The organism is Pseudoalteromonas sp. SCSIO 43201, from assembly GCF_023716725.1.
GTDB lineage: Bacteria > Pseudomonadota > Gammaproteobacteria > Enterobacterales > Alteromonadaceae > Pseudoalteromonas > Pseudoalteromonas peptidolytica.
Map to the genome: position 1 here is coordinate 3,592,501 of NZ_CP072683.1, position 57,671 is coordinate 3,650,171.

The 57,671-nt window shown below is 43.5% G+C and carries 55 protein-coding genes and 1 pseudogene (2 of these 56 only partly in view); 18 read left to right on the top strand and 38 right to left on the bottom strand.

Going from position 1 to position 57,671, the window contains the following annotated elements; translation table 11 throughout:
- From J8Z24_RS15645 to J8Z24_RS15725, 17 genes are all read right to left on the bottom strand, one after another.
- Nucleotides 1-885, bottom strand: the 5' portion of a protein-coding gene (locus J8Z24_RS15645) for a DNA-directed RNA polymerase subunit alpha (protein ID WP_010378288.1). The gene continues 102 nt to the left of window position 1, outside the view; 885 of the gene's 987 nt are visible here — the first part of the coding sequence; it begins with the start codon at nt 883-885; the stop codon falls past the left edge of the window.
- Nucleotides 886-909: 24 nt separating this feature from the next.
- Nucleotides 910-1,530 (bottom strand): 30S ribosomal protein S4, encoded by a 621-nt coding sequence (gene rpsD / locus J8Z24_RS15650; protein ID WP_017218390.1) that lies wholly within the window; start codon nt 1,528-1,530, stop codon nt 910-912.
- A 21-nt stretch (nt 1,531-1,551) separates the two neighbouring features.
- Nucleotides 1,552-1,938 (bottom strand): 30S ribosomal protein S11, encoded by a 387-nt coding sequence (rpsK, locus tag J8Z24_RS15655; RefSeq protein WP_099643703.1) that lies wholly within the window; start codon nt 1,936-1,938, stop codon nt 1,552-1,554.
- Between the two features lie 13 nt (nt 1,939-1,951).
- Nucleotides 1,952-2,308 carry a 30S ribosomal protein S13 gene (gene rpsM, locus J8Z24_RS15660; RefSeq protein WP_010378282.1) on the bottom strand — a complete coding sequence of 119 codons (357 nt, stop codon included), beginning with the start codon at nt 2,306-2,308 and terminating at the stop codon, nt 1,952-1,954.
- Nucleotides 2,309-2,439: 131 nt separating this feature from the next.
- Nucleotides 2,440-2,553, bottom strand: coding sequence for a 50S ribosomal protein L36 (gene rpmJ / locus J8Z24_RS15665; protein ID WP_002959476.1), 114 nt, complete (start codon nt 2,551-2,553; stop codon nt 2,440-2,442).
- A gap of 22 nt (nt 2,554-2,575) precedes the next feature.
- Complete coding sequence (gene secY, locus J8Z24_RS15670) at nt 2,576-3,904, bottom strand: preprotein translocase subunit SecY (RefSeq protein WP_010606805.1); 1,329 nt, start codon at nt 3,902-3,904, stop codon at nt 2,576-2,578.
- 11 nt (nt 3,905-3,915) lie between these two features.
- Nucleotides 3,916-4,350, bottom strand: coding sequence for a 50S ribosomal protein L15 (gene rplO, locus J8Z24_RS15675; RefSeq protein WP_099643704.1), 435 nt, complete (start codon nt 4,348-4,350; stop codon nt 3,916-3,918).
- A gap of 4 nt (nt 4,351-4,354) precedes the next feature.
- Complete coding sequence (gene rpmD / locus J8Z24_RS15680) at nt 4,355-4,534, bottom strand: 50S ribosomal protein L30 (RefSeq protein ID WP_010378276.1); 180 nt, start codon at nt 4,532-4,534, stop codon at nt 4,355-4,357.
- Nucleotides 4,535-4,540: 6 nt separating this feature from the next.
- Nucleotides 4,541-5,047 carry a 30S ribosomal protein S5 gene (rpsE, locus tag J8Z24_RS15685; RefSeq protein WP_125250659.1) on the bottom strand — a complete coding sequence of 169 codons (507 nt, stop codon included), beginning with the start codon at nt 5,045-5,047 and terminating at the stop codon, nt 4,541-4,543.
- A 9-nt stretch (nt 5,048-5,056) separates the two neighbouring features.
- Nucleotides 5,057-5,407, bottom strand: a complete 351-nt coding sequence (rplR, locus tag J8Z24_RS15690) for a 50S ribosomal protein L18 (protein ID WP_010378271.1) — start codon at nt 5,405-5,407, stop codon at nt 5,057-5,059.
- 9 nt (nt 5,408-5,416) lie between these two features.
- A complete protein-coding gene (rplF, locus tag J8Z24_RS15695; RefSeq protein WP_125250660.1) occupies nt 5,417-5,947 on the bottom strand; it encodes a 50S ribosomal protein L6 in 531 nt (176 codons plus the stop codon).
- A 13-nt stretch (nt 5,948-5,960) separates the two neighbouring features.
- Nucleotides 5,961-6,353: a 30S ribosomal protein S8 gene (gene rpsH, locus J8Z24_RS15700; protein WP_125250661.1), complete on the bottom strand. Its 393-nt coding sequence runs from the start codon at nt 6,351-6,353 to the stop codon at nt 5,961-5,963.
- A gap of 20 nt (nt 6,354-6,373) precedes the next feature.
- On the bottom strand, nt 6,374-6,679 hold the full coding sequence (gene rpsN / locus J8Z24_RS15705) for a 30S ribosomal protein S14 (RefSeq protein WP_095728862.1): 306 nt from the start codon (nt 6,677-6,679) through the stop codon (nt 6,374-6,376).
- Nucleotides 6,680-6,689: 10 nt separating this feature from the next.
- Nucleotides 6,690-7,229: a 50S ribosomal protein L5 gene (gene rplE, locus J8Z24_RS15710; RefSeq protein ID WP_010378262.1), complete on the bottom strand. Its 540-nt coding sequence runs from the start codon at nt 7,227-7,229 to the stop codon at nt 6,690-6,692.
- 15 nt (nt 7,230-7,244) lie between these two features.
- Nucleotides 7,245-7,559, bottom strand: coding sequence for a 50S ribosomal protein L24 (rplX, locus tag J8Z24_RS15715; RefSeq protein WP_023401269.1), 315 nt, complete (start codon nt 7,557-7,559; stop codon nt 7,245-7,247).
- Between the two features lie 10 nt (nt 7,560-7,569).
- On the bottom strand, nt 7,570-7,938 hold the full coding sequence (gene rplN, locus J8Z24_RS15720; protein WP_010378257.1) for a 50S ribosomal protein L14: 369 nt from the start codon (nt 7,936-7,938) through the stop codon (nt 7,570-7,572).
- Nucleotides 7,939-8,330: 392 nt separating this feature from the next.
- The gene (locus J8Z24_RS15725; protein ID WP_444428458.1) at nt 8,331-9,122 is read right to left on the bottom strand and encodes a polysaccharide deacetylase family protein; all 792 of its coding nucleotides are present in this window, start codon (nt 9,120-9,122) and stop codon (nt 8,331-8,333) included.
- A gap of 217 nt (nt 9,123-9,339) precedes the next feature.
- Between J8Z24_RS15725 and J8Z24_RS15730 the strand changes: the two genes are divergently transcribed.
- Nucleotides 9,340-11,892 (top strand): serine/threonine-protein kinase, encoded by a 2,553-nt coding sequence (locus J8Z24_RS15730; protein ID WP_147388910.1) that lies wholly within the window; start codon nt 9,340-9,342, stop codon nt 11,890-11,892.
- A 4-nt stretch (nt 11,893-11,896) separates the two neighbouring features.
- Here J8Z24_RS15730 and J8Z24_RS15735 read toward each other — a convergent pair whose 3' ends face one another.
- The 3 genes from J8Z24_RS15735 to J8Z24_RS15745 form a co-directional block, all read right to left on the bottom strand.
- Nucleotides 11,897-12,355, bottom strand: a complete 459-nt coding sequence (locus J8Z24_RS15735) for a hypothetical protein (protein ID WP_252094956.1) — start codon at nt 12,353-12,355, stop codon at nt 11,897-11,899.
- Between the two features lie 117 nt (nt 12,356-12,472).
- Nucleotides 12,473-13,291: a phytanoyl-CoA dioxygenase family protein gene (locus tag J8Z24_RS15740; RefSeq protein ID WP_252094957.1), complete on the bottom strand. Its 819-nt coding sequence runs from the start codon at nt 13,289-13,291 to the stop codon at nt 12,473-12,475.
- A 119-nt stretch (nt 13,292-13,410) separates the two neighbouring features.
- Nucleotides 13,411-15,354 carry an AsmA family protein gene (locus J8Z24_RS15745; protein ID WP_252094958.1) on the bottom strand — a complete coding sequence of 648 codons (1,944 nt, stop codon included), beginning with the start codon at nt 15,352-15,354 and terminating at the stop codon, nt 13,411-13,413.
- A gap of 199 nt (nt 15,355-15,553) precedes the next feature.
- On the opposite strand from J8Z24_RS15745, the gene J8Z24_RS15750 reads away from it, so the two are divergent.
- Complete coding sequence (locus tag J8Z24_RS15750; protein WP_176033765.1) at nt 15,554-16,720, top strand: hypothetical protein; 1,167 nt, start codon at nt 15,554-15,556, stop codon at nt 16,718-16,720.
- A 268-nt stretch (nt 16,721-16,988) separates the two neighbouring features.
- Nucleotides 16,989-17,660, top strand: a complete 672-nt coding sequence (locus tag J8Z24_RS15755) for a TorF family putative porin (RefSeq protein ID WP_128731839.1) — start codon at nt 16,989-16,991, stop codon at nt 17,658-17,660.
- A 141-nt stretch (nt 17,661-17,801) separates the two neighbouring features.
- Here the strand turns inward: J8Z24_RS15755 and J8Z24_RS15760 are convergent, their stop codons facing one another.
- From J8Z24_RS15760 to J8Z24_RS15780, 5 genes and pseudogenes are all read right to left on the bottom strand, one after another.
- Nucleotides 17,802-18,695 carry an aldo/keto reductase gene (locus J8Z24_RS15760; protein ID WP_252094959.1) on the bottom strand — a complete coding sequence of 298 codons (894 nt, stop codon included), beginning with the start codon at nt 18,693-18,695 and terminating at the stop codon, nt 17,802-17,804.
- Complete coding sequence (gene purT, locus J8Z24_RS15765; protein ID WP_176033763.1) at nt 18,692-19,879, bottom strand: formate-dependent phosphoribosylglycinamide formyltransferase; 1,188 nt, start codon at nt 19,877-19,879, stop codon at nt 18,692-18,694. Before purT ends, J8Z24_RS15760 begins: the two co-directional genes overlap by 4 nt.
- Nucleotides 19,880-20,010: 131 nt before the next feature.
- Nucleotides 20,011-20,673, bottom strand: a complete 663-nt coding sequence (locus J8Z24_RS15770) for a fumarylacetoacetate hydrolase family protein (protein ID WP_147388917.1) — start codon at nt 20,671-20,673, stop codon at nt 20,011-20,013.
- Between the two features lie 122 nt (nt 20,674-20,795).
- The gene (locus J8Z24_RS15775) at nt 20,796-21,029 is read right to left on the bottom strand and encodes a hypothetical protein (RefSeq protein WP_225740654.1); all 234 of its coding nucleotides are present in this window, start codon (nt 21,027-21,029) and stop codon (nt 20,796-20,798) included.
- Between the two features lie 214 nt (nt 21,030-21,243).
- A pseudogene (locus tag J8Z24_RS15780) lies at nt 21,244-21,363 on the bottom strand (ABC transporter ATP-binding protein); the annotation flags it as partial.
- Nucleotides 21,364-21,514: 151 nt separating this feature from the next.
- Between J8Z24_RS15780 and J8Z24_RS15785 the strand changes: the two are divergent.
- The gene (locus J8Z24_RS15785) at nt 21,515-22,192 is read left to right on the top strand and encodes a nitroreductase family protein (RefSeq protein WP_147388918.1); all 678 of its coding nucleotides are present in this window, start codon (nt 21,515-21,517) and stop codon (nt 22,190-22,192) included.
- An 18-nt stretch (nt 22,193-22,210) separates the two neighbouring features.
- On the opposite strand, the gene J8Z24_RS15790 is transcribed toward J8Z24_RS15785, so the two are convergent.
- Genes J8Z24_RS15790 through J8Z24_RS15800 form a run of 3 tightly spaced genes read right to left on the bottom strand, consistent with a single transcriptional unit; the run spans nt 22,211 to nt 26,840 of the window.
- On the bottom strand, nt 22,211-23,254 hold the full coding sequence (locus J8Z24_RS15790; RefSeq protein ID WP_252094960.1) for an efflux RND transporter periplasmic adaptor subunit: 1,044 nt from the start codon (nt 23,252-23,254) through the stop codon (nt 22,211-22,213).
- The gene (locus J8Z24_RS15795; RefSeq protein WP_252094961.1) at nt 23,244-26,525 is read right to left on the bottom strand and encodes an efflux RND transporter permease subunit; all 3,282 of its coding nucleotides are present in this window, start codon (nt 26,523-26,525) and stop codon (nt 23,244-23,246) included. Before J8Z24_RS15795 ends, J8Z24_RS15790 begins: the two co-directional genes overlap by 11 nt.
- Before the next feature lie 18 nt (nt 26,526-26,543).
- Nucleotides 26,544-26,840: an ArsR/SmtB family transcription factor gene (locus tag J8Z24_RS15800; protein WP_252094962.1), complete on the bottom strand. Its 297-nt coding sequence runs from the start codon at nt 26,838-26,840 to the stop codon at nt 26,544-26,546.
- Nucleotides 26,841-27,025: 185 nt separating this feature from the next.
- On the opposite strand from J8Z24_RS15800, the gene J8Z24_RS15805 reads away from it, so the two are divergent.
- Both J8Z24_RS15805 and J8Z24_RS15810 read left to right on the top strand, forming a co-directional pair.
- Complete coding sequence (locus tag J8Z24_RS15805) at nt 27,026-27,124, top strand: YgaP family membrane protein (protein WP_286037141.1); 99 nt, start codon at nt 27,026-27,028, stop codon at nt 27,122-27,124.
- 37 nt (nt 27,125-27,161) lie between these two features.
- Complete coding sequence (locus tag J8Z24_RS15810; RefSeq protein WP_252094963.1) at nt 27,162-27,506, top strand: rhodanese-like domain-containing protein; 345 nt, start codon at nt 27,162-27,164, stop codon at nt 27,504-27,506.
- Nucleotides 27,507-27,753: 247 nt separating this feature from the next.
- Here J8Z24_RS15810 and J8Z24_RS15815 read toward each other — a convergent pair whose 3' ends face one another.
- Both J8Z24_RS15815 and J8Z24_RS15820 read right to left on the bottom strand, forming a co-directional pair.
- Nucleotides 27,754-28,380 carry a YiaD family glycine zipper/OmpA-like lipoprotein gene (locus J8Z24_RS15815; protein ID WP_252094964.1) on the bottom strand — a complete coding sequence of 209 codons (627 nt, stop codon included), beginning with the start codon at nt 28,378-28,380 and terminating at the stop codon, nt 27,754-27,756.
- An 86-nt stretch (nt 28,381-28,466) separates the two neighbouring features.
- The gene (locus tag J8Z24_RS15820; RefSeq protein WP_241651635.1) at nt 28,467-29,246 is read right to left on the bottom strand and encodes a substrate-binding periplasmic protein; all 780 of its coding nucleotides are present in this window, start codon (nt 29,244-29,246) and stop codon (nt 28,467-28,469) included.
- 126 nt (nt 29,247-29,372) lie between these two features.
- On the opposite strand from J8Z24_RS15820, the gene chrA reads away from it, so the two are divergent.
- Nucleotides 29,373-30,503, top strand: coding sequence for a chromate efflux transporter (gene chrA, locus J8Z24_RS15825; protein ID WP_125250682.1), 1,131 nt, complete (start codon nt 29,373-29,375; stop codon nt 30,501-30,503).
- A 126-nt stretch (nt 30,504-30,629) separates the two neighbouring features.
- Here the strand turns inward: chrA and J8Z24_RS15830 are convergent, their stop codons facing one another.
- The 4 genes from J8Z24_RS15830 to speA all read right to left on the bottom strand — a co-directional run bounded on the left by J8Z24_RS15830 (nt 30,630) and on the right by speA (nt 35,641).
- Nucleotides 30,630-31,841 carry a mechanosensitive ion channel family protein gene (locus tag J8Z24_RS15830; RefSeq protein WP_252094965.1) on the bottom strand — a complete coding sequence of 404 codons (1,212 nt, stop codon included), beginning with the start codon at nt 31,839-31,841 and terminating at the stop codon, nt 30,630-30,632.
- Entirely contained in the window at nt 31,838-32,758 is a 921-nt protein-coding gene (yihG, locus tag J8Z24_RS15835) for a 1-acylglycerol-3-phosphate O-acyltransferase, YihG family (RefSeq protein WP_252094966.1), read from the bottom strand. The genes J8Z24_RS15830 and yihG (J8Z24_RS15835) overlap by 4 nt, the downstream gene beginning before the upstream one ends.
- Before the next feature lie 18 nt (nt 32,759-32,776).
- Entirely contained in the window at nt 32,777-33,649 is an 873-nt protein-coding gene (gene yihG / locus J8Z24_RS15840; RefSeq protein WP_176033755.1) for a 1-acylglycerol-3-phosphate O-acyltransferase, YihG family, read from the bottom strand.
- A gap of 111 nt (nt 33,650-33,760) precedes the next feature.
- The gene (gene speA / locus J8Z24_RS15845; RefSeq protein ID WP_252094967.1) at nt 33,761-35,641 is read right to left on the bottom strand and encodes a biosynthetic arginine decarboxylase; all 1,881 of its coding nucleotides are present in this window, start codon (nt 35,639-35,641) and stop codon (nt 33,761-33,763) included.
- A 220-nt stretch (nt 35,642-35,861) separates the two neighbouring features.
- On the opposite strand from speA, the gene speE reads away from it, so the two are divergent.
- A complete protein-coding gene (gene speE, locus J8Z24_RS15850) occupies nt 35,862-36,722 on the top strand; it encodes a polyamine aminopropyltransferase (protein WP_125250687.1) in 861 nt (286 codons plus the stop codon).
- Between the two features lie 38 nt (nt 36,723-36,760).
- Here the strand turns inward: speE and J8Z24_RS15855 are convergent, their stop codons facing one another.
- Nucleotides 36,761-37,369 carry a DUF2057 family protein gene (locus J8Z24_RS15855; protein ID WP_176033753.1) on the bottom strand — a complete coding sequence of 203 codons (609 nt, stop codon included), beginning with the start codon at nt 37,367-37,369 and terminating at the stop codon, nt 36,761-36,763.
- A gap of 161 nt (nt 37,370-37,530) precedes the next feature.
- Here J8Z24_RS15855 and J8Z24_RS15860 point away from each other — a divergent pair, with 161 nt between their 5' ends.
- The 5 genes from J8Z24_RS15860 to J8Z24_RS15880 all read left to right on the top strand — a co-directional run bounded on the left by J8Z24_RS15860 (nt 37,531) and on the right by J8Z24_RS15880 (nt 48,291).
- Nucleotides 37,531-37,902: a histidine triad nucleotide-binding protein gene (locus tag J8Z24_RS15860; protein ID WP_128731240.1), complete on the top strand. Its 372-nt coding sequence runs from the start codon at nt 37,531-37,533 to the stop codon at nt 37,900-37,902.
- Between the two features lie 228 nt (nt 37,903-38,130).
- Nucleotides 38,131-38,787 (top strand): helix-turn-helix transcriptional regulator, encoded by a 657-nt coding sequence (locus J8Z24_RS15865; RefSeq protein ID WP_125250690.1) that lies wholly within the window; start codon nt 38,131-38,133, stop codon nt 38,785-38,787.
- A 382-nt stretch (nt 38,788-39,169) separates the two neighbouring features.
- Entirely contained in the window at nt 39,170-41,329 is a 2,160-nt protein-coding gene (locus J8Z24_RS15870; protein WP_128731241.1) for an ATP-binding protein, read from the top strand.
- 138 nt (nt 41,330-41,467) lie between these two features.
- Nucleotides 41,468-44,806, top strand: a complete 3,339-nt coding sequence (locus J8Z24_RS15875; RefSeq protein WP_176033752.1) for an amidohydrolase family protein — start codon at nt 41,468-41,470, stop codon at nt 44,804-44,806.
- Nucleotides 44,807-44,988: 182 nt separating this feature from the next.
- Entirely contained in the window at nt 44,989-48,291 is a 3,303-nt protein-coding gene (locus tag J8Z24_RS15880) for a methyl-accepting chemotaxis protein (RefSeq protein WP_252094968.1), read from the top strand.
- Between the two features lie 78 nt (nt 48,292-48,369).
- On the opposite strand, the gene J8Z24_RS15885 is transcribed toward J8Z24_RS15880, so the two are convergent.
- Nucleotides 48,370-49,140: an amidohydrolase gene (locus J8Z24_RS15885; protein WP_252094969.1), complete on the bottom strand. Its 771-nt coding sequence runs from the start codon at nt 49,138-49,140 to the stop codon at nt 48,370-48,372.
- A complete protein-coding gene (locus tag J8Z24_RS15890; protein ID WP_252094970.1) occupies nt 49,128-50,300 on the bottom strand; it encodes a methionine aminotransferase in 1,173 nt (390 codons plus the stop codon). The genes J8Z24_RS15885 and J8Z24_RS15890 overlap by 13 nt, the downstream gene beginning before the upstream one ends.
- 70 nt (nt 50,301-50,370) lie before the next feature.
- Between J8Z24_RS15890 and J8Z24_RS15895 the strand changes: the two genes are divergently transcribed.
- The 5 genes from J8Z24_RS15895 to J8Z24_RS15915 all read left to right on the top strand — a co-directional run bounded on the left by J8Z24_RS15895 (nt 50,371) and on the right by J8Z24_RS15915 (nt 54,900).
- Nucleotides 50,371-50,985 carry a methylthioribulose 1-phosphate dehydratase gene (locus J8Z24_RS15895; RefSeq protein WP_252094971.1) on the top strand — a complete coding sequence of 205 codons (615 nt, stop codon included), beginning with the start codon at nt 50,371-50,373 and terminating at the stop codon, nt 50,983-50,985.
- Nucleotides 50,982-51,668, top strand: a complete 687-nt coding sequence (gene mtnC, locus J8Z24_RS15900; RefSeq protein ID WP_252094972.1) for an acireductone synthase — start codon at nt 50,982-50,984, stop codon at nt 51,666-51,668. Before J8Z24_RS15895 ends, mtnC begins: the two co-directional genes overlap by 4 nt.
- Complete coding sequence (locus J8Z24_RS15905) at nt 51,665-52,207, top strand: 1,2-dihydroxy-3-keto-5-methylthiopentene dioxygenase (RefSeq protein WP_128731248.1); 543 nt, start codon at nt 51,665-51,667, stop codon at nt 52,205-52,207. Before mtnC ends, J8Z24_RS15905 begins: the two co-directional genes overlap by 4 nt.
- A gap of 342 nt (nt 52,208-52,549) precedes the next feature.
- Nucleotides 52,550-52,816 (top strand): hypothetical protein, encoded by a 267-nt coding sequence (locus tag J8Z24_RS15910; protein ID WP_125250699.1) that lies wholly within the window; start codon nt 52,550-52,552, stop codon nt 52,814-52,816.
- Nucleotides 52,762-54,900: a winged helix-turn-helix domain-containing protein gene (locus J8Z24_RS15915; RefSeq protein WP_252094973.1), complete on the top strand. Its 2,139-nt coding sequence runs from the start codon at nt 52,762-52,764 to the stop codon at nt 54,898-54,900. Before J8Z24_RS15910 ends, J8Z24_RS15915 begins: the two co-directional genes overlap by 55 nt.
- Before the next feature lie 175 nt (nt 54,901-55,075).
- Here the strand turns inward: J8Z24_RS15915 and J8Z24_RS15920 are convergent, their stop codons facing one another.
- Nucleotides 55,076-57,671, bottom strand: partial view of a M16 family metallopeptidase gene (locus J8Z24_RS15920; RefSeq protein ID WP_252094974.1) — the 3' portion only. The gene runs 254 nt beyond the window's last position; only the last 2,596 of its 2,850 coding nucleotides appear in the window; its start codon lies off the right edge, out of view; it ends in the stop codon at nt 55,076-55,078.

Below are 57,671 nucleotides of genomic sequence, written 5' to 3' on the forward strand. Positions count from 1 at the left end.
AAGATTTGGTGTTTTCAGAAGCTCAACTTCAGTACGCTGTACTAAGTCACCGATATATTGAATTTGCTCGGCTTTCAGACAGTTTGCAGAACGTACAGTTAGCTCTAAGTCATCAACAGGACGAAGTAGAATCGGATCAAACTCCGGCTTCTCTTCTTTTTCTTCTGGCTCAGAAACATCACGTAAATCTACGAATGCATCTAATTGCTCAGCAAGGATAGTTGACGCACGGCGGATCGCTTCTTCAGGATCTAAAGTGCCGTTCGTTTCCATATCGATGATTAGTTTATCTAAGTCTGTACGCTGCTCAACACGAGCTGACTCAACCGAGTACGCAATACGCTCAACCGGGCTGAATGATGCATCTAGCAACAAACGGCCGATTGGGCGCTCATCGTCATCAGAGGATAAACGACTAGACGCCGGTACATAACCGCGACCACGCTCAACACGGATGCGCATGCTGATTTCGCTATTGTCAGCAGTTAAGTGACAAATAACATGCTCAGGGTTGGCGATAGTCACATCTCCGTCGTGCTGGATATCAGCCGCAGTCACAGGGCCTACACCAGACTTAGTCAGGGTAAGGAAAACTTCATCTTTACCTTCTAGAGATACCGCTAGACCTTTAAGGTTTAACAGAATTTCAATGATGTCTTCTTGTACGCCTTCTTTCGCGCTGTACTCGTGCAATACGCCGTCAATTTCAACTTCTGTCACAGCACAACCAGGCATAGATGAAAGAAGTATACGACGTAGAGCGTTACCTAGTGTGTGGCCGAAACCACGCTCTAGAGGCTCTAAAACTACTTTAGAACGCGTTGAGCTTACAGCGTCGATATCGACTAATCTTGGTTTTAGGAATTCGGTTACAGAACCCTGCATTTTATCCTCTCTTAACTCTTAACTTTACTTCGAGTAAAGTTCGACGATTAGTTGTTCGTTAATGTCCGCAGACAGATCAGAACGCTCTGGTAGGCGCTTGAAAGTGCCTTCCATTTTCTTACCGTCAACTTCAATCCAAGTTGGCTTTTCACGTTGCTCAGCCAACTCTAGAGCAGCGATGATACGCGCTTGCTTTTTAGACTTCTCACGAATTACTACTACATCTTCAGGAGTAACTACGAAAGAAGGGATATTAACAACACGACCATTAACCATAATCGCTTTGTGGCTTACTAGCTGACGTGCTTCAGCACGTGTGCTTGCAAAACCCATGCGATATACAACATTGTCTAGACGTTGCTCTAGAAGCTGTAACAAGTTTTCACCTGTGTTACCTTTAAGGCGAGCAGCTTCTTTGTAGTAGTTACGGAATTGCTTTTCTAGTACACCGTAGATACGACGAACTTTTTGCTTTTCACGTAGCTGTAAACCGTAATCAGATAGACGACCTTTACGTGCGCCGTGCTGACCAGGTGCTGTTTCTAGTTTACACTTAGAGTCAATTGCTCTTACGCCGCTTTTAAGGAACAGGTCAGTACCTTCACGACGACTTAGCTTGAGCTTAGGGCCCAAATATCTTGCCATGTTCTTTCTCCTAACCTATTGTTATACGCGACGTTTCTTCGGTGGACGACAACCATTGTGTGGAATTGGCGTCACGTCAGTGATGTTAGTGATACGGAAACCAGCAGCATTCAATGCACGAACAGCAGACTCACGGCCTGGACCTGGACCTTTAATGAATACTTCTAGGTTCTTAAGACCGTACTCTTGTGCAGCAACACCTGCACGCTCCGCAGCAACCTGTGCAGCGAATGGAGTAGACTTACGAGAACCACGGAAACCTGAACCACCCGCAGTCGCCCAAGAAAGAGCATTACCTTGACGGTCAGTGATGGTCACAATAGTGTTGTTGAAAGACGCATGAACGTGAGCCATGCCGTCAACAACTTGCTTTTTGACCTTTTTACGACGAATTGGTGCTTTTGCCATAACTTACCCCACCTTATTTCTTGATAGGCTTGCGAGGACCCTTACGAGTACGCGCGTTAGTCTTAGTACGCTGACCACGTAGTGGTAGCGAACGACGGTGACGTAAGCCACGGAAACAACCAAGATCCATAAGACGCTTGATGTTTAGTGTAACTTCACGACGAAGATCACCTTCAACAGTGTACTTGCCAACTTCTTCACGAAGGATGTCAAGAGTTTCGTCATTTAACTCGCCGATTTTAGTAGTTTCAGCGATACCTGTCGCAGCTAAGATCGCCTTAGCGCGAGTTTTACCTACACCATAGATGCTTGTTAAACCGATAACAGCATGCTTATGATCAGGAACGTTAATGCCTGCGATACGGGCCACTAACATATCTCCTATAAATAAACTTGATTATCATCTTGCTGGAAAGCCCGTATAGGATACCCAACCGACATTCAAGTTTTACCAAAGAAACAGGCTAAGTAGAGCTACTCAGCCTGCACGACTTAATTTGCTTAGCCTTGCCTTTGCTTGTGCTTTGGCTCACTGCAGATCACACGTACAACACCTGCACGCTTGATTACTTTGCAGTTACGGCAAATTTTCTTAACGGAAGCACGTACTTTCATTACTCAACTCCGTAAACTGACCTTAACGGCCGTAGCCTTTAAGGTTCGCTTTTTTCAGCACAGAATCATATTGATGAGACATCATATGAGTCTGTACTTGTGCCATAAAGTCCATGATGACAACAACGATAATCAAAATTGATGTACCGCCGAAATAGAATGGCGTTTGCCATGCCATAGTCATAAACTCGGGCACCAGACAGATAAAGGTTATATACAAAGCACCTGCCAATGTCAGGCGTGTCATCACTTTATCAATGTATTTAGACGTCTGCTCACCTGGACGAATGCCTGGAATAAAAGCGCCAGATTTTTTCAGGTTATCTGCTGTCTCACGCGGGTTAAATACCAACGCAGTGTAGAAGAAGCAGAAGAAGATAATAGCCGCAGCTAATACCATCGCATACAGTGGTTGACCTGGAGTCAATACTGCTGAGATAGCTTGTAGCACATCAGCGACCGGACCTTCACCTTGGCCGAACCAGCTTGCTATTGTACCAGGGAACAAAATGATACTGCTAGCAAAGATTGGTGGAATAACACCCGCCATGTTAACTTTTAGTGGTAAATGCGTGCTTTGAGCAGCGAATACCTGACGACCTTGTTGGCGCTTCGCGTAGTTTACAACGATACGACGTTGTCCACGCTCAAAGAACACAACTAGGTAAGTTACAGCGAATACGATTACCGCAATCAATAACAATGCTAAAATATGCAGATCACCTTGGCGCGCCATTTCTGCTGTCGAACCAATTGCAGACGGCAGGTTAGCTACAATACCAACAAATATTAGAACAGAGATACCGTTACCGATACCACGTTCAGTGATTTGTTCGCCCAACCACATTAGGAACATTGTTCCTGTGACTAAGCTCACTACAGCTGTGAAGTAAAAGCCGAAGCCTGGATTCACAACTAAGCCTTCCATCATATTAGGTAGACCAGTAGCGATACCTATCGATTGGAATGTAGCAAGCACAAGCGTACCATAACGCGTATACTGGCTGATTTTCTTACGCCCTTGCTCACCTTCTTTCTTAAGCTCTATCATCGCAGGATGTATATGCGTTAATAGCTGCATAATAATCGAAGCCGAGATGTACGGCATAATACCTAGCGCCAATACCGATGCACGCTCAAGCGCACCACCGCTGAACATGTTGAACATTTCAACAATGGTGCCCTTTTGTTGCTCGAAGAATTCGGCAAGTACAGCGGCGTCAATCCCAGGGATCGGCACAAAAGAGCCCAGACGGTAAATAATGATAGCACCTAAAACGAATAGTAATCGGCGCTTCAGTTCCGCAAGCCCACTTTGTGCACTTTGCATATCTTGACCTGGTTTAGCCATAGCGTACTTCCTTAGTCTTCTACCTTGCCTCCGGCAGCTTCGATAGCTTCGCGTGCACCTTTAGACACTTTAATGCCTTTAACGGTAACAGCGCGTGAAACTTCGCCAGATTTTACAACTTTTACGAACTGGATGTTCTTTTTAACGATACCAGCTGCCTGTAGCGCGTTTAGATCTACCACATCGCCTTCAACTTTAGCGATTTCGAATAGATTCACTTCTTTAGACACAAGAGACTTGCGTGAAGTGAAACCAAACTTTGGTAGACGACGTTGCATAGGCATTTGACCGCCTTCAAAACCAACGCGTACTTTACCGCCAGAGCGTGACTTTTGACCTTTGTGACCACGACCACCAGTCTTACCAAGACCAGAACCGATACCACGGCCGACACGCTTACCAGCAGTTTTTGAACCTGCAGCAGGTGAAAGTGTATTCAAGTTCATCGAATTACCCCTCAACCTTAACCATGTAAGAAACTTGGTTGATCATACCGCGAACTGCTGGCGTATCTTCTAGCTCAACAGTGTGGTTGATACGACGTAAACCAAGGCCACGTAATGTAGCTTTATGCTTCGGTAAACGACCGATTGAGCTACGTACTTGAGTTACTTTTACTGTGTTTGCCATGGTGTCTTACCCCAAGATTTCGTCAACGCTAAGACCACGCTTCGCAGCAATACCTTCTGGAGAATTCATATTCTCAAGAGCTGCAATAGTTGCGCGAACGATGTTGATCGGGTTAGTTGAACCGTATGCTTTAGATAGTACGTTCTGTACGCCAGTTACTTCTAGTACTGCACGCATCGCACCACCTGCGATAATACCTGTACCTTCAGATGCAGGCTGCATGTAAACTTTAGAACCCGCGTGGCGACCCTTGATTGGGTGCTGTAGCGTGTTACCGTTTAGTTCAACAGTGATCATGTTGCGACGTGCTTTTTCCATTGCTTTTTGAATAGCAGCAGGAACTTCACGTGCTTTACCATAACCAAAACCTACTTTACCAGCGCCATCACCAACAACAGTTAGTGCAGTGAAACTAAAGATACGACCACCTTTAACCACTTTAGACACACGGTTTACCGCGATTAGCTTTTCAGCCAACTCTGGCTGTGCTTGCTTTGCTTCTACGTTAGCCATTGTCTACTCCTAGAATTGCAGACCGGCTTCGCGCGCAGCATCAGCTAGCGCCTTCACACGGCCGTGATATTTAAAGCCACTGCGATCAAAAGCGATTTTTTCAACGCCTTTGTCAGCTACGCGCTCAGCGATTGCTTTACCAACTGCTTGAGCCGCTTCGATGTTGCCTGTGCCTTTAACTGTTTCAACAATTGCTTTTTCAACAGTAGAAGCAGCAGCCAGTACATTACCCTCAGCATTGATTACTTGAGCGTAAATGTGACGTGGCGTGCGGTGGATAACAAGACGTGTTGTGCCTTGTTCGATAATATTTCTACGAGTGCGCTTAGCACGACGTAGACGAGCTGTTTTCTTATCCATCGTCTTACCTTACTTCTTCTTAGCCTCTTTACGACGCACGTGCTCATCAGCATAACGTACACCTTTACCTTTATAAGGCTCTGGTTCACGGTATGAGCGGATGTTAGCAGCTGTTTGACCAACTAACTGCTTGTCTGCGCCTTTAACAACAATTTCAGTTTGGCTTGGAGCTTCGATAGTGATACCCGCTGGGATCTCGAAGTTCACTGGGTGAGAGAAGCCAAGAGTTAAGTCTAATACTTTACCCTTAACTGCCGCACGGTAACCAACACCTACTAGCTGTAGTTTCTTTTCATAACCATCGTTAACACCAACAATCATGTTGTTGATTAGCGCACGTGCAGTACCAGCTTGAGCCCAAGCATTAGCAACTTCACGTGGAGCTGTAGTGATAACGTTGTCGTTTAGTGAAACTTCAACCGCATCGTTGATTGTGCGAGTTAATTCACCGTTTTTGCCTTTAACTTTGATGTCCTGGCCGTTAACTGTAACTTCAACACCGGCAGGAACAGTAATAGGAGCCTTCGCTATACGAGACATAGTTCCCCTCCGATTAAGCTACAAAGCCAATGATTTCACCACCAACACCAGCGTTACGCGCAGCGCGGTCTGTCATCAGGCCTTTAGAAGTTGATACGATAGCGATACCTAGACCACCCATTACCTTTGGTAATTCGTCACGTTTCTTATAGATACGTAGACCAGGGCGGCTAACACGCTGGATGTTTTCGATTACAGCTTTGCCTTCGAAGTACTTAAGTTCGATAGTCAATTCTGCTTTTACGTCACCAGATACTGCGAAGTCAGTGATATAACCTTCGTCTTTAAGTACCTTAGCTACAGCTACTTTCAGCTTTGAAGTTGGCATTGAAACAGATACCTTCTTCGCAGACTGACCGTTACGGATACGTGTGAACAAATCCGCAATTGGATCTTGCAAGCTCATGTCTTACTCCCGTGATTCTATTACCAGCTAGCCTTTTTAAGGCCAGGAATTTCACCGCGCATCGCTGCTTCGCGAACTTTAATACGGCTTAAGCCGAACTTGCGAAGGTAACCATGAGGGCGGCCCGTGATGTTACAACGATTACGTTGACGTGAAGGGCTAGAATCGCGTGGTAAAGACTGTAGCTTTAACACTGCATCCCAACGCTCATCATCAGATGCGTTAACATCGCTGATGATAGCTTTTAACGCAGCACGCTTTTCAGCATACTGAGCAACTAATTTAGCACGTTTTACGTCACGCGCTTTCATTGAATTCTTTGCCATAACCCTACCCTTACTTTTTGAATGGGAAGTTGAACGCTTCTAACAACGCACGGCCTTCGTCATCTGTTTTCGCAGAAGTAGTGATTGTGATATCCATACCGCGTACACGGTCTACTTTATCATAATCAATTTCTGGGAAGATGATTTGTTCACGTACGCCCATAGAGTAGTTACCGCGACCGTCAAAAGACTTTGCGCTAACACCGCGGAAGTCACGAATACGTGGCATCGCGATAGAGACTAAACGCTCTAGGAAATCCCACATACGCTCGCCGCGTAGGGTTACTTTACAGCCAATTGGGTAACCTTCACGGATCTTAAAGCCAGCAACTGATTTGCGTGCTTTAGTCACTAGAGGCTTCTGACCAGAGATTGATTCTAGATCTGCTACTGCATTTTCTAGAATTTTCTTGTCAGCTAGGGCTTCGCCCACACCCATGTTTAGTGTGATCTTTTCGATCTGAGGGACTTGCATGACAGAGCTGTAACCGAACTTCTCTTGAAGCTCTTTTACCACTTTGTCTTTGTACACTTCATGCAGTTTCGCCATCGTCTACTCCAACTATTAAATAGTTTTACCGGTAGACTTGAAGAAACGGACTTTTTTACCGTCTTCAAATCTAAAACCTACACGATCCGCTTTGCCAGTTTCGGCATTGAAAATCGCTACGTTTGATACGTCGACTGACGCTTCTTTCTCAACAATACCGCCAGCTTGCTGTAGTTGTGGTACAGGCTTCTGGTGCTTCTTGATGATATTAACGCCTTCAACAAATACTCGGCCAGTTTCAGTAACAACTGAAAGCACTTTACCGCGCTTACCTTTGTCTTTACCGGCTAGTACGATTACTTCGTCATCACGACGGATTTTTGCTGCCATGATCGACTCCTTATAGTACTTCTGGTGCTAGTGAAACGATCTTCATGAACTTTTCAGTACGAAGTTCACGAGTCACAGGGCCGAAGATACGAGTACCAATAGGCTGTAAGTTATCATTTAAGATAACAGCCGCATTGCTATCGAAACGGATCAAAGAGCCGTCTGGACGACGTACGCCTTTTTTAGTACGCACAACTACTGCGTTTTTAACATCACCTTTCTTCACTTTGCCGCGAGGAATAGCTTCTTTAACAGAAACTTTAATGATGTCGCCAACCGCTGCGTAGCGACGGTGCGAACCACCAAGGACTTTTATACACTGCACTTTGCGAGCGCCGCTGTTATCAGCAACGTCCAGCTGAGTTTGCATTTGGATCATCTTAATGACCTCCGGTGTAGTTACAACTCGCCGAGATTTTGTTCAAAATCAAGGCATTTAGGTTAAATTCCGCTCAAAAAACTGTGATTATGTCTTTCAAGGGCGGGCAATTGTACCAGCAAAGTCCAATCAAAGATAGTTCAATTTTTAATTAATTTAATGCTTTAACGTGACGTACTGATTGCAATTTCAGTATGTGGTGACGAGTATTCGAGAATTCAACCACTTGCATAATTTTCAAACAAAACTCATACGTGGATTTTCGCCTGATCCACTCTTGCTGAGAATACCTCGCCGTAACTTGAACAGAAACACATAAGCTTTGAATAAGATAGTTCACTGGTTTTAAACAGAATGATTGCGAAGTAGAATGGAGTATGGGTAGCCATACTCTACTGCGCTCTTTTAGCTTTGATGTAGTCACCCACATTACTTACAGTGTCAAGCCAATAGCCGTTTTTCGGATCCTGTAGATAAGGGATGAGCGCTTCTAACATTTCTGAATCGACGGTATACATCCCCCCTTCTCCCACTTCATGCCCAGCTAAAATAATCCAACTATTGTTCGCTCTTAATTGCTCTAAATAGTTTTTAATAGTTGAAAAGCTAAGGCCGTCCATTCTAATCCCAGTCAATTGAGCAAAGTCTGTATAGGTAGGATGATTGGCGCTTTCATCAAGCCAGGTGCGACCACTATCGAAGTGCCTTGCTATTATTGGCACATAGCTTTTTACATTTTCACCACGCCCGACAAAGGTATTACCGCAAGGATAAGCAAAGCTTCGCGGGGTTACGCCTAAGTGCTTTTCTATGTATTCGGTTGTATAAGTAATATCGCGTTCAATATATGCCAGATCAACTTGCTCCAGTCCTTGATTCTTCTCTCTCAGCCACGCAAAGTTCCCAGTGCACAAGTGTTCGTTGGTATGATTACCTATTTCATGACCCTGCTTAACAGCCCCTTGCCACAACGACAGATTTTCCGCTATTTTTGATGGCATGACGTAAAATGTCCCTTTAACCTTATAGCGGTTTAGTAATGGTATCGCGACCGTGACTTGGCTCGTTCTTGCATCATCAAAGGTCAGACTAATGGCATTGCGAGCGCCCTTTGGGTACGTAAAAGTCACATCACTATCTGCAGCTTTACTCAGCGTACTATAAAGTAATGTACATATAGCCATCACCCCCCAACAACAGCGAGTGAGGGAAAGAGTGTATAGGTTTGCCATATCTTTATCCTTAAAAGCTTGGTGTTTTATTACTCTATAAAAGTTGCACTCCCTAGCAAAGTGTTAAATTCTCAACTTATTTATTTACTATTTAGGTCACCGCAAGTAGTACTAATTTGGCGATTTTAGCGATACACTACCTTTAATAACCAATAAGAAAGACTGTGCTGTGTTGAAGTTAGAAGAATACTATCAGGACGTGATTTTGCTCGCTGAAGGCGGTATGAGCAAAGTGTACCTTGCTACTGACAAAAAGCTCGGCCGCCGTGTAGCGGTCAAGGTATTGTCTCTCTCTCAGCATACACAAGCAGACGAGTTCAACGAGGCTCGCCTATTAGCGCGTTTTAACCACCCTAATATAGTACAAATATACGACGTTTTTGAGAGCAATGGCCACATGGCTTTAGAAATGGAGTATGTACAAGGCGCGACTTTACAGCATTATACAAAAACACATGTTTTAACTACCGAGCAAAAAGTCGAGCTGCTTAGCCATATTGCCGACGGTCTCGCGTCAGCACATAGCCAAAATATCCTTCATTTAGACTTAAAACTGGGTAATATTCTGGTCAATGATCAGGGTGTAGCCAAGATCGCCGACTTCGGTATTTCACAATTAGAAGATAGCCAAACTTCTCGCCCTCACACCAGCTACGGCAGCCTCACCGCAATGTCACCAGAGCAACTTCGTAATGAAATGCTAGACAGCCGTAGTGATCTATTCTCGCTCGGACTTATTGCGTATCAATTACTGGCTGGACACCACCCTTATTGTGAACAAGCTGACGATGGCAGTGATAAGTCTATTGCTGAACAGATTAAATTCCAACCTTTAAAAACTAGCGCTAAACGTATTTTAGATATTCCCCCTGCGCTGGCACAGCTGATTGACCGCTTACTGCAATATGAGAAAAGCGCTCGCCCGAGTAGTGCCAATGAAGTGAGCCAACAGCTCAAGCAAATTTTACACACCTTTAGCTACGACAACAGCGAGGCAACATTATCCCTTGAAGAAATAGCACTACGAGATAGAGCCAAAGAGAAAGCCAAAACACGTAAAAAGCGGCTAAGTGTTACAGCACTTTTCACCTTTTTAATGTGCTTAGTCGTTGGTGGATACTGGTATTGGCAAGAAACCAAACCCAAAGTTTATATTGCAGCGCTACCGGTAGAGTTTATTGGACAAAGTGATATACCAAATTCACACAAACAGATAGTAAAACAAACCGTTGAAGACGCCATCTATCAGTTTCTGATTACCAGTAAAAACTATGAGCCAGTTTCAAAGAAAGAAGTAAAACAAACGCTTGCATCTTTAGGTAGAACCGCGAAACCTTCTGATATCTCTCAGTCTTTACAAATAGACAAGTTATTCATTCCGACAGGCGAGTGTAATAATTATAGCTGTACTATCCAACTTGAGTTGCTAGGGAAGTCAGGAAAAGTCGTTGAGTTTTCAGAACGGATTACCGTCATCAACACGCAAATTTCTGCAACGTTTATTTCTGTCTCACAAACGTTATCTAAAGCGCTCAATATCACTGATACTTCAGAGCGATTGATAGACGACAATTTTAATAAGGCATACTCAGCCTTGATAGAGCAATTGCACCAAGAAAACACAGTCGACATCAAATTAATTAGTCAACTTAGGGTGTTTATTCGGACATACCCTAAACACTATTCTCTTTACACTACTTATACCAAAGGTAGCCTCCGATTATACAATCGAACTCTAGATATTAAGATTATCAATGAATTAAAAGAAGTCTTAGATTCAAGCCCTCACGAATATAAAGAAACTTTGGACTACCTAGCAAATAGAACCTCGCTACTTCTGTTACTAAATAAGAAGGATGATATTGAGACACTGTTGAGCAGCTACCAAGGAGACAATAGCAACTCATACGAGTTGCTAAATCTAAAAGGGAGTATTTATCAGAAATTAGGAAAATATGAGCAAGCGAAAGCTTCATTCATCAAAGCATATCAGCTCAAACCTACTTTGATTGTACTGAGAAACTTAGTGAAAATACATGCGATATCAGGAAGCTTTGCCGAAGCGCTTCATTTCGCAGATAAAGCATTATCAATCACTCAAAAAGATCATCAACTCATCAAGATCACAGCTGATATTTCATTAATTACGGGTAACCTGAGTAGAGCAATAGAGCTCTATCAGACACTTGTGAAATCTGATAGTAATAACGCAAACTATTTAACAAACTTGAGCACAGCCTTAAGTTTAATCAAAGAACAAGACTTATCCTTGGATTATGCAACTCAGGCATATAGGATAAATGAACAAAGAGCTGATATTGTCCTCAACTATGCTGATGCCTTAGCGCTGGCTAACAACGATGCAGATCGAGCCTACATGAAGGTAATAGCGCTTTTAGATACCCCGAGTAAACCAATTGATAAATTAATAAAAGCGCAAGCTCTTGCACATTTAGGGTATAGCATTGAAGCACTCAAATTACTCCAACTCGTAAAGTCAGAAGCACCCGAGTTATATGAACTACCTTTTGTAAGCGCCCTAATCATGACCTTAATTGGGGATGAAAGCTCGGCGATAATTCAAATAGAAGCAAGTTTGGATTCAGGCTGGGCAGTACAGTTTTTTAACTTGAAGTGGTTTGATCCACTGTGTGGTATTGATGAGTTTCATAAATTGCTAGAAAAACACAATTATTCAGAGCGCTGTAGCGCTCTGAATTAGAGTTTTAGTTTGGCTCTGTATCTTCGATAACAATCGTTGGATCTTGTGAGAAATAACGCACGACACCATTTCCAGAATCCTTTTGAGCAACAAGTCTGAACTCAATACGTGAATTGTTATTTTTTACTAGTGTGACAACCTTCGCATCAGGATTAGCTGATAGCGCTTTGACATCATCTTCACTTAGTGTATTCGCAACGTTCAATGCTTCAATTGTAACTTCAACCGTATGCTTACCCTTTAATTCGCTTGTAAGGTTATAATTGAAGTTGTCTTGCGCTTCGGTAAAGAAAGTACCGTTTTCAGCAAAGCTCCAGTCATCTTCATCAGTAACGAGCTTATACGTTAAAACAGCGCTTTCACCCTTAGCTAATTTAAGTTTAACCGGCTTATCATCATCTGAGAATATCCAGTTACCCTCAACTTTTGGGGTCACTACGAATTCATATTGGGGTGTACTCATTATTTTATCCTTCGTTTGTTTGCAGAGCTATTCTCACTTATCTAAGCACATGAATAACATTAATGCTATTACAACCGGTTACAGCAGACAGATTTCAGCGCATTTCGACGACAGTCATTAACCAAAGTTAAAACCATAATCAGCTGGCTCCATCTGATAAAATGTACTGTAAAAGTCTGGCTCCACCAAGTTATAGCCTGCGCTCTCCCTCTCTCCTTTTTGCAATTTAGCGAGTAACGCTAAGCGCTTATCAAGCCACTGTGTTGAATAATTACTGTTTTGCTGTAGGTGAGATATCGCTCTAAATTCAAAATACAGTGTTCTACGCATACTTTTAGCGTGCTGTATACCAGAACAATGCAAGGTATTGACATGATGAATCAAAATATCGCCTGCTTTAACTGGCACATCAACTGGTGTTAGCTGTTGCTTCTCAAGCTTTTCCTTCAGCTCAAGGACACTCTCTTTTGCAAGATGGGAGCCAGGTAATACCTGCAACGCCCCTTGCTGAGCCTGCGCATCATCCAAATAAATTCCCATGGTAATGATCCGCTCGTCAGCTCCCGCATTCATGTCTCTATGCCACCCTATCTGATAAGGATCCGCGGGGTCTTTAATTAGTAAAGACTCATAAACTGGTGCTACAGGTTCACCAATTATCTTTTCAGCCAGTCCTATCACACTCGGGTGTGCAAGCAGCTCAGCGTAAGCCGATTGAAATTTAAATAGGTCATTTATTCGTGAAACCACCAATCTCCCTTGATGGCGTGACGCTGAGATATGTTCTAGGCACTTGTCTTCTTTGGCAAAGTTCTGAGCATCTTGTAACAGGGATGTAGTGATGGCTTGTAATGACTTGAATAACTGTGCTTCAAATGCAGCCTCTACTTTTATAAATCCATACTTATCAAATGTGTGTTGTAGCTGAGTTTCCATTTTAACTTTTAGTTCTTCTTGTTATGGCTATGTCGAATATAACGCAAAGGCCGCCACTGACAACCTTTGCGAGCTGCTTCATTGACTTCACGCAACTTACTCATCTGGGATGTTATCAGTTAGCCGCCGAACAACCCTTTAAGCTTATCCTTTATCTTGTCCTTTACCTTGTCTTTGGCTTTATCTTTAGCCGCTTCTTTTAAATCTAGGCTAGTATCCACTTTGTGGAATGGGCCTTTGACCCGCACCGGAATTTTAAAACCGGTACTATCATCAGTACTCGCTTGCCCTTCAATGGTATCAACAATTCCAGTCACCACACGGTAATCGACCAAAGTTTGTGGTAAATCAACGGTACCCTTACCTGTCACTCGTAGTAAAGGACTTGCCAACGAGAAGTCATCATTTTGACCTACACCTTTGGTAAAGAAAAAGGTGCCAGTCATGGCTGAGAAGTCGGTTTTTTGATCTGGGTCGAAATTGGCATTGAGTCCTTGCGATACCGAAGAGAAATCGCCTTTGAGCATCTCTTTGCCCTTACGGATCATCTCAGCAAGGTTTGCACCTTTCACCCCACCATCTTTGAACTCAAAACCTAATTTACCATCAAGAGCATTCACAAATTGCTTTTGACTGACACCTTGCGTGCTTAACGCCCAATTAAGACTTCCTTTACCCAATATTTTGTCAAAGCCGATAGCATCGGTCAGTAGTGGCTCAGCGTTAATCGCTGTTAATGTAAAGTCAGTATTGATGACATAAGGTTTTGTTGCCGCGTTTACCTCAACCTTGCCTTTACCCTGACCTTCATAGGCTTGGAACTTATCTAAGCCGAGTGTCGCTTTACCTGAGTTAAGTGCTAAGCTGATTTGGTTTTCGCCAAGCTTAATTTCTCTCGCACGTAGCCCTGTTGAGGTGATCTTCACATTCGCATTAAGGCTATTAAGCGCTGATAAATCAATTACAGAGTCATCCCACACGATTGGCTGTGCTGGTGCCCCCTCAGGCTCAGGTTTCGTTTGTGGTTTTTCTACAGGCTCTGGCAAATAAGGGTTAAGATCTAACATGCCAAGGTCAACACTCGCGGTAATATCAGGCTTACCAGAGAGGGTGACTTTACTTTGACCTTTTATTACCAATTCGTCCACGGTCGCTTCTAAGGCGTTAAGAGTAAAAACTTGCCCTTGCATCCTCATTGTGGCGTTTAGGCCAAAGTTGTTAAACGCATTTTCTTTGGCTTTTAGGTCAACGCCCTGCCACTCAGCTAGCGCTTTTACCGAGTCGCCTGACAAGGCTAACTGACCGCGAATGGTTTTACCTTGCTCTGCAATTTCACCTTTATAGTCAAGGTTGAACAGCGCTGATTTTACTTGTTGTTCAACATTAAAGGTTGCACCTTCGATCGCCTTTGCTGGATTGTCGAGTGTAGTAACAAGGTTAAAAATTTGACCTTGAAAAGTCAGCTTACCGTCGACTTCTAGTGGTTGGTAAAGTGACGATAGCATCACGCCAATGTCTAAATCAGTTACTTGATATTTAGCGCCTGTCACACCATCAAGATAAGTCACCGAGCCACCATAAATCGCCACTTCGCCAAGGCTAACATCTAAGCCCTCCGGTAACTGCATATTACCTTTAGAGCTGGTTTGTGCCGTTGGCGTGTTTTCTGCACTGGCGGGTAGCAACCGCCAGTTCGCGTTACCTTGTTTGTCAGTTTCGAGAATAATATTTGGATTACTGATCACAAAGCGCTCAAGCTTAGCTTCACCAGACAACGCACTTAACCATGGAATATGCACGACAAGTTGCTCCATGGCGAACATATCTGGGCGACTGCCCGTTGCCATGTTGGCAAATCGCACTTGGTTTAGCTCGATATGTAGAGTCGGGAAAATACCAATGTCAGAGTCGCCATCAATCGACAGCTTTCTACCTGTCACTGACTCTATCTGTGATGTTATCTGGCTGATAACGGCTTGTTTGGGGATTAAAAACGGAGCTGCGATAACAAGAATAATAATAAGCGCTATTATGACACCTACGATTTTAGCTAGCCGATTCATTGCCTTTCCTTCATAAATCTTGATTATTTTTATGATAACCCTTGTTATCGAATATACCATGAATAAAGGCAAATAATTTGTACTGAGCGATTGCAACCTCATCACTAATCGGTATGATCCTCGCCCTTGCCAGTTTTTATCGTCATTCGCTATATTTTACTGGTTAGCTTATTAATCAAACTTGGAGTATCTAACCCACATGAAGAAACTGCTCATATCACCGTCAAACATGGCCTTGGGCGAACAGGAAAGTCAGATTTATCAAAATATCCTTAAACAGGCCACAGAGATCAGCCTCAATCTGATGGCGGTTAAAGTGGAAAATCACCCTGAAGATTTTCTTGGTTGGTGCTATGAACTACTTGATGTGGCAAAAAACCGTATCAACTTTGATCTCTTGGATGACCATCAACTTCCTATCGTTAAAAAGCTACAAGATTTACTTATCTCAGCAATTAGCTTTTTACAGCTAAAAACTTTACGCATAGCACCTTGGCCTATGGTGACTGCATTTATTGCTGACCATAAAGAGATAGTTGCACTAGATGAACAACTAAAATTAATCGAATACCTAAAACCAATGCGTAGCACACCACTGAAGGACATGATTAAAGAAGATCGCCTTGCCTTTAGTGGTAAACATGCTGCAAGTTTAGACACTAGCGTGTATCAATTTGACGTCGAGTGGTTTGCTTCCACCAAAAGTGCAAAAGGCTTTCACCAATTATTAGACGACCTTCCGGGTGCTTTTGATGACGCATTAGCTGCTATTCCTGCTGAAGGTGACGTAACGCTTGAGCACTATCAATCATTTATGGTGGGGTATTTAAGTGCCTTTTCTGGCAGCGAGGAAAAGCCAACGCTTGCACCAGCCACTCGCCTATTAGCAATGCGTCGCCCAGATGTGTTCACACCAATAACGCCCAGTAAACTTGACGCTTTGTGCCAAGCGCTTGGTATTGCGAAGCTAAACAATCGCGATTTTGAGCGTTATTGGACAGATATAGTCAGCACCATTAAAACGATGCCGTGGTACACCATGGCTGCACCAGCTGATGAATTTGAAACCCAATTAGCTGAGATTAAAGCCCTATTACCTTGTCTGTTTTATCACGCAGACAAAGACACAGCAACTAACTCCAACTACTTTAAGCTACTGCATAAGCCTAAACGCACCGGAAGCAGTGGTGGCAAAAAGACCGTACGCCGTGGTAAAGAGTCAGCAGAGGTACTGGTCGACCGCGCCCTTGCAGATGAGTCTATTCCAGAGCATATTCGCGCCAAACGTGACTCGATAGTCGCTGAAGTAGAAAAAGGTCGTAGTGTCGATGAAACCATCAGCCTTATGCGTACCATCTTTGGCTAACCTGCCAGCACTTCAATAACTCTCCCCTCAATACGCTGCTTGCATTATTAATGTGCAAGCAGCGACTTTTTGCACCAGCCCCGTGCAGTATTTATGCAGTCAATGCTTTTATGTTCAGAGAACATGAAATAAAATTCCAATATTTTTAATAATATAGAATTAAATCTCCGTTACTTTCAGATGTTGGCCTTCCCTTTGCAGTCACTCTTTACAAAAAGTGTAATGACAACAATTAAATAAAAACTCTGCGTTCAATGGGGAAAACAGAATGACAAACAAACCTTTACTTATGCTACTCGGCGGATTAACTGCGTGCTTTTGTGTTTCAGCTCAAGCGGAAGTAACAGCAAATATTGCGGCCAGCTCAAATTATTACTGGCGTGGGATCACTCAAAGCGATGATGGCGCAGCGGTGTCTGGCGGCTTAGATTATAGCAGTGAGTCTGGGTTTTATGCTGGTACTTGGATTTCTAACATCGACTTTGGCGACGCTGCCAGTTATGAGATGGATCTGTACGCCGGTTACGCTGGTGAAATCAAAGGCATGAGTTTTGATTTCGGTTATATTCACTACGCCTACCCCGATGCCAGTGGAGATATTGATTTTGGCGAGATTTACGCCGCACTTGGCTGGCAATACTTTACTTTTAAACTCAGCCACCTAGCCACAGCACAAAGCGATTCAACCACAGAAGAAGACATGCTGTATGCCGAAGTGTCGGCCAGCTTCCCCATTTTTAAAGACAGTGAATTAACTTTACATATTGGTCGCTCCAGCGGAGACACCGTGCTTGAGTGGACAGGTGAAGAAGACGCTTATATGGATTACGGCGTGAGTTTATCTACGCAAGGCTTTACCTTTGGATTAGTAAAAACCGACTTAGACAGTAGCGATGATATTAAAGCTTACGTAAGTTATGGATTAGATTTTAATCTGTGATGACCAAAGGTGGGCGGTCTTGTGACAGCCGCACCACCTTATTTTTTACTTGCTGCAACACGTAGGGCCGAAAGGCCCTTTTTTGTGGCTGAATTTACAAGGTTGTCGCGTAAATTAGCTCCAATCCAAACACATGCTGCTTTATGGTACGCTATGCCCAGTAGACGCCGTCCAAATGCGATACCACTGCTCGCGACTCATGCTAAGTGACTGTGAAGTAAACGCGCTGGCAACTCGGGTGATATTTCCTGTTCCAAGCACAGTGGCAGGTTTCGATGGGTGCATGGCTAGCCATGCGTATACCACTTGATCAATTTCAGCGCTACCGATCTCTTCACCCACTTGCTGTAACACCGCACGGAGTCGTTTGGCTTTTTCATCTTCATTGGAAAATATTCTGCCCCCAGCCAGTGGCGACCACAGCATAGGGTTCATGCCTAGTTGCTGGCACTGATCAAGGGTGCCATCGTCAAGCGCTTTCATCTCAAAAGGTGAAAACTCAATTTGGTTGGTCACTAAAGCGAAATCGAGCCTCGATTGCAATAAGGCAAGCTGGCTGGGTGTAAAGTTCGAGACCCCAAAATGAAGTACATCGCCGTTTTGTTTAAGGGTATTAAACGCATCGGCAACTTCATCGGCATCCATTAGATAATCAGGGCGATGGATCAACAGCACATCTAACCTATCCGTGCCAAAGTTTTTTAATGACTGCTGCGCTTGGGCAATGATATGCGCCTTGCTTGAATCATAATGGTTTGCCTTTCCCGCTAATCCCAAGCTCGGAAATGCGGGCTTAATGCCACATTTGGTGATGATCCGAATGTGCTCTCGAATGCTAGGCTCAAGCGCTAAGGCTTTACCAAACTCCGCCTCACACTGATACTCACCGTAAATATCAGCATGATCTGTATCACGTATTCCAAGCTCAATCGCTTGCTTTAAAAAGCGTAAATTTTCTTGCGGCGTAATTTGCCAGTCTAAAAGCCGCCAAAACCCCAATACTAATGGGTCAAGTACGCGGGTGATTGAGTTCATAACGTAATTCCTACTTTTGCAACTACTCGCATGGCTTTCTCGACAGCACTTTCAGCCGAGTCTGAGCGTGCTAACGCCACACCCATTCTGCGCTTGCCACTCACCTCTGGTTTACCAAACAAACGAATATCCGTTAGTGGCTCTGCAAGCGCTTGTGCAAGATTGTTGAACTGTAATTGTGTTGACTGACCTTCGACAAGGATCACGCTAGATGCCGATGGTCCATGGAAGTGAATGGTGGGGATAGGCAAGCCTAAAATCGCGCGAGCATGCAGTGCAAACTCACTTAAGTCTTGCGAGATAAGCGTAACCATGCCGGTATCATGTGGCCTTGGTGACACTTCGCTGAAGTACACTTCATCACCCTTAATAAAGAGTTCAACGCCAAACAGACCCCGACCACCAAGTGCTTCCGTGACTTTTTCAGCCATGGCTTTACTACGCTCTAGTGCCAACTCAGACATCTGCTGCGGCTGCCAACTTTGCTGGTAATCACCGTCTTGTTGCACATGCCCAATTGGTTCACAAAAGCTCGTGCCATCGATATGGCGTACGGTTAGCAGCGTAATTTCATAGTCAAAATCAATAAAACCTTCCACAATCACTCTGCCCTGACCTGCACGCCCACCCTCTTGTGCGTAGTGCCAAGCGGCTTCCACATCTTCAGCGTTTCTAATCACGCTTTGCCCTTTACCTGACGAGCTCATGATAGGCTTAACTACACATGGCATGCCAATGCGTGCGACAGCGGCATTAAAGTCTGCCAAGGTATCAACAAATTGATAGGGTGAAGTGGCAAGCCCAAGCGTTTCAGCAGCAAGACGGCGGATCCCTTCACGGTTCATGGTCAGCTGAGTCGCTTTGGCGGTTGGCACCACCGTGTAACCCTCAGCCTCTAATTCCACCAGCTTATCCGTCGCAATGGCTTCAATTTCTGGCACGATATAATCAGGTTGCTCTTGTTCAATAATCGCTTTGAGCTTTTCACCATCCAACATAGACAAGGTATAGCTGCGATCTGCTACTTGCATCGCAGGCGCATTGTCGTAGCGGTCTAATACAATCACTTCAGCACCTAAGCGCTTAAATTCGATGACGACTTCCTTCCCTAACTCGCCACCACCGCAGAGTAATACTTTGCAAGCTGTTGCGGAAAAGGGCGTGCCCAGAGGTTTGATTTTCATGATGATTCCTTGGTTGGTTTGATACCTCCATGGTAACGACTTTTTGTCATGCAAAAAAGCCAGGAGGTAGGCATGCAATTAAAACGCCCTCTACATACCTACTTTATCAACAACAAAGTGCTTGCTGTTACTTACTTTACGGTGACGTTACCATGCCAAGCCGGGTATTGTTCAAGTTGTAGTTTCAACTTATCACCTGATGCTAGACTACCCACACCTTTGGGGGTGCCAGTGAGCACAATATCTCCTGGTTGCAACGTAAAGTAACGCGTGATTTCATTCATCAACTCAATGATCGGAAAAATCATTAAGCTAGAGTCGCCATGCTGTTTTAGCTCATCATTCTGCCAAAAGCGATACTCTACGCCCTCAGCAAAGGTGCTTTCATCGCAAGGAATAAATGGCGTGATTGGACAGCTATTATCATAGGCTTTTGCTCGCTCCCAAGGGTGCCCTTGTGCTTTTAATTCACTTTGTAGGTCTCGCAAAGTTAAATCAAGCGCAAGTCCCACTCCAGCAATGTGCTTTAGTGGCTCTGCCGTATTTGCATCAATTTGCGTACCAATCAACAGTGCGAGCTCTGCTTCATAATGATGCTCACCAAGCGCAGCGTTTAAACATAAATCGCTATCAAATGTGACCAAGCTGGTAGCTGGTTTTATAAATAATAATGGGTTATCGGGGATTGGATTATCTAACTCTTTGGCATGTTCAACATAATTTCTGCCAATACAAACTATTTTACCCACAGGTAAATCCCATGGTACTAAATTATCGCGCTTATGCTGGTACATACTAACTCTCTCTGTGTGTTATACCAATTAGTCTTAATACTTGCTCAATTTGAAGGAGTAATTCACGGTACTGCTAGCCAATAAAAAGGCTTCCGAAGAAGCCTTTTCGACAGTATTAATAGCTACAGCGACTTGATATTATCAGCCGCTTTTTTATCAACCAGCTTTACAAACGGGTCAACCCCAGCAAACTTCGGTAAGTCCTTTACTGTTAGCTCAATTGTATTTGCACCGGATACAATCCTATGCTTTTGTAAATACAATAACGCATTACCTCTTTGAATTATATCTAGATCTGCGAAAAACAAAGCGATACCTATTTGTTGGTCAAACGGAATTTTTTCTTCATTAAACACCACATGCCATCGCTGTTTTATCTATGGCACCAAGGTTGCTGCCTAGTTATCTTAGTCGGCTCTTTAATATTCTCCCTGCGTCTTTTGACCAAAATAAATGATTAAGTGCTGACAAAATCACCATAAAATCAGCAGACACTGCTTCAAATCCTTTAGGGCTCATGGTGAGAATACGCAGGGCAGTATTTGTCCGGTAAATAGTGTGTCGCGATCACCTACCAGCGCTATTAGGGCAAAGTAAACCAAACATACCTTTTGGGATCGAGAGTTCTACACCTCGCAAGGCATGAACACCATTGTCATAGGTTTTAGAGAGTCCTGATATTTCAAGCATTTTTATTTCCTTTATGGATTTTTATTATTGCCCTTTTTATAACATTCACCTACGTTAGTAACAGTTAACACAAACATATCAATTGCAAATAAAAGTAAACACTGAAACACTAGGTAACACCCTTATTTTACAAATACCAAGGAAAACTAACATGCAAGATCATGCCAACCACCCACTGACGGATTTTATCGAATACCCTCATGATGAGATGCTAAGTCGTGCTGAGGCCTTCTTGGAACACAGTAAAAGACGTCATAGTATCCGCGCTTTTAGCGACCGCTCAGTACCTCAAGAAATTATTGAAACCTGTATAAGAGCAGCAGGTACGGCACCAAGCGGTGCAAACCACCAGCCATGGCACTTTGTAGCAATTGGCAGCAAAGAAAAAAAACAACAGATCCGAGCCGCTGCAGAAGAGTTAGAGCGCTCTTTTTATCAAGGCCGTGCTGGTGATGAATGGCTAGATGCGCTAAAGCCGCTAGGGACCGATGCACAAAAACCCTACCTTGAGCATGCACCTTGGTTAATTGCGATTTTTAGCCAGAAAAAAGGCGGGATCCACGCTGAAGATAAAAATACCAATTATTACGTGCACGAGTCAGTAGGTATTGCCACTGGGTTTCTGATCCAAGCGCTTCATAATGCAGGATTGGCAACACTGACACATACGCCAAAACCAATGAGCTTTTTAACAGAGTTATGTGGTAGGGACAAAGATAATGAGCGCCCCTACATGTTACTTATTGCAGGCTATCCAAGTGATGAAGCCACTGTCCCTGAACATGCTACAGTTAAAAAGTCACTTGAAGAAATAGCCACTTTCATCTAAACGATATCCAACTAGCTGTTAATATACGGCTAGTTGATCGCCCTCATTGAGCCCTGTGATCACAATCGTCTTGTTGCTGCGCTCTTCACCTAAACGTATATAACGTTTATATCGCTGGCCATTTTCAACCACCTCTACCATCGCCAACTGACCATGTTTACTGATCATCTTAGTGGGAATTTGAATAGCAGAGCGTTCACCAAGTACTAACTCCACTACGGCATACATACCCGGCACAACGCTACGCATCAGTGGCATATCAAGTTTAATGACAAAACTGCGCGCTTGACTGTCGGCAACTGGAACCATTTCCGACACCCTTGCCATTTGCGTCACCTCTAATGCAGGAATACGTACTTTAATTTCGCTGCCTAGCTGAATGTGTTTAACTTGCGCTTCTCGAATGGACGCTTCGATTTGCAATTGCAGTGGATTAAACAAAGAAACAATAGTACTGCCAGGGCTCACCGTACTACCTGGCTCCTGTAAACGCTCAACCACTTTACCGGAGATAGGTGCAATTATCTGTGTGTACCCTAGCGCGACTTGCGCACTGCGAAGGGCCTCTTGTAATGCTCGGCCCTGTGCTTGCAGCTCATCGACACTGGCTTGCCATTCATCGACTTGATTTATCGCAATCAACCCCTTTTCATTTAGAGATTTGCTTCGTGCTAATTGCTTTTTGGCTTGCACAAGCTTTGCCGAGTTAGCCGCTTGCTGCGCCTCTACACGCTGTAATTCCGCTTTAAGCTCCGCGTCATCTAATGTCGCAATTAACTGCCCCGCAACCACCTTATCACCAGCCCTAACACTGAGCGTTTTTAACTCGGCCAATAGGCGGCTCGATACTAGCGTATTTTCTTTTGCAACCACACTGGCTGGCACTTGCTCTATTATTGCAACCGAAGATGCTTGTACCGTATAGCGCTTACCTTGATACTGCGGTTGCTGCACTTTTTCCCCTGGGGCTAGCTTTTCCTGAAAACCACCAGCAAGCCACACCACCATAAGCAGCAAGGCAGCAATAGCAATGACAGGAACAATAATTTGATTACGAGACATGTGATGACTCCTGAGCTGATGCTGGTGCATCTTTGAATACCAAGTAATACACAATTGGCACAACCAACAGCGAAAATAATGTTGAAGCAATGATGCCGAAAATAATTGCAAGTGCTAGCCCACTGAATACGGGGTCTAAAATAATCACTAAGTTACCTAATAAGGTCGTTCCTGCGGTGAGTAATACAGGTCGCATCCTAACTGTACCAGCTGTAATTAAGGCATCAATGAGTGTTATACCTGCCGAACGAGATTGATTAATAAACTCCACTAAGATAAGAGAGTTTCGAACTACAATACCAGCCAAGGCAATCATGCCAATCATGGCGGTTGCAGTGAATAGCACAGGCTCTGGAGCATCAGCAATTACACGCTCTCCAAACTGATTGAGCAACCAAAAACCTGGCATGATCCCTATCATGGTAAGCGGAATGGCAGACATAATAATCAATGACAAGCGACTGGATACGGTTTGTATACGTAAAATCATAAATATTGCTGTGAGTGCAAATACAAACGCAATGCCCATATCCCTAAACACATCAATGGTAATCCGCCACTCCCCCTCTCCTTTAAAGGTATAACTAGTGCCTTCAGGCATCGACCAACTGATACCACCGCCACTTTGTAAAAAGTTACGTGATGACCATTGGCTTTGAGGCAGCTGCTGGTTTTCGTCCGCAACGACATCAGCAATAACTTCAGCAGGTGTGCGGCCGTTGAGCTCAGCAAACACATAAATTACTTCTCGAAGATCTTTACGCATTATTACAGGAGCAGTATCTACAGAGGTTAGCTCGCCTAGTTCCGCAATTGCAACCAGTGGCCGTGCAGCTTGCGCTAAGCCGTATTCTTGTGCGCTTTTTGCTAAGTCTTGGCGGCCACGAACCTGCATAGCCAACAAGTTTTGCCATTGATTACGTTGGCTGTAGTTAACCCCCAGCTCAATGGGCACCGTTGCGGCTTCATGTTCGGTATAGAGAAACCCTGCTTGTATTGTGCCGCTGGCTATGGCCAAAGATTGATTCACATCCGCTGTGGCAATGCCAGAGAGGGCTGCTTTTTGCTTATCTACAACAAAACGTTTAAATACGGTGGGTGTTGCCATAGATGTGTCCACCTCTACTACATGAGGCTCTTGTTTTAGTCTTTTAGCAACTTGTTGAGCAGCCGCCTCATGGGTGGCACGAGACACAAATGGCTGGGCATATACTTCGGCAACGAGCGTGCTCAAAACAGGTGGTCCAGGTGGCACCTCAACAACTTTCACTTGAGTTAACCCCTGATTAAACTGCTGTAGTTTATCCCGCAGCCGCATTACCACAGCATGAGATTGGTGCGCCCGCGCTTCTTTATCTACCAAAAGTACACGCAGTTCAGCAAGGTGGGTACCATATCTGCGATAGTAGCCGCGCACCATGCCATTAAAGTCCATGCTTGATGGTTTACCAACAAACGCGGCAATGTCCGTCACTTCCACTTCAGACCAGACAACTCCCTGAATTTTTTTAGCCATCAAAGCCGTTTGTTCAAGGCTGGTGCCTTCGGGCATATCAATTAACACTTGAATTTCACTTTTATTGTCAAATGGCAGCAGCTTGAGCGGCACAACTCGAAATATCGGTAAGCTGATACTCGCAATAAACAGCCCAAGTACAATCCAAAGTACCCATTTGGCTCTAGTGGGGTGCTTTAGCAATGGCAACATCACTTTGCCATATAAAGAGGCTTGCGGGGCAACCGTTTGTGGTATTGATTTGGCTTGTAGTAACTTCTTAGATAACCACGGGGTCACTAAAAAGGCCACCAAAGTTGACGCCATTACGCTTATCGGCACATTAAATGCCATCGGTGCCATATAAGGTCCCATCATGCCAGTAATAAATGCAAGTGGAATAAATGCCATAATAATGGTCAAAGTAGACATCACTAGTGGCGATTTGATTTCTACCATGGCAGCAACAATATGCTTATCTTTATCTTGTCCAGCCCCATGGTGAATAAACCGATTTATATTATCAATCCCAGTGATTGGGTCGTCGACTAACAAGCCCAAAGAAAGAATTAACGCAAATAACGTGACACGGTTAATGGTATAGCCAAACGCCCAGTCTAGCCCGAGAGTGATGCCATAGCAGATAGGCACCGCTAACCCCACAACAATCGCTGAACGCCAGCCAAGGAAGATGCCAACAAATACCACCACAGTAAACACTGAAAAGGCCAAGCTTGAAGTTAGGTTATTCACCTTATCATTGGCTGTTTTGCCATAATTACGCAGTACTCTGACGCTCACTTCAGCAGGTAACAGCTGCTTCTGTAACTGATTGATAAGTTCTAGACTTTGCTCAGCAACAGTCACAGCATTACTGCCTTTTTGTTTTGCAACACCAATAGTAACAAGTGGTGCATTCATACCGAGGGTACTGCTTGCAAGCCACTGATAGCTTTCAGGCTCATTTGGCCCGTCACGCACCGCTGCCACATCTTTTAAGACAATCCCACGGCCATTAATCACGTTAACGGTAAGGTTTTCAAGCGCAGATTTGCCGCGGATCACATCGCCAGATTCAAAGGTATAGGTATGCTTTCCTGCACTTACTTGCCCAATCCGCTCAACTTGGTTACTTGCCTGGATTGCTCTTAGTACATCCATTGGCGTAGTGTGATGTGCAGCCAATGCCGCCAAGTCTAACTCGACACGTAATGCCCTTGTGCGCCCAGTAATTACGGTGACTTCACTGGTATCAGCAATAGTCTGCAACTGGATGGATAGCTCTTGTGCAAAACGCGTCAGTTCATAGTCACCATACAGAGTAGGGTTAGTACTATACAAACCCAACATGAGAATTGGCACATCATCCACTTCAATCGGACGGATCTGCCACTGCTTAACAATGCCGGGCATGGTGTGCTGATTGGCATTCAATTTTGTGTAGGTATTTAAAATTGCCCGCTCTCTGTCCTCTCCAACATGAAACCTTAATGTGACAACCGCGACTCCGGTTTGCGTTGTGGAGTATACGTGTTCTACACCGGGAATTTGTAATAGTAGTTTTTCCAGCGGTGTCGTCACCAAACGTGCGACTTCCGGAGATGCAGTATTAGGGACTTCGACATGAATATCTAGCATTGGCACAACAATTTGTGGCTCTTCTTCTCTTGGTGTCATTTGCAATGCAAATAGGCCAAGGAAAATAGAACACAAAAAAATAAGTGTAGGCAGATATCCTTGTAGGCTTTGCTTAATCGCGCTATCTAGCTTTTGCATAACCCATGCTCCGAATCATCAGTTGGCACAAAAAAGCTGATACAGGCTTTCTAGCATTACCGCCACTTTAGGATCTGATACCTGATAATAGATGGTGGCACCGTCACGACGAGTTGATACAATTTCAGCTTTTCGCAGACTAGCTAAGTGCTGAGATAAAGCAGACTGCGTAAGCGGCACCATCTCATTAAGCTGACTGACACTTAACTCCTGTTTTTGCAGTGAACACAAAATCATCAAGCGGTTTTTATTTGCCATTACTTTTAGTAACGACTCCGCCTGCTCGGCATTTTGTGCCATTTGCTCAAGATCCATGCTGACTCCCTAATAATAAATTTGCACAAAGTATAGACACAAACATTAGCAATGTCTAATATTAGAACAACCTAATATACTGTAATTTCATTATGACCTTACATCCTCTACTTCGATTAGTTGCTGGGGTGGTATTTGCAATTTCCTGACTGCTTACACATTTTGTCAGTCTCGATTGAGTCTGGTTGAGTGCATTTATATGTGTCAATTTGGTGCAGTCTGCGTTTACAAACTGGTGTCCGATGATCACCATTTTGAAGAAACTTGGCATTCAGGACAGGTAAGCCATAATGAGACAAATAAACTTATAAGGAGTGACGTATGCTGATATCTGCCCAAGATGTCTTAAAAACGGTAAAACCAAATCAGCGCTGTATCGATGCAGCGCAAGCAAAATCAGAAATTACCCAAAACAATGGCTTGGTCATTGACGTTCGAGAGCCCGCTGAACATAGCCAAAAGTCGGCTAACGGGGCAATCAATATTCCTCGCGGTTTATTGGAGTTTAAACTTCCAGAACTGGAAAAAGACGCAGACCGACCAATTTATTTGCACTGTGCTGCCGGTGGCCGTGCTATTTTTGCCGCAGAGCAACTTACCCGTATCGGTTACACCAATGTCAGCGTAATTACCTGCAAAGCTGACGTAGTGTGTGACACGTTTTAATACCAATTTGCTTAATTAAGTGGTCTATTTTGAGGCGAGAAAATCTTGTCGATAACTCCGCTACCGCGTCCTGCTATCGCTAAGGTACCTACATCCATATAGGCAAGGCAAAAATTTTGCTATTTAGTTGTTCTAAATGAGAAATTTTTAACGCTGTTAGCGTCAGATTTACTCCTTCAAATTGAGCAAGTATTAAGTCAAATTGGTATAAGCTCGCTGGGCATACTTGTATATGCCCACAGCTTTCCTACGCGCGGTTTGGAATAATTTTGATTTCTACCCGGCGATTTTGTGCTTTTCCTTGTTCAGTTTGATTGCTTGCAACAGGTTGGGATTCTCCCATCCCTTCAGCATATAATCGCGCCGGTAACACGTGTTGAGATAACAGGTATTGCTTCACGCTATTAGCACGTTGCTCAGACAAAGTTTGGTTGAAACTCGCTGATCCCGTGGAATCTGTGTGACCAACAATCGTAAGGAATGTCTTGTCGTATTGTTGCATCACACGCGCAATGCCTTGCAATGTGTTATAGAAACTCGGGCTGATCGCGGACTTACCACTGGCAAACGTAATATTTGAAGGTAACACTAAACGCATTTGTTCACCTTCTCTAACAACTTCTACGCCAGTCCCTGCGAGCTCTTGGTTAAAAGCTGCTTCCTGCTTGTCCATATAATTACCAATAGCTGCACCGGCGATTGCACCAACCGCAGCCCCAATTGCTAAGCGCTTGTCTTTATGATTACCGGTTGCTTTTCCTAGCACAGCCCCAGTCGCCGCACCAATCGCTGCGCCTTTGCCGGTATTATTCATTTCACACCCTGACAGTGCAGCGACAACCACCACACCCACTAACACATTTCTTGCATTCATCTTAACACCTGAATTCATTTCGACCTGATTGTGCATATTGTTGCAATAAGTGATTAACGCTCGCTGAAGTGCGGTTTATTTTACTGTTACGGTGTTACTGTCGAGACATGCTGAGAAATTGGTGGCAATTTATATTTTGTCACAACCGGATCGAGTTTCTTTTCCACTGCTAAACGCTGCATAGCTTGACGAATTCGCTGTGCTAGCACTGTGCTATGAAACTGCGTACTCATTGCCATATGACCGTAAATAGCCTGACTATGGCGATAAGAGACCTTTTTTAACTTTTCAATGGGTTGCCCTAATACTTCCATCGCAACTTCAGCGGTATCTTCAACTGCAATCACCAAATCCACTCGGCCTTTTAACAGTAAATCAAATGCCACTCGCTCACTAAATACAGGGACTTTATTGAGCTGTCTATCCGCGTCAAAGCGAGGATAAAATACGCTACCGCGCATGACGGCGATACGATTGGTATAGAGATCCGAATATTGTTCAACTTCAATATTACTGTCTCTTCTGGCATAGAAGACAAAAGAGGAGGTCAGCGCCATATAAGCGGGATCGACAAAATCTATTACTTTGTCTCGCTGTGGTGTTTTGATAAGCCCCCCCATCACATCCACCTCTCCTTGTGCTAGCAAACGCATACATCGTGAAAATGGGCAAGGAACTGTGTTTATCTGATAATCAATATTGGACTGTGCGCGAATAATTTCTAGAATGTCTAAGATTAAACCGTGTACTTTGCCATTTTCCGCAATAATGCTGTATGGCGGGGCGTGATCAACAGCAACATTTATTTGCTGGCTATAAACAGAAAAACTTGCCAGTAAAGCAAACAAATACCGCAATAAACTCATTTGCATAATCATTGTCCAATTGTAGCTGTTACACCAGTTGGCTAGCTGGCACTAAACACACCAAAGTCATAAAATTGTCATATAAAACTGTAAGGATACAAGGTTAACAATATCACAAGGTATACTATGTTTTTGAAAATATTTTATCAGTTTTTTTTACTAGGCTGCACAAGTTTTGGAGGCCCTGCTGCCCATTTAGGATTTTTTAAAAAACACTTTGTCGATAACTTGAAATGGCTCAGTAGTGAACGCTATGCCAGCATGATCAGTCTATCTCAGGTTCTCCCAGGACCGGGCTCTAGCCAAGTGGGGTTTGCCATTGGCCTTGAACGAGCAGGGATAATAGGTGGAATAGCCGCTTTTTTAGGTTTTACGCTCCCCTCCTTCTTGCTAATGCTGCTACTGGCATTAACAGCTGGTCAGCTTTCAGGTTCTGCACTTGCGATTATTGACGGTCTTAAGCTGTTTGCAGTAGTGATTGTCGCCGATGCGGTACTCAGTATGGCTAAAAGCTTCTGTAAAACCATGGCACTTAAAATTGTCACGTTTATTGCAACATTGATATTACTATTTTTGCCAAGTTTAAACGCTCAAGTAGGGCTACTCGCAGTGCTCGCCGTTGTCGGTTATTTTTACGCTTTTAGTAATGTACCGAGTCAACAAAGTAGCCAACACACTTACCCTAACTGGCCCGTGCTTGCAGTATTCATCGGTTTATTCTTACTGACCTTTGCGGCACTACCAACTCAGATCTTCGCCGAGTTTTATCAGGCAGGTGCATTGGTATTTGGCGGTGGACATGTTGTTTTACCATTATTACAAAGCAGTGTTGAGAACATCCAGCAAGAAACCTTTTTAACCGCCTATGCAGCTGCACAAGCAATCCCAGGACCAATGTTTACCATAGCAAGCTTTCTTGGTGCAATTGCCGAGCAGACAAACCCAGTTTTGGGCGCAGCAATAGCGACACTGGCCATTTTCTTGCCAGGTCTGCTATTAATGTGGGCGTTTCATCAGCAGTGGCAGTCACTCATCGCACTACCCCGCTTTGCTAGTATTAGCGCGGCATTAAACGCAGGAGTTGTTGGTATTTTAGCGGCGGCATTATATCAACCAATTTGGCAGTCTGCGGTACATAGCGTGCTGGATTTAGTGGCTGTGGTGGCGGGTTTTATCGCCTTGAAGTGGTTAAAGCCGGCGATCTGGCAATTACTCATCGCCTTTATCGTATTTGGGCTGATCTCAGGCAGTTTGTAATACTAATTAATTCAGGACTCTCTATTTTGAGGAAAGTAAATCTTGTCGGTATGATTTACTTCCTCCCATTATGCAGACATTAACACAAGCTGGGGTCGCTTATGCCTTAATCGCTTCTCAGATTAACTACCTCTCACCAGCTCTCACCTTGACGCGATGCGAACCAAAATAGTCACTGACACTTTGATATGGGCGAAGACCGAACACAGGCATTACACTGAGCATATAGTCAAGAATATCCGCCTGTAAGTGCTCATAAACCACCCAGCGCTTATCACGGCTGAAGCAGTAAAACTCGAGAGGCAAGCCATGTTGAGTCGGCGCAAGCTCTCGTACCATACATAAACACTCTTGGTTTATCGCTTCATGTTGCTTTAAATAAGCTTCACTATAGCGCCTAAACAGCCCGAGGTTAGTAATATCACTGGGTATGTCTTCGAGTGATTCAATTAAAGGGTATTGTGTGGTTATCGCTGCTCGCTGCGCTTCGCTTAACAACTCGATACTAGTAAAGTCAATATGAATTGCGCGTTTAATACGACGTCCCGCAGACTCCTGCATTGCTCGCCAGTTTTTAAATGAATCAGAGATAAGCATATAGGTTGGTATTGTGGTCACGGTGTTATCCCAATTACGCACTCTGACTGTATTTAAACCGAGATCTATTACTTCTCCATCCGCGCCAAAGGCATCTACTTGGATCCAATCACCAGTAGTCACAAGCCGGTTAGCGGCGATTTGAATGCTGGCGACCAACCCTAAGATAGTATCTTTAAATACTAAAATAATTACAGCAGCGATCGCACCAAAACCTGACAGAATATAAGTCGGTGATTTATCGACAAGAATGCTCACCACTAAAATAGAGCAGACAATAAAAATCAGCAACTTAAGAACTTGTATAATGCCCTGAATTGGCACTTCCTTCGCAAATGGAAACAAGTTATAAACACCGTTGGCTAAGTTCACCAAACTGCTAAATAGAAAACCTGACGCGACAACCAACAGTACATAAACCAAGCTCTCCATAACCACAAACACCCAAGCTGGTGCAACAAACAAGCGCTCATGATAAGCAGAAAAAACCAAAAGGCATAAAACAAAGGCAAAACGCCCGCTAAACTTACTTAGTTGTGGTGCAAGGTGACCTATTTTTCGCGGTGAAATATGACGGGCAAGGTTCTCTACGTTAGGCAGTACAAGGCGCCTCACAACCCAATATAAAAATAGTAAGCCAACTACCGCGATACCATTTGTGAACAAGGCACTAATCACAGTGCCTTGTGGTAATGCTTCTAACCATGGCTGGACAACATCATGGAGGTGGTCAAACTTCATAGTTGCTTTATCTCCTCACTGAGTGTGTCTTCAGGTGCTGATCGGCGTAGCCAATGCGCTTCTAATTGGCTGTCTTTGCGCTGCCATACTGTATTCATAAAAGCTTGAAACTGTACTCGGTAGGCCTTATCACTTTGATAGTTACCAAGGGGAATATCCGCCATTGCAATATAATCTATTTTTATATCTATCGTATTAACACGTCCAAGCATAAATGATCGGCAAATATGTTCACCGTCTAATTCATAGACCAACGTCGCATTAAGCATCCCGTCAAGCTGATCAGAGAGCACCTCTAAAGCAAAAGCAACACCACCTGCTTTTGGCTTGAGCAAGTGCTTGAAAGGGCTTTGTTGCCGCTGATGTTTCGCTTTTGTGTGGCGAGTACCTTCAACAAAATTGATCACCGTTGTTGGATGGTCACGAAAGTTACGACAGCTCGATTTGGTGCGCTCTACGTCCATGCCTTTTAGTTTAGGGTTTTTAGCGATCTGCGCTTTACTTGCCCGCTTCATAAAAGGCATACCCATTGCCCACGCGCCAGTACCAATAAAAGGAACATATTTTAGCTCATCCTTTAAAAAGAACTTAGGTGCGGGCAATACTTCCATGGCACTAAGCACAACAATGTCCAACCAGCTGAGATGATTAGAAATTAACAAATACCAACCTTGCGCATGCAGCTCTTTTGGCAAACGTACATGGATTTTATCGCTAGCAATACGCAGCCCAATGTGATTCCCTTTACACCACATTCCGTAAAAAAAGTGCAGAGCTGTTGAAATAAACTTTAAGGGTATCAGTAGCTTTACGATACCGAGCAACAACACAAGTAAACCGCACACAAAGGTGTTAACCAACAGCCAAGCGCTGGCTGAAAGTCCAAGAAACCACTTAGGTAGTATTTGTTTTAACATCACAACTTCCTTCTACTACTATTTTTCAGCAAGCTCGACCAGTTGCGCATCTTTAGCTTGCCACAGCGCGTTTAATTCAGATTGAAATCGCACTCTAAATTCAGGGTCATTGATATAATCACCAATTAAGTTTGCGCTTACTGGCATTACTTCTACCTGAACGTTTACTGACTTCACTTTACCACCAATAAAATCAGCGAAGGTTGGCACCCCGTCAGGGTAGTGAATGGTAACATTCACTACTTTGCTGATCTGCTCTCCCATCGCTTGCATTACGAATGCAATGCCACCGGCTTTAGGTTTTAGCAAATAGGTAAATGGACTTTTTTGCTTAGAATGCTTTTGCTCAGTGTAACGCGTACCCTCAACAAAGTTTACAATACTCACTGGCATTGTTTTAAACTTTTCACATGCTTTTCGCGTTGTTTCTATATCTTTACCCCGCAGTTTAGGGTTTTTCTTCAATTGAGATTTACTCGTTCTCGTCATGAATGGAAAATCTAAAGCCCACCAAGCAAGTCCCAACACGGGAACATATAATAATTCCTTTTTCAAAAAGAAATTTAAAAACGGAATTTTGCCATGTAACACTCGCTGTAATACTAATATATCCACCCAGCTTTGGTGATTCGCAATGACCAAGTACCAATCGTTACGTTTCAACTCACTCAACCCGCTCACATTTAATGTATATGGCGCGATAAGATTTTGACTCATTGAGTTACAAGCAACCCAGTTGCTCGCACAAGCTTTGGCAATATAACTCATCACTTTTTGCAAAGGTGAAATCGGAATTAGTTTTAACAGCCCACAGATAAAGATGGGGATAAACCAAAATATGGTGTTTAACGCATACAGTAACAAACTGAGCAATTTTCGAATAAACGACATTCATTCCCTCATTGTGTTTTACAGCTTGTGCGTATCATACCTTGAAAATTACGCACAATTAAGCCGACCAGTGGGTCGGCTATTTTTTATTCTTTATTATAGTTTGAGCTATTAATCCTCAAAATATGTGTACCCTTCAAGACCTGCGTTTAATTCTTGCAGATACTGAGTTTTAACGGATTCAGGGAGGGGTAGCGCCGCAATCTGTTGTGCATAATTGTTTGATAGTGCGGTTTTGTCATAGTGTACAAAACGTAGTACATCTTCGACACTATCACCCTTAATCGCATTAGTTAGTGTGTAGCCATCTTCACTAAGCTCAACATGTACAGAGTCAGTATCACCGAACAAATTATGTAAATCACCCAAGATCTCTTGATAAGCACCGACTAAAAACATCGCCACATGGTATTGCTCGCCCGGAACATACTCAGGAATAGGTAAGCTTGACTCAATACCAGCCCCTTCAACATAGCTGTTTATCTGGCCATCAGAGTCGCAGGTAATATCCTGAATCACAGCCCTTTGTGTCAATGGCTGATTTAGCTTATCGATTGGCATGACTGGAAATAGTTGATCAATCCCCCACACATCAGGCAAAGACTGGAACAAAGAGAAATTCACAAATAGTTTATCTGCTAACTTTTCATTCAAGTCATCTAGCACTTCTCGGTGCGCACGCGCATTTTCACTTAAACACTCACGCACTTTATGCAGCGTGGTGAAGTATAATTGCTCAAGTTGCGCCCACTCTTGCATGCTGATCAACCCATGCACATATTGATCATGGGCGTCACTGAATAAGTGCATAGCATCATGATAGGTCTCTAGTGCCATCCTAGGAGTTAGTTGTGACAACGAGTGCCATAACTCTTGCAATACCAGAGGGCTTGTGTCTTTTGGCTCCACAGGCTCTATCTGGTTTGGCGCCTTCTCAACATCAATTACGTCGGTGATAAGTACAGCATGGTGCGCTGTTAATGCGCGACCAGATTCAGTGATAATATCAGGGTGTGGCAGGTTGTTAAGTTCAGCAATATCATGAAAAGCATGTACTACATTTTTTGCATATTCTGCCACGGTATAATTCATCGAACATGAGCTACGTGAGCCAGAACCTTCATAGTCAACGCCAAGACCACCACCGACATCAACAATACGCAATGGTACACCTAGCTGAACCAATTCTGCGTAATGGCGAGCACATTCTTTTAGTGCACGCTGAATATCGCGGATATTCGCTATCTGAGAGCCAATGTGAAAGTGTACTAGCTGCATCAAGTGCAGACGATTATGAGACTTTAATCGCTCTACCGCTTGTAGTACTTGACTTGCTGTTAGGCCAAACTTACCTTTTTCACCGCCTGTGTTTTGCCATTTTCCTTTGCCCACTGAGTTTAAACGGATCCGGATCCCAATGGCTGGCTCTACGCCTAAATCATCGATTTCTTGCAACAGCGTATCTAGCTCGGAGAGCTTCTCTACAACAATGTTAACTTGATGCCCCATAGCTTGGCCAATACAAGCTAAGCGCAAAAACTCACTGTCTTTATAGCCATTGCATACAATCGTAATTGGTTGCTGCGCGATACCTAAAATCGCCATTAATTCTGGCTTTGAGCCAGCTTCTAAGCCAACTAAACCACTTGGATGCGCCAGCAGCTTGCTCACAACTGAGCGCTGCTGATTCACTTTTATTGGGTAAACACAAGTATACTGGCCCTGATAGTCACGCTGCGCGCGAGCAGCAGTAAAGGCCTGCGTTAAGGTATCAACGCGGTGTTTTAGAATATCAGTAAAGCGCACTAGCACAGGTAAAGTAAGTCCTTGCGCCTTAAATTGTTCCGTTAATTCACACAGAAGAACAGGTGACTTAGTGCGGTCACCGTCAGGAAACGCCACTAGTTGACCCTGTTCATTAATATCAAAATAGCCGTCACTCCAGTGCGTGACGTTATAGATAGAACGTGCTGTTTGCAGACCCCAAGTCATTACTGCTCTCAATTAACTCTTCATAAAACTTCATTCTAATACGCAAGACTGGTCAATGCGACCTAAAGTTGTGTTTTCACTACCTTACAAATTTTAAAAATAACCACAGTGAGATCAACACCAATATGAGGCAAAGTACAAAATGTTGGCTAAAATTGATTGAGCAAAGGCGCAACCACTGGCAGAATTGCGCTAATTTTTATCAAGTGTGAACACAATCATGGCAAACTTAGAAGCAAACCGTTGGTTTACTGAAATTAGCGACCGCGATGGCAGCGCATTTTCACTTAGAGTCAACAAAAAATTAGACGAAATCCAGTCTCCTTTTCAAAAAGTAGAAATGTTTGAGACCACGGATTTTGGTAACCTGATGATCATTGACGGTTGCACTATGGTGAGCACGCGTGAAAACTTTTTCTATCACGAGATGATGAGTCACCCGGCATTATTTTCACACCCTGCACCAAAAAATGTGGTGATCATTGGCGGCGGCGACTGTGGCACATTGCGTGAAGTATTAAAGCACCCTGGCGTTGAAACCGTAACTCAAATTGATATTGACGAAGTTGTGACCCAAATGTCACTGAAATACTTCCCAGAGCTTTGCGAGTCTAACAATGACCCTCGCGCAACCGTGATGTTTGATGACGGCATCAAATACATGCGAGAAGCACCAGCTGAGTCCATTGACGTAATCATTGTTGATGGTACTGACCCTGTTGGTCCTGGTGAAGGCTTATTCAACCACGCATTCTACAAAAGCTGTTTAGCAGCGCTTCGCACAGGCGGTATTATGATCCAGCAAAGTGAATCACCGCTAATGCACATGCCACTGCTATTAGAAATGCGCGATGCAATGCTAGAGGTCGGCTTTGTTGATCTGCAAACTCTGCCTTTCCCACAGCCAATCTACCCAAGCGGCCTGTGGTCAGCAACGATGGCACGTAAAGATGAAAAGTTTGCCGGATTCCGCGAGCAAGATGTTGACAACGCAACATTTGATACTGAGTACTACAACACGGGTATTCACAAGGGCGCATTAGCAACACCTAACTTTATGAAGCGTGCATTCGAAAAGTAAGCCAACCTTGCTTACTACTATTAATATTTATAAGGGCATTAATTGCCCTTTATTTTTTCCAAAAACAGCTGCTTTTGTTCAGGTGTAGCTTGCTGCCACCAATAATCCAACATGCCAACTACATCTGGATGAGCTGATTTAGGTGCTGCTGGCGCGGCAGGCTGTGTGGGATTACTAGGTGTCGAGTAACGTGGCGCAGTCACTTCTGCTGATTGGCTTGCTATCGCACTCACTACTCTAGGCCTTTTTTGAGTAACCACCAAGGTTGTGGCTAACGATTCATTAGGCGCTTGCAACATAATCAATGGCTGGGCGGCAAACGCTTTTGCTGCGACCACATTGTCAGGACGATTAAATTTCACATCATATTGCCCATCTGTATCGATACTGATTGTTGCCCAAAATGGCTTAGATTCAACGGTTTCGTGGTCGTCATAGCCCACCTCATACAGGTCGGTATAACGCATTTTCACTGCATATTCACCACTTGCTAAATCTAGCTCTCTGACTTTCGAAAAAAAAGAGTGCTCGATGGTTTTATCATTCACCTGCAATGGAATAATTTCTTCGGGAAAGCTGAGTAATGCAGCGTGGGAGAATGATGATAAGAACAGTCCCGCTGTTACAAGTGTAGATTTTAAACGCATCTATTCACTCCTTCGTTTATGGGTTTAATACCAGTTATCTTAATTGAGGTTACTGCATAGTCAGATATATCTCCAGCCTTTTTCTATGTACTCAATATACTATTGAGTATCTACAATAGTTGGTTATGCTAGGCATATCATTCACTAATTAAGGAAGAACGATGAGTTCAGAAACCATTTTCACCAAAATTATTAACCGAGAAATACCTGCTGACATCGTATATGAAGATGAAAAGGCATTGGCATTTAGAGATATTAACCCGCAAGCCCCATTTCATGTTTTGGTTATCCCAAAAACAGCTATCGCAACCATTAACGATGTAACGGAAGAAAACTCACACCTCATCGGACACTTATACGTGGTAGCTGCAAAGCTAGCGCAAGAGCATGGCTTTGCCGAAGACGGTTATCGAGTCGTAATGAACTGTAATGAACATGGTGGACAAACGGTGTATCACCTTCATCTGCATGTTTTAGCAGGAAAAGAAATGGGTTGGCCTCCTTACCAAGATACGAAGAAAGGATTAGCCTAAATTATTCCATGTTAATTTATGTAAATAAGTAAGTTATTAATCAACATTATTAAAAACTTACTTATTTCAACAAATTACATTCTGATACATATTCTGCACATATTTTTGATCCATTATTTCACTTTCGTATATAGCGGATTTATCTATCTTGTACTAAAAATTCTAATACAAAAGGTCTGAATCCCATGTTAGCATTGATAAATTGGAAAAAATTAGAGTGTGTCCAAAATGAGCAGTACTGCTTTTTTGTTATTAGATAAAGAGCCTGTTAACACCATTGGTATCAATGTGTTACAGCCATTGTTAAAAACTCAGGGACTGGATGTAACAACAGGAACTGATATCTCAGAAGTGCCTGAAGGCACAAGATTACTTTTCATTGAAACCGCAGTGAATGATTCTTGGGGAAAACTAAAAGAACAACTTGTCAATCTCAAGGTAAAATGTGACATCGTGCTGTTTAACTTAGATGAAAACCCTGAATTAGCGAACCGCGCGCTACTCAGTGGTATTCGAGGTGTATTTTACACCACTGATAATGCCGATGTGCTAATGAAAGGGATCCGACTTTTACTCGAAGATCAACTTTGGTATCGCCGCGACGTAATGTGTAATGTTTTAAATCGCATGCTGCAATTTAATAAGGATGCTCTACATAAGCTTACAGAAGGCGATATAGAGCCAATCAAACTTACGAAGCGAGAGAAAGCGATTATTGCGTTAATGAGTAAAGGCGCGAAAAACAAAGAAATTGCTGAAGAGTTAAACATCAGTCCTCATACTGTAAAAACACACTTATATAGTGCATTTCGTAAAACTAAATGCCGTAACCGCATTGAGTTATTATCTTGGGCTCAGCAAAATATCCCGGACGAAATACGTTAACGATAGATTTCGTCAAATCCAGTACAATATATTTGATTAATTAACCTGAGGTTTGGATAAGGAATGTTCCAACTCATTGTTGCTAAAGCACAACTTAGTTTTTCCTTGTCTAGCCAGCAAGTTTTAGGGAAAACACCGCTCCCGCGTCCAGCTCTCGCTAAGGTACCTACATCCTGTAGGCAGGCGAATTTACGCAGTTAGCGCTAAAACGGGCTGCTAGAAAGACATTAATTATCCGCGGCTCAGGTTAAGTCAATGGCTATCGCGCAATAGCGTCCCCCTTGAGGCACTGCCTTTCTGATCTCAGTGCTTCATTACTTTACTGCCTCAATGAATACCTCTATGCTAAGTTTTTATCATTATCAAAAGCAATTTTAGGTACATGCTCGACCCAAAAACACTCTACCTCACAAGTATCGTGATGACGGCCATGATGGCGCTTCTCACTTTTTTGACATGGCGAGCAAATAAAAGCACACCAGGTACGCTACTATATATCTTCTACCCATTGGTATTACTTGCAGCAATTTCTTCTTTTGCATTACACGGATACTTTGAAAACTGGCAAACAATTCCGATTGCCAACACCCTCCTTTTCGCAGCATCCATTATCCACTGTATGGCTATCAAGCAGTTTTTGGAAGTACAAGGTCATGCGTTCAAAGTGTTTCTGGGGTTTACCGCAGTGCTCTTTCTTTTATTGCTTTATAACAGCCTTATCGACCCAAACTTGCGAAATCGGATCCTGATATCCGATTTACAACATCTAGTAGAAGCAGTCTTACTGCTCTATTTTTTTACTCGCTTTGCGCGCACAAAATATCCGAATGGGAGCATAGTCTATATCACTATATTGATTATCATCTTGTTCATCTTTACTGGTAGATCGCTGCTGATGGGAGAGGTGACTCACTTTTCTTTGTTTAAAGAAAACTGGTTCAGTATTACCATTTTCTTCAACGGGGTACTTGCTCCCATTTTTTATGCCACGGGAATGGCATTGCTGTGTAATGAGCAAAGAGAGAAAAACCTCAATAAGTTGGCACTCAAAGCGCAGCAAGATCTTGAACTTAGAGGCATGTTCTTATCAACTATTAGTCATGAAATTAGAACGCCGCTCAATGGTATATTGGGCAGCGCACAACTCGTGCTTGGCAGAACAAAAGACAATCGCAATAAAGCCTATTGCGAAGCCATCGTAAATTCAGCGGAATCTTTAAACCTACTTATTGATAAGGTGCTGGACTATGCCAGCTTAGAGCAAAGCGATGAAGCACTCTACGAGGAGGATGTGGAACTTAGAAGCTGGTTACAAAACCTTTGCTTGTTACTCAGCCCTTTAGCAGAGCAAAAAAAGCTGCATTTTGAATTAGTATATGAGCTACCTGATCAAGTTTGTTATTACTTCGATCAGCAAAAATTACGGCAAATCCTCATCAACCTTGTTGGTAACGCCATCAAATTTACCGACAAAGGAGAAGTGAAACTCAAAGTTGAGATCCTAAAAGACCAACAGATTGAACACAAGGTTCGCTTTAGTATCATAGATTCAGGGCCTGGTATTGAAAAGGAAGACATTAGTAAACTCACCGAGCCTTATGTCCAAAGCAGTGCTGGTAAAATAAAAGGAGGCACCGGTCTTGGCCTTGCCATTACAAGCCGGTTACTAAACCGCCTTGGCTCACAATTGAGTATTCAAAGTGAACTCAACAAGGGCAGTCAATTTAGTTTCGATTTACTTCTAAATATTGGGGAGCTTAGTTTGGTTGAGCAACGTCCTCAGCACGAAAACTGCATTACCGGTCTAACTATTTTATTGGTCGAAGATTTAGAACTTAATCAAAAAATTGCAATCGAGTTTATGGCTGAGGATGAACACAAAGTGAAGCTTGCCACTGATGGCCGCAGCGCTATTGATATGCTAGTGCAGTACCATTTTGATGTCGTGTTACTGGATATGAATTTACCTGATCTCTCAGGTCAAGATGTCTTAAAACAACTCAAAAGCTGTGAGCACAAAAATAAACGTACTCCATTTTTAGCGTTTACAGCCAGTTTAAGTCCGGATGAGGTCAAAGAGTATCTCGCACTTGGGATCCGAGACATTGTGGGTAAGCCAATTAAACAAGAAAAACTTCGTCAGGCTATCAGTGAATCTCAATCCCCCAAAAAAGCAGCAATCAGTGTTGAACTCCCAGACGTACTGTACGATGAAACTGCCGTGAATGCGTTACAGTCAGGCTTTAGTGAAGATGAAGTATCCTCTATTTATAATGAGTTTGTCCTCTCTGCTCGCAATAAGCTTATTCATATTCAACAATTGTTAGAACATGATGAAGAACAGTGCATCAGACTACTTCATCGTCAAGCAAGTACCGCTTTGCAACTAGGCTTTAATCGCTATGGCGCGAACTTAAAAAAAGCTGAGCGCCGACTACTAGACGGTAAGTCTTGCCATGACGAACTCACCGACGCTATGACGCTATGGCAAGAAAGTCTGGCCGCATATCTGCATTTTGTGCGTAAAGAAACGATGGGATGACACCATTAACCGCATGTTATTCGACATCCCCCATAAACTTGTTCATGCTAAATGCCAATCGATATAAACCACTATGTACTAAGACAAGTCAGTGGCTGACTTGTCTTAAACAAAAACGATAAAATAAAGGGAACATCTATGTCTTTTTTTAAGTCGCCAATAGCCGCAGCGATTAGTGCTGCTGTTATCGGGTTTAGCCAGCCAACTATCGCTGATGATAAAGCTGCCGCGACACCTACCGAAGAAAAATCAACAAAAGGCTGGGACGTACTTAACCCTCCTGGTGATAAACAAACGATTACCATTGATACCAATGAAACAACATGGAGTAATCTGGATGTGAGTCCAGATGGTAAACATATTGTTTTTGATATGCTTGGCGATCTGTATATCATGCCCATAAGCGGTGGAAAGGCCACTGCGCTCACCGCAGATATTGGCTGGAACATCCAACCAAAATTCTCACCTGATGGCAAAAAGATAGCGTTTATCTCCGACCGTGCCGGTGGCGACAATTTATGGGTAATGGATGTTGATGGTCAAAATCTACGTCAAGTATCTACAGAAGTGAACAATATTGTTCACAACCCAGCATGGTCGCCAGATGGCCAGTACATTGCGGTAAAACAAGGTCAAGTAACGGGCCGAACTATCCCCGGTGGTTCAATCCGCATGTATCATATTAGCGGTGGTAAAGGCGTGTTAGTACGCGAGCGCTTGCATGGCGCTAAATCACAGAAGAACGTTGCTGAGCCAACCTTTTCTAACGATGGTAAAAAAATCTATTACTCGGTAGATGCAACATCGGGAGTGCGTTGGGAATACAATAAAAATGCACTTAAACCTGTTTTTGAGATCCGCAGCTGGGACTTAGCGACAGGTGAAGAAGAAACCGTGATTAGCGGTGCCGGTGGTGCGATTCGCCCAACCGTCAGCCCTGATGGTAATTCAATCGCTTTTGTAAAACGAGAAGACAATGGCGATGAAATGGTCAGCGCACTTTATACAAAGAATTTGCATTCAGGTATTGAAACGCGTATTTACTCAGGGCTCGATCGTGACTTGCAAGAAGCCAATGGCGCACACGGTAATACCCCTTCATTTGCCTACACACCTGATGGCAAGTCTCTGGTATTTTGGGCTAAAGGTGTATTCCACCGTGTAGATATTGACTCAAAAGAAGCACAAGTGATCCCAACCAGAGTCATTGCTGAAAAACAAATGACTCCAGCACTTCGCTTTGCTGTCGATGTTGCACCAGATACTTTCAAAGTTAAGCTTGCTCGCTGGTCACAACTCTCTCCAGATGGTGAGACCGTCCTTTTTCAAGCGCTTGGTTATCTTTATCTGAAAGATATTGAGTCAGGTGAGATTAAGCGTCTAACCAAACAAACCGATCACTTTGAGTTCTACCCAAGTTATTCACGCGATGGTAAATCAATCGTATACACAACTTGGAATGATAAAGCGCTTGGTGACGTAAGAGTCGTTTCTGCAACCGGTGGTAAAGGTAAAGTGATCACTCAAGAGCCAGGACACTATATCTCAGCAAGCTTCTCTGCGAATGGCAAACAAGTACTATTTAAAAAAGTCACTGGGGGCTACTTACTCAATGGTGATTGGTCAATGCACCCAGGGATCTACCTAGTTGACACATCTGGCGGTGAAGCTAAGCTCGTTACCAAGCATGGTGACAACCCTCACTTTGGTGCTGATCCTGAGCGTATTTATTTTTCGATGATGAGTGATGAAACTCATAGAGAATTAAAAAGTGTTAATTTAAATGGCCAAGAAATGCGCAGCCACTTTAAAGGAGATTATGTCTTTGACTTTAAAGTGTCACCCGACGGTAACTACGTTGCATTTATCGAGCACTTCAATACATTCGTTGCGCCATTCACTAGTACAGGTAAAACCTTATCAATTAATAAAGGTGAAAAGGCTTTCCCGGTAAAGCAAGTATCAAAGTATTCCGGCGATTTCTTAAACTGGAAAGCTGATAGCAGCGCACTAACTTGGGCATTCGGCCCGACACTTTACCATCGTAAGCTTACTGACACATTTGCATTTATTGATGGTGCTTCAAATCAGCTAGATGAGCTCACCGCAGAGGGGATTGATTTAAGTTTTACGCATCCAGCAGATAAGCCTGAGGGTATACTTGCGCTAGTAGGTGGTAAAGTAGTTACCATGCGTAATGCCGAAAAAGAGCAAGAGGTCATCGAAGATGGGGTGGTTTTAATCAAAGAAAACCGCATTGTGGCCGTTGGTAAACGCAGCGAGGTAGAGCTCCCTAGCACAGCAAAGGTTATGGATATCAGTGGTAAAACGGTTATCCCTGGCTTAATTGATGCGCACGCACATGGCAGTTATGGAAGTCGTAATTTACAGCCTCAACAGAACTGGAACCAATACTCCAACTTAAGTTTTGGCGTAACAACTATCCATGACCCCTCAAATGACTCGTCAGAAGTATTCTCTATGGCAGAGTTGCAACGAGCTGGTTTAACCGTGGCACCTCGAACCTATTCCGTTGGTCGTATTTTGTATGCTGGACATGCACCAGGCTACAAAACACCAATTAGCAATTTAGAAGATGCACAGTTTCATGTTAAACGCTTAAAAGATGCCGGTGCTATCTCTGTTAAAAGCTATAACCACCCTCGCCGCGAAACTCGCCAACAAGTGTTAGAAGCTGCAAAAAACATGGAAATCATGGTAGTACCTGAGGGCGGCTCCAAGTTCCAGCACAATATGAACATGATTGTGGATGGTCATACTGGTGTCGAGCACGCGTTACCGGTTCCTAATATTTACTCTGATATTGAACAAATGTGGGGGCAAACAAACGTTGGCTTTACACCAACATTTGTTGTTGCCTATGGCGGTATCTCAGGTGAGGAATATTGGTATGAGCATACCAATGTTTGGGAAAACGAACGCCTAATGAGTTTTGTGCCTGAATATATTGTCAAACCAAGAGCTATCCGTTCAGGAAAGGCACCGGAGCGCCATTATAATCATATCAATGTTGCCAAAACAGCCAAGCAACTCCGCGACAAAGGGGTGACTGTACACATAGGTGCTCACGGTCAAAGAGAGGGCTTAGCTGCACACTGGGAACTATGGTCTATGGCACAAGGGGGCTTCACACCGTGGCAGGCACTGAGAAGTGGTACCATTGACGGCGCAAGATACCTTGGTATGGATCATGACCTTGGCACCATTGAGCAAGGTAAATTGGCAGACTTAGCGATTATTGATGGTGACGTACTGTCAAACATTCGTGACTCAGAAAAAGTCGCCTATACCGTAATCAATGGCCGTATCTATGATGCTGCTACCATGAACGAAGTCGGTAACTATGACAAGCAGCGCCAACCTTTCTTCTTTGAAAGTGGCTCACAAACACAGATGCATCCTGCCACTGCCGAGTATATGGAAGAAAAAGCGCATACTTATCACTGGAAACACTAACGCCCTATTTGGTTAGCGGTTTGAATAAAAAATGAGCCTACTTATTGTTTAGCGCTCTGGTTATTTGATACCTAGAATAGCCCGGTGATTTACTCACTGGGCTTTTTTATATTTTGCCTAGATCTTAACCAATACTGTTCTATGCTGTTATAGATACCTCTATCACAACAGGGAATTAGGTTATGTCTGGATTTTCACAATTCTTTCGCTCGCTTAATCTAACCAAGAAACTCATCTTTGCTTTCTTAGTTGTTGCGCTGGTGCCACTAATCGTGATTATTTCTATTGCCCTGAACTCGGCATCGAATGCGATGACAGCACAGATATACTCGCAACTTGGTGCAGTTAGTGAAATAAAGAAAAGCGCAGTCTTACGCTACTTTGATACTGTTGAGAATAAACTCGATGCGTTTACTGCAAATCCTTTGATCCCCATTATGGCGCAGGAATTTGTAACCAGCTTTACAGCTCAGGAGAGTGGTCAAAATAGCACGAAATTGAGCCGTTTCTATGACGACGTATTTGTTCCTAAATTTAACCAAAGCAACTCCTCTGGTATTGCTACCACAAACTTGATAGACAACCTCTCAGGCACCGGGCTCGCATTGCAAACTAGATATTTAGCAGATAACCCCTACCCGATTGGTGAAAAGCATAAATTTATCGAAACGGGCCACTTGGACGACTATGACCTAGCCCACCGTAGCTATCACCCCTACTTACTGAACGTTGCTGAGATCAATGAATTTTATGACATTTTCATTATTGACCCTAATAGTGGCAACATTGTTTATTCTGTATTTAAGGAAGTGGACTTTGCGACCTCTCTTGAAACTGGGCCTTACTCAAACAGCAACTTAGCTACTCTATACCAAGAGTTGAAACAAGTAACAGACCCGAGCGTCAGCGCTTTTGCTGATTACAGCCAGTATTTACCTTCCTATAACGCCCCAGCTAGCTTTATCGGTAAACCTATAGTAATGGATGGTCAAATCGTTGCGATTATAGCGATTCAACTATCCATTGATGCAATTAACGCCATCATGACTGAGCGTGAAGGTCTAGGTGACAGTGGCGAAACTTACTTAGTAGGCCCAGAAGGGCTGATGCGCTCCGACTCTTTTTTAGATCCAGAGCATCATTCAGTGGTCAATTCTTTTCGCTATCCAGAGCGAGGAAAAGTCGACACTGTTGCCGTTTCACAAGCATTGAAAAATCAGTCTGGACAGCAAATCATTGAAGACTACAATGGCGAAAAGGTACTCTCTGCCTTCACGCCCGTTGATATATTTAATACACGCTGGGCATTACTTGCCGAAATCGATGAAACAGAAGCCTTTTCTTCAATCACTTCGCTGTCTCAATATCTTACACTCATACTCGCCATCACGATAATTCTGGTGCTGTTTGTCGCATACTGGTTTTCCAAAACACTTACCAAACCTGTTCGTGAGCTGGTTGATACGATGAAATCTGTCGAGCAAGAAGGTAACTTTTCTCTTCGAGCCCCAGTTCATAGTGTTGATGAAATAGGGTTAAGTGCACAGGCATTTAATTCTTTGCTAGATGCGTTACAACTCTCCATTACAGAGGCTAATCGTGTGATGAACCAAATGGCTTCTGGTAAATTTGACGACCGAATTAAAGTGCCATGCCGAGGCGAATTAGAAACACTCAAAGAAGCAACGAATCACTGCGCTAATACATTAAACCGCGCAATCTCAGAACTCAATGACATTTCTATTGATATGGCGCAGGGTCGCTTCGATACCAAGCTAAGCGTCCCCATGTCTGGTGATTTGGAAAAGCTCAAACATAATATCAACGACTCCCTCTCATCCATTAACTCAACCATGAGCGGAATTGTCCATGTAATGACAAATATTGAACAAGGTAACTTTAAAGAAAAAGTGACAGTTCCGGCAAAAGGAAAATTAGCGCAGCTTAAGGATGCAGTGAACAACTCGGTACAGAGTTTAAGCAGCGCAATTGACGGGATAAGTAATATCATGTCAGCAATGAAACAAGGCGACTTTTCAGTTCAGCTAGATGCACCTTTAGCAGGGCAACTCGATACGCTCAAACAAGATATCAACTCCAGCATGGCAAACCTAGACAAGGTGATGAAAGAGATAGGTACCGTGATGGCAGGGGTCAGTAATGGTGACTTTAAGCGACAAGTGGATGTGGCAGCGACAGGACAGCTTGCGCAGCTCAAAGATGACATTAACGCCTCAATTACCTCTGTCGATGTCGCTATATCTGAAATATCGACCGTAATGATGGCCATCAGTCATGGCCGCTTCGACAGAACGATTCAGTCTGGAATGTCTGGTCAACTAGACAACCTGAAAACCGACATAAACCGCTCTGTAAATAACCTCAATCAAGTAGTCGAAGAGTTGGGTAGCGTGATGGGAGCGATGTCTGAAGGTGACTTTAGCCAAAAAATAGCGCTACCGCTACAAGGGCAATTGCAGCAGCTTAAGGACGACGTAAATGACTCAACACAACAAATCTCTGATGCAATTACCGAGGTGAGCAGCGTGTTGGCCAATATTGCTAAGGGAGACTTAAGCAATAAAGTCGAGGGAGATTATCTTGGTGTGTTTGCCGCATTGCAACACGATACGAATACCACTATACAGAAGCTGACGAGCGTAATTGAAGGGATCCAAACCGCAGCCAATTATGTTGCCCAAAGTGCAGGTGAGATAGCGGCAAGCAATACAGAGATTAGTCAACGTACCGAAGAGCAAGCCGCAAACTTAGAGGAGGCGAGCGCCAGTACGGGCAATATGTTAGACGAACTGACAAAAGTTTCGAATCAATCTGGAGATGCCGTAACCCTTGCAAGAAATGCAGAAAATATTGCAAAAGAAGGTGGTAGCCTGTCGTCTCAAACCGTCGCAGCAATCAACGAAGTAAATAAAGCCAGTAAAGACATCAATGAAATTGTTTCCGTTATTGATGGCTTAGCATTTCAAACCAACTTACTTGCATTAAATGCTGCGGTAGAAGCGGCTCGTGCAGGTGAAAATGGCAGAGGGTTTGCTGTTGTCGCAAATGAAGTGAGAGAACTGGCTGGTAGAAGTGCAGCATCGGCAAAACAGATAAAAGAAATCATTGCCAACAGCAACCAAAAAGTAGAGCAAGGCACAGAGCTTGCCAACGATTCAGGAGAAAAACTGGAGCAAATAGTAGGCGCAGTGAGTGATGTTAATCATAATATCATTAAGATTAATGAGTCGACTTCGATGCAGCAGCAGGCCATAAAAGAGGTTGATTTAGTGGTTCAGCGATTAACTGACCTTATTCAAGAAAATTCAGCGATAACGGAAGAAACCATGGCTGCGGCTCGTCAAATGGCTGAACAAGCCCATGAAATGCGTACACAATTGAGCTACTTCCACCTATCAAAAGATGAATACCGTGCAGAGCGTGAGGATGGAGAGCTATTGGTGCACCAATACAATGCCTCATAGTAGCAGTTTGTGACGAATTCACCCAGCATGGCTGGGTGAAGCGTCTGATCTTCGCTTTGCTTTAAACCAGTGGCAGCATTACGTCAAAGCAAATGCGTCGGCATCCAGGTACGCTGGAAAGCGGCTTTTGTATTCGGCTAGTTTATTTGTATCGATCAGAACAGTAATAATCCCAGACCTTTCATCAGCAACAGAGTCAAGGGTATTACCATTAAAATCGATAACCTTGGTACCGCCATCATGCTCGGTCCCATAACCGTCCTGACCGACTCGATTTACTGCCAGAACAAAGCATTGATTTTCAATAGCTCTAGCTGCGAGCAAAGTATCCCAGTGCGAGCGCCGTGCTGCGGGCCAATTCGCGATATTAATCATCACGTCATAATCATTGTGGTTGCGTTGAAAAACGGGAAAACGCAAGTCATAGCAGATCTGCGGTAAAAATTTAACTCCGTTTAATTCGAACACTTCACGGCACTTCCCAGCCACCACAAAATCCCCCTCATTGCCTAAACAGAATAAGTGCCTTTTGTCATAGTGGCATATCTCCCCATCTGGCTGACACCACACCATACGATTGGCTTTTTTCTCTTCATGTGGAATCAATATACTAGCAGCCACCACAGCCTGAAAACGCTGAGCACATTGCTGTAAAAATGCGATGGCTGCCTCAGCATGATGCTCAACACCCTGCTCTTTTACCGCAAACCCAGTAGCAAACGTTTCTGGTAGCAAGATTAAATCACTGTCCTCTAGACCTTCGAGTAACTGCTCTATCTGGGCAAAGTTAGCTTCTGGCGACAGCCATTGGATATCTGTTTGAACAAGAGAAACGGTTAAAGTTGACATAAACGTTTTGCAGCCTCTTCTAATGTTTGGTTTTCCTTAGCAAAGCATAATCTAATCACTTTGTCTTTAGGCGCTTGCTGATAGAACACACTAAGAGGTACAGCGGCAACCCCCACCTCGGTCACCAAATAGCGACAAAATGCAACATCATCAAGTTCAGAAATGGCACTGTAGTCCAACAATAAGAAATAAGTACCTTCACTTGGTAACAACTCAAATCGACTCGATGCCAATGCGTTAACGAGCACGTCTCGCTTGTGTTGGTAAAATGCACTTAATTCATCAACATGTTCAGGCTGCTCAGCTAACATGTCTGCTAGCGCAAGCTGTGCTGGAGTAAAGCTCGAAAACGTTACATACTGGTGGATCTTTCTAAACTCCATAGCCATCTGTTTTGGCGCCACACAGTAGCCCATTTTCCAGCCTGTGCTGTGGAACGTTTTACCAAAGCTGGAAACCACAAAGGCACGTGCAAATAGCTCAGGATCCGACAGCACACTTCGGTGAGCAAAGCCATCAAACGTGATGTGCTCATATACCTCATCACTAATAAGTAGGAGGTCATGCTGCTCTAGTAATTGCTTCAACTGTGCTAAATCGTCGCTTTTTAGGGTTTTTGCGGAAGGGTTATGAGGAGTGTTAATAATAATAGCGCGAGTCTTGGCAGTGATACTTGCGGCGACTTGCTGCCAATCAATTTGGTAATTCGGCGCAGTTAACGCAATGTGTACTGCTTTACCTCCAGCAAGCTCTATCGCAGGCTCATAAGAGTCATAAGCTGGGTCAAATACGATGACTTCATCTCCTTTTGATACAATAGCCTGAATAGCCACAAACAATGCCTCAGTCGCCCCTGACGTCACAGTTACTTGCTCTTGCCCTGACACATTCACCTGATAACGACGTGCAATTAATGCTGCGACTTGCGCTTGCAGGTTTGGTATTCCAGCCGAAGGCGCATATTGGTTCTGACCTGCATGAACATAATGATTCAGCTGCGACTTCAGATAATCAGGTGCATCAAACTCAGGAAAGCCCTGAGATAAGTTAATTGCACCATGCTCATTAGCTAATGCCGTCATTTGGCTAAATATACTGATCCCGACTTCAGGTAACTTACTTTTCACTGGCGACACTCTCTTTCTTATGGTGCTAATCATGAGTGGATGCTATCATTGCTCAAAATAGATGTATAGCCGTCCAAACGCATTTAATTTATAGGTGTAAGATATGCACACACAAGCCGCAAAACTCGCGCTTATCGAAGCAGGAGCTTGGGTTGCTCAGCAAGGCTGGGTTCCCGCGACTGGTGGTAATTTTTCTATCAAAACAGACTCTGGCTTTGTTGTCACGGCCAGCGGCTTTGATAAAGGCAAATTAACCCCTGAACAATTTTTAGAATTAAACTCCGAGGGTGCCATAGTTGCGGGCAGTGGTAAACCTTCCGCCGAGACGGCTTTGCACCTTAAGTTATATGCACTATGCGACCACGCACAGTGTATTCTGCATACTCACTCAGTCGCTGCGACAGTATTATCACGCTACATAAAAGGCGAGCAACTACAGATCTGCGGTTATGAAATGCAAAAGTCACTGTCCGGTATTCAATCGCATGAAGAAACCTTATCTATTGCTATTTTTGACAACGACCAGGACATCGAGCGACTGGCACAACACGTGGCTCAACGTCATCAGACTACACCGATAAGACATGGTGTATTAATACGAGGGCATGGATTGTATGCAGTTGGACAATCAGTACAAGAAACCCGTCGCCATATTGAAGGCCTAGAATTTTTGTTTGCCTGCGAACTAGAACGCATAAAATTGGAGGGGCGCCAATGATCAAAGCAATACTAACGGATATCGAAGGAACCATTACCCGCATCTCTTTTGTCAAAGAGATACTATTCCCGTATGCCACGGCGCATTTACCACAATTTATTCGCGACCATCAACACGACGCCGACGTTGCCGAGCAAATTAGTGCTGTAAGAGCGGAGTTGGATAATGCTAACGCCGATATTGATACCGTGATCACAGCACTACTTGAATGGATTGCTGCTGATAAGAAAATCACGCCATTAAAACAACTACAAGGTCTTGTTTGGCAGTGTGGTTATAAAAATGGTGACTTTACCGGACACCTGTATGAAGACGCCTACCAGTTTTTGACCCAACAAAAAGCTAATGGCCGAAGCTTATATGTATACTCCTCAGGCTCAGTAAAAGCCCAACAGCTCCTTTTTGCACACTCTGACTACGGTGACATCCGTGCACTTTTCAGCGATTATTTTGATACTAAAGTGGGCGCTAAGCAGGAAATTTCAGCATATCTGAACATTATTGCCACCTTGCCGTACGAGGCAGAGCATATTCTCTTTTTAAGCGATATTGTCGCAGAACTGGATGCTGCAAAGGCAGCAGGTATGAAGACGTTGCAGCTATTTAGAGATGCTCAATCAACATCAGCAGAGCATCCAGTCATATCAAATTTTGATCATTTTGATGAAGGGGCATTTTCATGAGTCAACTCACCATTTTCTCCGCAAACAACCCAAATCAAGCGCTACAGCAAGTGCAGGATGCAAACACAATCGCATCTTTACTTGCAGAGCAAGGCGTTCGCTTTGAACAGTGGCAGGCCACAAAAGACATCCACTCGGACATGTCGCAAACCGAGATTATTGATGCCTATCAACACGATGTTGAAAGGCTAAAGTCGCAGGGTGGCTATCAAACTGTTGACGTCATTTCACTTGCAAAGGGCAACCCAAGCGCCCCAGAGTTACGACAAAAGTTTCTTTTTGAGCATACTCATAGTGAAGACGAAGTGCGCTTTTTTGTTAAAGGACAAGGGTTATTTTGCCTGCACTTAAACAACAAGGTATACCAAGTACTGTGCCAGCAGGGCGACCTTATCTCAGTGCCAGAAAACACACCACACTGGTTCGATATGGGCAGTGATCCAGAGTTTACGGCAATTCGCCTTTTTAATAATCAAGAGGGATGGGTAGCAAGCAGTACCGGCTCTGAGATTGCAAAGCAATTTCCACTACTTGATTGATCCCAAACTGAAAACTCGGAGCAAGGAAGCAACTGCTTAGTCTAGGTTGCTTCCTTACATTAAACCCCAACCACTAAAGTACTTACCTCAACAATATCACTGCTTTTTTAACCGTAACCAACTCTTGCAGTGGTTAATTCCCAAAGATATAAGTAATAACTGCTGAATATTATTTTAAAATCTTTGATAATATCGGCATTAGGATCTGTGTACCTTTCAAGTTTGTTGTTGCAATAGTTTGAGTGGTATTTATACAAGGCAGTGCCTACGTAGCATAGTGTGTCTATGTAAATCAGGCGATAAAGACTATGTGCTACTACAAAGTCACCTTACCCTACTCCTATGTTGAGCAACGCAGCAGAAGTGCTAATAGAGCTCAGCGTTTTGGATTTACCTGAGTGCGCGTTGTTCATTGTTGCCCAACTTTTACTTAGATTACTTGGCGGCAAGTCGAGCGCAGTGAACAAGACACACTCAGAGGAACAAAAATCAAACAGCAAAGGTCAACAGACCCCAAACAAATTGATATTACTGGTCACTAATTTGGTATTTTCATGGATCTCGAAACAACACACCCGAACTATATTGATATTGGATGCTGGCAACTGAATACAGCCACGCAAACCATCAGTAATGCCCAAGAAAGTAAAGAGCTAGAACCATTACTTTTCAAAGCACTGATGTATTTTATTCAAAATCAAAACCGGATCATTACTCGCCAAGAGCTTGCGCAAAACGTATGGCATCTTAGCTTTGTTGATGATAATACAATTAACCGTGTCATATTCGAGCTAAGAAAGCAGCTGGCTTCTGATCTGCAACCAAAACCAGTGATTAAAACGCACTACCGAAAAGGCTATAGCTTTACTGTACCGCTAGCAGATGCAGCGGAGTTGCCCCCTGAAGCAGAGACCGCTGTTTGCAAAAAAAGCAAAGCATCAAAGCCTTATAAATATTATCTTATTGCATTTACCTGCTTTGTCTTGGCAGCTATTGCCATCACCCTGTATGTAGAAATGCCCCGTCAAACCACTGAGCGTAACCATCAGCCACCGCTAGCTGCAACATTTAACAATCAAATACTCTCGTGGTATCGAGGCCATCATGGCAAATTATACAACTCTCCAGATCAGCGCTACCTCGCTTATAGCTTTAAATCCGCGACCAATGAAGCGAATACACTAGGAGAGATAAGACTGATGGATCTCACCACCCAACATGAGAAGGCGCTAAGCATACCGACAAACAGTTCCATTTTAGGGTGGTCCGCTGACAGTAATTGGATTTATTATCTACACCAAGCCGAGCGCGACTCAGAGCAACCGGTATGCGAATATCGCAAACATCGCCTATCTCCAAACACCGTTAACCGCGATCAAGCTTTATTCCCATGCTCTGGCGGCGCTATCAACGCAATATTTGATTTCGGCCAAGCACAAATAGTGTATAGCCGACGGGGTTATTTAGGGATACCTAGCCTCGGAGCCATTTATCGTTATGACCTTAATACACAACAAGAAACTCGGATCACAACACCCAGCAATCATGGTTTTGGTGATCGCCTGCTTGCAATCATCCCCGACACACAACAGTTGATTTTTACACGTAACATTGGTGATAAGGTTGAGCTATTAGTCACCACACTCAATGGCCATAAAACCTTGAAATTAGCTGAATATCCACATTTGTTATGGGCTGCAAATTGGGATCCTAAGCAAAAAACAGTGTTGTGGTTTGACCATAACAGCAGCGAAATTAAGCGTTATTCAATGCAAACTTTAACTGAGCTACCACCTGTTAGGGTAGCAGTAGAACCAACATCTTACGTTTTGCCTATGTCAAAGAGCCAACTACTCATGACCACTTATGGCTATGATCATGACAGTTATGTCATTGATTTAAAAACGGGCGAGTCAACAACTTTTGCTAAACCCAAGATCTACGAAGTGATTATGGCCTACCTTGGAGAAGGAGAGTTTGCCTACACAGATTCGGTCTTTAAGGACACCGAGTCATATACTGTAATTCGAATCGACCAACATCATAGATATAGCCCTATCACACAGCTGAGTGCTGGATATTCAATCATTGACTCCGATCCTGCCGAGCAGCAAATATTGGTTAAGCAGACAGTGAATAATGTCGCCCAAGTAAGAGCTTTAGGCTCGCTCGATATACTATATACGATGCCAGATAACGAAAAAAATGGCGACACCCGCTTACACAATAATCGAGTGGCTCAGCTGCGCGCCCATGAAATAACGGATGATAAGATAATTGAAGTGATCTCTATCAGAGATCAAAAGAGCACAACTTTTCCTGCTCGCAATATTGTCGGCATTGACTGGTATGACGATACCCAGCTTGTCACGCTATCGAGCAATCGAGACATTGCACTATTGAACGTTGTAACCACCGAAGTCACCCCGTTAATATCGGGTGAAGCCCTGCACCATAACTTGAAAGGTGAAAAGGTCAGACCCATGATAACGGCAGCTAACGGTGATATATACCTTTATAATCGACAGTCTGTATTTAAGCTTAATGACGATAACACCCTTGAAACCGTTCTGGATATAAAGTCCGTAGTCAATGCCGACTCTAGCATCTACTATTTAGATGCACATGGTAACAAACTGCTGATTTCTTACATCTCTCGATACCATAATGAAATTAAGTTATATCAACGCTAGGGCATGCCAGCACAAATAATAGATGGCATCGTATTGGTACTCAGTTACCACGTGTTTGCCATCCTCCTAGTAACTAGCGAAAATACAACTTGGATATGCGCTTATTTGTCAAAAGTCGAGTTAAAAAAATGGCGAGCACAGAGTGCCCGCCACGGTTGGGATCAATTTGGTTAACTTATTGAACGGTTAATGTTTTAACTTTAAAGCCCTTAGCCTCTAGTTGCGTTGTCAATGAAGGCGCGTCACCCACTACAATGTAAGTCATATTTGTTGGTGCAAGGTGCTTAGCAGCTAATTGGTTTAGTTCTTTTTTAGTCACCTTTTCGATAATGTTAGCCTGTGTTTCTACAATACTTGAATCAACATTATGTGCGTGCATCATCGCAAAGAAACTTAATTTCGCAGCTGGTGTTTCATATTTCAGTGCATCTCGCTGGGCAATGGCATTTTTTGTAAACTCCACTTCTTTGTCTGTCAGTCCCGATGTACTAACCAATTTTAATTCATGTTGAATTTCGTTTAGTGCATCTGCCACATTTTCAGCATTAATTCCTGAAGAAATCACATAATGTCCTGTGTCTCGATTTCCTGAGAAGGTGCCACGGATACCATAGGTGAAGCCTTTATCTTCTCGCAAGTTTTGCGTAATACGGCTGTTAAAACTATTTGAGAATGCAAAGTTCATAATTTGACTTTTAAAATGCTCACCTGATAAGTCTGCAGCCACAGTATGCGTTGCCACCCTGATCTGCGCCTGAGGTGCATTTTCTTTGTGTACAAGGTAAATCGTATTGCTGTCTAACTGCGCAGGTGTTGCCTCAACCATAGTAAGCTCACCTTTACCCTGCCACTTAGATAGTGCACCTTCCAATGCCGCAATGAGTTTAGGCTGCGCCATATCAGATACTACCGACAATTTACTACCTTGCGGGCGAACTTGCTTGGCGTAATAGGATTTAATATCGGTAAGCTCTAGCTTTGCAAGCTCGTCAACAGTAGGTAACCAAGGTTTACTGTAGTTTCCTTTTGCATACATCACTTCATTTAATGCACTATCCGCTAAAAAGTCAGCACTATCTCGCTCTGTTTTACTGTACTCCATGACAAGGCCTTTCACTCGATCAAAATCTGATTCAGCAAATTTAGGCTGCAATAACTTCTCAGCCAACACCGCTAATGTTTGCGTTAGATTCTTCGTTAAAGTCGACACCTCAATTTCAATATGCTCAGGCTTAGCATCAAGTGATATTTCCGCACCGAGTTTAGCTAACTGCTGAGCGAGTTCTGATTTTGTATGTTGAGTTGTGGCTTCTGTTAGCATTTCCACCGTTAATAATGCAACACCTGGCAATTGCTCTGGGTCATATAAGCGACCTGCTGGAATTTGCAATAGTAAGGTTGTAGTAGGCGTTTCAGCATCTTCTGCACCTAACACTTCAATACCATTCATCGTTTTTGTTTTCCAAAGCTTGGGTAACGTAATCGTTTTTGCAGCACCAGAGGTAGGCTTTATACTGCGGTCAAAAGTATCTACGATAATAGGTAACTCTACCTCAGCTTTTGCCGTTTCAGTGCCTGCTGGTTCGAAAAATGTTGGTGTATAGTTGTCCGGTTGCGCCACTGTCTCCGGCTTACCTTTAGGTACAATGCTGAGCACAGTATGCGGTTTGTTAGCAACATATTGAGCATATACTCGCTTAATATCATCTACTTTCAGCGCTCTGATACTCGCTAGCTGCTGACGCAAGTAGTCAGGACTGCTATGGAAAGTCTCAAATTCGGCAAGCATTGACACTTTACCTTGCACACTTTGCAGTGCTCTAACAATTTCTGCTTCTCGTTTGGTAATAAATAGCTCAATGTCATTTTGAGTCAGGTCATTTTCAATGTAGTCACTCACTAAGGTTTCAATATCTTGGTTTAGCGCCGTCAACGTTTTACCACTTACAGGGTGTGGCAGTGCGATAATAATCATCTGACAAGATAATTCAAAACACTTATGCGTAGAGCTTGCATGGACAGCTTGCTGAGTATCAACTAATTTCTGACGCAGCATTGAACTTTCACCTTGGCCAATAAAATAACCTAGCGCATCTAATGCGGCTTCATCTTGGTGCCCCATATAGGCCGTCGGATAGGTTTTTCTGATCATTGGCAGTGACACATTATCTTCGTACGACACAAAACGAGTTTCACTCAATGTACCTGGCTGTTTTGCAGCGCTGGTCACGGCCTCGCCTCGTGGTATTGAACCAAAGTATTTTTGTACCAATGGCAACACGTCATCGCGACTAATTGCTCCACCAATCGTTAGTGTCGCGTTATTTGGGCCATACCAACGTTTAAAGAAGGCTTTTAAATCGTTGGCATCAGCTCTATTTAGATCCGACATATATCCAATTGGCATCCAAGAATAAGGATGCCCATAGCCATACAGGGCTTGATGCGACTTTTCGGTACCCTGCCCATAAGGCACATTGTCATAACGCATCATGCGTTCATTTTTTACCGCAGCACGCTGAACTTCAAACTTTTCTTGAGTAATACCTTGAGCAAAAAACCCCATACGGTCTGACTCTAACCACAGCATCTTCTCCAACTGATTTACAGGGACGGTTTGGAAGTAGTTAGTTCTATCTAAATTCGTTGTGGCATTTAGCTTTCCACCCGCTTCAGTCACCATTTTAATATGTTCTTCATCTGCCACATGTTTTGAGCCTTGAAACATCATGTGTTCAAATAAATGAGCAAACCCTGACTTACCCAGCTCT

Coding starts and splice junctions, on each gene's coding strand:
- rpsK (WP_099643703.1), bottom strand. CDS start 1,938: ATGGCAAAAGCACCAATTCGTCGTAAAAAGGTCAAAAAGCAAGTTGTT.
- J8Z24_RS15870 (WP_128731241.1), top strand. CDS start 39,170: ATGCTCGACCCAAAAACACTCTACCTCACAAGTATCGTGATGACGGCC.
- J8Z24_RS15795 (WP_252094961.1), bottom strand. CDS start 26,525: ATGCAAAAGCTAGATAGCGCGATTAAGCAAAGCCTACAAGGATATCTG.
- speE (WP_125250687.1), top strand. CDS start 35,862: ATGGCAAACTTAGAAGCAAACCGTTGGTTTACTGAAATTAGCGACCGC.
- J8Z24_RS15735 (WP_252094956.1), bottom strand. CDS start 12,355: ATGAGTACACCCCAATATGAATTCGTAGTGACCCCAAAAGTTGAGGGT.
- J8Z24_RS15905 (WP_128731248.1), top strand. CDS start 51,665: ATGAGTCAACTCACCATTTTCTCCGCAAACAACCCAAATCAAGCGCTA.
- J8Z24_RS15755 (WP_128731839.1), top strand. CDS start 16,989: ATGACAAACAAACCTTTACTTATGCTACTCGGCGGATTAACTGCGTGC.
- J8Z24_RS15860 (WP_128731240.1), top strand. CDS start 37,531: ATGAGTTCAGAAACCATTTTCACCAAAATTATTAACCGAGAAATACCT.
- J8Z24_RS15760 (WP_252094959.1), bottom strand. CDS start 18,695: ATGAACTCAATCACCCGCGTACTTGACCCATTAGTATTGGGGTTTTGG.
- rpsH (WP_125250661.1), bottom strand. CDS start 6,353: ATGAGCTTGCAAGATCCAATTGCGGATTTGTTCACACGTATCCGTAAC.
- J8Z24_RS15875 (WP_176033752.1), top strand. CDS start 41,468: ATGTCTTTTTTTAAGTCGCCAATAGCCGCAGCGATTAGTGCTGCTGTT.
- J8Z24_RS15810 (WP_252094963.1), top strand. CDS start 27,162: ATGCTGATATCTGCCCAAGATGTCTTAAAAACGGTAAAACCAAATCAG.
- rplR (WP_010378271.1), bottom strand. CDS start 5,407: ATGGATAAGAAAACAGCTCGTCTACGTCGTGCTAAGCGCACTCGTAGA.
- yihG (WP_176033755.1), bottom strand. CDS start 33,649: ATGTCGTTTATTCGAAAATTGCTCAGTTTGTTACTGTATGCGTTAAAC.
- chrA (WP_125250682.1), top strand. CDS start 29,373: ATGTTTTTGAAAATATTTTATCAGTTTTTTTTACTAGGCTGCACAAGT.
- rpmD (WP_010378276.1), bottom strand. CDS start 4,534: ATGGCAAACACAGTAAAAGTAACTCAAGTACGTAGCTCAATCGGTCGT.
- J8Z24_RS15790 (WP_252094960.1), bottom strand. CDS start 23,254: ATGTCTCGTAATCAAATTATTGTTCCTGTCATTGCTATTGCTGCCTTG.
- rplE (WP_010378262.1), bottom strand. CDS start 7,229: ATGGCGAAACTGCATGAAGTGTACAAAGACAAAGTGGTAAAAGAGCTT.
- J8Z24_RS15830 (WP_252094965.1), bottom strand. CDS start 31,841: ATGAAGTTTGACCACCTCCATGATGTTGTCCAGCCATGGTTAGAAGCA.
- rpmJ (WP_002959476.1), bottom strand. CDS start 2,553: ATGAAAGTACGTGCTTCCGTTAAGAAAATTTGCCGTAACTGCAAAGTA.
- rplF (WP_125250660.1), bottom strand. CDS start 5,947: ATGTCTCGTATAGCGAAGGCTCCTATTACTGTTCCTGCCGGTGTTGAA.
- mtnC (WP_252094972.1), top strand. CDS start 50,982: ATGATCAAAGCAATACTAACGGATATCGAAGGAACCATTACCCGCATC.
- J8Z24_RS15740 (WP_252094957.1), bottom strand. CDS start 13,291: ATGGAAACTCAGCTACAACACACATTTGATAAGTATGGATTTATAAAA.
- J8Z24_RS15915 (WP_252094973.1), top strand. CDS start 52,762: ATGGATCTCGAAACAACACACCCGAACTATATTGATATTGGATGCTGG.
- rpsE (WP_125250659.1), bottom strand. CDS start 5,047: ATGGCTAACGTAGAAGCAAAGCAAGCACAGCCAGAGTTGGCTGAAAAG.
- J8Z24_RS15820 (WP_241651635.1), bottom strand. CDS start 29,246: ATGAGTTTATTGCGGTATTTGTTTGCTTTACTGGCAAGTTTTTCTGTT.
- J8Z24_RS15890 (WP_252094970.1), bottom strand. CDS start 50,300: ATGATTAGCACCATAAGAAAGAGAGTGTCGCCAGTGAAAAGTAAGTTA.
- rpsN (WP_095728862.1), bottom strand. CDS start 6,679: ATGGCAAAGAATTCAATGAAAGCGCGTGACGTAAAACGTGCTAAATTA.
- J8Z24_RS15855 (WP_176033753.1), bottom strand. CDS start 37,369: ATGCGTTTAAAATCTACACTTGTAACAGCGGGACTGTTCTTATCATCA.
- J8Z24_RS15785 (WP_147388918.1), top strand. CDS start 21,515: ATGCAAGATCATGCCAACCACCCACTGACGGATTTTATCGAATACCCT.
- rplX (WP_023401269.1), bottom strand. CDS start 7,559: ATGGCAGCAAAAATCCGTCGTGATGACGAAGTAATCGTACTAGCCGGT.
- J8Z24_RS15880 (WP_252094968.1), top strand. CDS start 44,989: ATGTCTGGATTTTCACAATTCTTTCGCTCGCTTAATCTAACCAAGAAA.
- J8Z24_RS15770 (WP_147388917.1), bottom strand. CDS start 20,673: ATGTACCAGCATAAGCGCGATAATTTAGTACCATGGGATTTACCTGTG.
- rplO (WP_099643704.1), bottom strand. CDS start 4,350: ATGAACTTGAATACACTTTCACCTGCTGCAGGTTCAAAAACTGCTGGT.
- J8Z24_RS15910 (WP_125250699.1), top strand. CDS start 52,550: ATGTTGAGCAACGCAGCAGAAGTGCTAATAGAGCTCAGCGTTTTGGAT.
- rpsD (WP_017218390.1), bottom strand. CDS start 1,530: ATGGCAAGATATTTGGGCCCTAAGCTCAAGCTAAGTCGTCGTGAAGGT.
- J8Z24_RS15865 (WP_125250690.1), top strand. CDS start 38,131: ATGAGCAGTACTGCTTTTTTGTTATTAGATAAAGAGCCTGTTAACACC.
- secY (WP_010606805.1), bottom strand. CDS start 3,904: ATGGCTAAACCAGGTCAAGATATGCAAAGTGCACAAAGTGGGCTTGCG.
- J8Z24_RS15885 (WP_252094969.1), bottom strand. CDS start 49,140: ATGTCAACTTTAACCGTTTCTCTTGTTCAAACAGATATCCAATGGCTG.
- J8Z24_RS15745 (WP_252094958.1), bottom strand. CDS start 15,354: ATGAATCGGCTAGCTAAAATCGTAGGTGTCATAATAGCGCTTATTATT.
- J8Z24_RS15725 (WP_444428458.1), bottom strand. CDS start 9,122: ATGGCTATATGTACATTACTTTATAGTACGCTGAGTAAAGCTGCAGAT.
- J8Z24_RS15895 (WP_252094971.1), top strand. CDS start 50,371: ATGCACACACAAGCCGCAAAACTCGCGCTTATCGAAGCAGGAGCTTGG.
- purT (WP_176033763.1), bottom strand. CDS start 19,879: ATGAAAATCAAACCTCTGGGCACGCCCTTTTCCGCAACAGCTTGCAAA.
- speA (WP_252094967.1), bottom strand. CDS start 35,641: ATGACTTGGGGTCTGCAAACAGCACGTTCTATCTATAACGTCACGCAC.
- J8Z24_RS15815 (WP_252094964.1), bottom strand. CDS start 28,380: ATGAATGCAAGAAATGTGTTAGTGGGTGTGGTGGTTGTCGCTGCACTG.
- rplN (WP_010378257.1), bottom strand. CDS start 7,938: ATGATCCAAATGCAAACTCAGCTGGACGTTGCTGATAACAGCGGCGCT.
- J8Z24_RS15750 (WP_176033765.1), top strand. CDS start 15,554: ATGAAGAAACTGCTCATATCACCGTCAAACATGGCCTTGGGCGAACAG.
- yihG (WP_252094966.1), bottom strand. CDS start 32,758: ATGTTAAAACAAATACTACCTAAGTGGTTTCTTGGACTTTCAGCCAGC.
- J8Z24_RS15800 (WP_252094962.1), bottom strand. CDS start 26,840: ATGGATCTTGAGCAAATGGCACAAAATGCCGAGCAGGCGGAGTCGTTA.